Here is a 44,961-nt window from a genome sequence, read left to right as displayed (position 1 = left end):
CTAGGAGATGAGTGCTGGTTCCAGCCACCGTGGCAGCCCCGGGGCTGAACAGCGCGCCGTTGAAGTAGCTGACGGCCGTGACGTCGAGGCAGAGATCCGGGCTCCATCAGCCGGTGGAACCACGGCGTTGCATGTCATCGCCGATGGCCCTAGAAGGGCTGCCGCGCGGCTTCCGATCCTCGGGCCTGGCGGCCCTGCGGTCCGGGTCCACTTGGCACCGGATTACAAGGGCGGGCCGTCGGACCAGGTTGCTGCTACAAAGCAACGTGTACAGCAGCGGCACCTCAGACGGTCCCTCGGGGCAACCAGCAGAGGAGGAACGACGCCGGGGACAGGCACACGCGAGACCGGGAGTGCGTCTTCGTCGCCGGCCCGCTGCAGGTTCGCCACAGGACGACGGCAGACGAGGCGATCATGACAGGCGGAGGCGTGTCGCGAGTTGGCGGGCAACCCTTCGTACGCCATGTGGCAGCTCGCCAGTTCGGCTACTCACCGTCATCGTTCAGGCGAGCGGTTGAGATCATCACTGTGGCCCCCTATCGCGATCTTGTTCCGTGGCTGTTCCGTGAGACCTCGTAAGTCACCGAGAGTCCATGGCAGGTACCCAGAGGCGTATGACCTGTTCAGAGGCTAGATCGAGGAGTCAGCCCAGGTCGCCCAGGAGTACGGCGGAGAACACCCAGATCTACGAGGGCACCAACCAGATCCAGCGCGTCGTCATGGCCCGCCAACTGTTGAAGTAGGGGTTGACGTGCAGAAACCCCGCTTCCTCCACGTGGGCGGCGGGGTTCACTGTGTCCTGACGAGGCTCCTCAACGATCACTGTTCCGTGGCCGAAGAGCTCCTTTGCCGGAGCCCACAGGCCGCCGCGATCACCGGAACCAGACGGAAGAGGTCGGGGTGAGCGTGGATCACCGCCTGGACGCGCTCGTCCGACCAAGCGATCAGCCCTGATCGTTCGGTCACACCACCAGGTGGGTCGCCTTGAGGCCGAGAGGTCGAATTCGTGGGCTGCGTGCAAGTTTCAGGCTGCCCTCCTGAACCGCGGCCGTGGTCCTTACGGGGCGGTCAGGGCTTGACCTGGAGACGCACCAAGTCAGGGCGCCACGTTTCTTCGGTTCCGCCCGGCCGTCCGCCTCCGCGCGACTGCAGCGCCTTGACTCGCGTGAAGCGTCCGGTCAGGCTCCTCGGTTGTTCACCGACGGATCGATTGACGGGAGCGTCGACGATGGGTGCTCAACGGCGGCGGAAGCTGCGATCGGCCACGACGCTCGGCGTAGCGGTGTCCTTCGTGGCGGGGACACTGACCGTCCAGGCGGCCCTGGACCCGGCTGCGGCGGCGGCGGGTCCTACGTTGTCGGTGGACCTGTCCGCCGCCCGGCACCCGATCAGTCCGGACATCTACGGTATGAACGGCGCCGACCCGGCGTTCGCCACCGAGATCGGCCTGCCGGTGGCGCGCTGGGGCGGCAACTCGAGCACGCGTTACAACTTCAAGAACCACACCTACAACACGGGAAGCGACTGGTACTTCGAGAACATCGTCGCCGGGCCCGACAACACGGTCGAGGCGTTCGTCAAGACCAACCACGACCGCGGCAGCAAACAGGTCGTCACCGTGCCGATGAGCGGGTGGGTGGCCAAGGACTCGCCCGCCCAGCACCCGTTCGCCTGCGGATTCCCCGCCAGCCGGTTCCCCGCTCAGGACGGATTCGACCAGTGGGACGCCGCCTGCGGCAACGGCAGGCTCAACAACGCGAACCTCACCGGGGCGGTGCCTGAGGACACCTCGATCCCGGTGGACGCCTCGTTCGACGGCGAGATGGTGTCGCATCTCGTGAGCCAGTTCGGTACGGCGGCGCGCGGCGGCGTGTCGATCTACGAGCTCGACAATGAGCCGGTGTTGTGGAACTCCACGCATCGCGACGTGCACCCCGAGGCGGTCTCGTACGACGAACTGGGCGGCAAGAGCACCGCGACCGCCGCGGCCATCAAGGCCGCCGACCCGAGCGCCGCGGTGCTCGGCCCGTCCGGCTGGGGATACTGCGAGTGGGTCGCGTCCGGGGTGGACGGATGTGCGCCGGGCGCCGACGCGGCCGCGCACGGCGGGCTCAACCTGTCGCAGTGGTTCCTGAAGAACATGAAGGACTACAGCGACGCGCACGGCGGCAAGCGCATGCTCAACTACTTCGACCAGCACTACTACCCGCAGATCAACGGCGGGAAGGACCCCGAGTCCAACGCGTGGCGGCTGCGGTCCACGCGTTCGCTGTGGGACCCGACGTACGTCGAGGAGTCCTGGATCGGCCCGACGGGGGTGAACGCGCCGCCGCTGCAGTTCATCCGCAAGATGAAGGAGTGGGTCGCGCAGTACTACCCCGGCACGAAGACCGCGATCACCGAGTACAACTGGGGCGCGCTGGACGACATCAACGGCGCCCTGGCGCAGGCCGACGTTCTCGGCATCTTCGGGCGTGAGGGTCTCGACCTCGCGACCATCTGGGGCGAACCTCAGCCGACGCAGCCCGGCGCCTACGCGTTCCGGATGTATCGCAACTACGACGGCGCGGGGAGCCGGTTCGGCGACGTGAGCGTGTCGGCGGCCAGCAGCGATCAAGGGCAGTTGGCGGTGTACGGGGCGCAGCGCTCGCGCGACAAGGCGCTGACCCTGATGGTCATCAACAAGACCGGCGGTGATCTGACCTCGCCGTTGTCGATCGCCGGACTGCACGGCAACGCCAGGGCGCAGCGGTTCACCTACAGCCCGGCCGATCTCAACTCGATCGTGCGTGGTGACGATCTCCTGGTGCATCAGGGCCGGGTCACTGCGACGTACCCGGCGAATTCGATCACCCTGCTGGTCCTGCCAGGGCATCGGCGTTGATGGTTCCCGGGGAGCGGGCCCTGGTCGGCCGACCTCTCGGGCCTACGTCGAAGTGGACCAGGCGGCAGCTCATCGACGGGATCCGGTGGCGGGTACGGGTCGGGGCTCCCTGACGGGACGCTGCCAGGGCCGGCGGCTGCTGTCGCTGGTGCTGACCGCCGGGCAGCGGGGTGGGCGATGCCCCACAGTTCGAGGCGGTCATGGCCGGTATCCACGTCCCCCGGCTCGGACCTGGCCGGCCCCGCACCCGGCCCGAGATCGCCTGCGCTGCCAAGGCCTACTCCCCAGCTCCTCAACTAGGGGCAGCGAAAGCCGCTTTCTTCGTGTCGGGTCCGATCAGGAGGGCCGCCCGCCCCTTGCCGCCGGCGCGGGTCAATCCGCTCGGTCCCGGCGGAGGGCGGGCAGGTCCGCCCGGGAGTCGATGCCGAGCTTGGGCAGCAACTGCTCCAGGTGTGCGCCGACCGTCCGCCGGGACAGGTAGACCTGCTCGCCGATCTCCTCGTCGGACAGGCCCTCGGCGGCGAGGCGGGCGATGTGCAGTTCCACCGGGGTGAGCTTGTCGCGGGCCGTCAGGACGCGGTCGGCACTGGCCTCCCCGCAGGCGCGCAGCCCGCGCCGGGCCCGGTCGCCCCACGGCACGACGCCCAGTGCGTCGAACGTGTCGCGGGCGGTGCGCAGCAGCGGCCGGGCCGAGCCGGGATCGCCTTGGTCCAGCAGCCATTCGCCGTAGGCCACCTGCACGTACGCCCGGGCGAACGGCCAGCGGGCGTGGTCGGCGGCGAGGGCGTCGGCGAACCGGGCCTGTGCGTCCGCCGGGTCGGCGAGCAGCGCCCGGGCCAGCGGTAGGCCCACGTGCAGCGCGGGCGCGGGCGTCATCCGCGCCACCTCCTCCAGCTCGCGCAGCACCCCCCGCGCCGCGCCGGCATTCCCGCTTCCGGCGGCGGCGTCGGCCCACGCGGCCGCCACGTAGCAGCGCAGCGCGAGCTGGTACGACGGATCGGCGGGGTCATGCAGACGGCGCAGGTGCTCATATGCCTCCTCGTGCCGGCCTTCGCCCAGGGCTGCCAGCCCGCGGGCCATCTGCACGGTGGCCAGCACCGGCCGCACGCCGGTGGCGACGCTCATCGCCTCGGCGCGCGCCGCGAGCTCCCGAGCGCGGTCCGGTTCGCCGCGCACCGCCGCGAGCATCGCCTGGGTGGACACGGCGGTGCCGTACATCTGCGGCTGGTCCGTCTCGAGGGCGAGCCGGGCCGCCTCCTCGGCGGCCGGGATCGCCACGTTCAGGTTGGTCCGGTGCACCGCGCTCCACGCCTGCTGGGCGAGGGAGCGGGTGAGCAGGTAGAGCCGTCCCTGGGCACGCAGCCCGGGCAGCGCCGCCGCGGAGAAGCTCTCTACCTGCTCGAACGCCCCGACGAGCACCGCCGCGGAGCCCAGGAGCCGGGCCGCCTGTGGGTCGATGACGGGTTGCTCGGCCAGCTCCCGCAGTCCGTCGATGACCACGGCGCCGCGGTCGAGCGGCGCGGCGTACGCGAGGATCGCCAGCAGCAGCGGGTTCGCGGCCGGCACCGGCAGGCTTTCGGCGGCCGCGACGATCCGGCGGCGCGCCTCGGCGCCCGGCTCGATCCAGAAGCACTGGAGGGCGGCGCTCCACAGGATGCGCAACGCCTCCTCAGGCCGGCCGTCGGCGGCGACCGACTCGGCGAGGGCGGCGAGCACCTGCGGGCCGGTCGCCCGGCCGTCGGAACCGTCGTTGAGAGTGCCCCGGATCCACCGCAGCTGGGCCTGCTGCCGGGAGGTGAGCGGCAGCAGCTCGGTCTGGCGCAGCAGCCGTACGACGACGTCGCGGCCACCCAGCTCGACCGCCTGGTCCGCCGCCCGGAGCAGCCGGTCGGCCCGCAGGCGCGCGTCCTCGGTGAGCTTGGCCGCCTGCTCCAGCGCGGTCACCGCCTCGGTCGGGGCGCCGCGCTGCGCGACGCGGGCGGCCATGGTGTCCAGCTCGGCCGCGATTTCCTCGTCGGGCCGGGCCGCGGCGGACGCGCGGTGCCAGATCCGGCGGTCGGAGGCGCGTTCGCCACTCTGCCGGGCGAGCGCCTCGGCGAGCGCGGCATGGCCCGCGCGGCGCTGCGGCAGCGTCACGGCCTGGTAGATCGCTGAGCGCATGAGCGGGTGCCGGAACCGGATCTGGGCGGCGTCCGGCTCGATCAGCCCGGCGCGAATCCCCGGCGCCAGGTCGTCGTGCGCGACGGGCCCGGCGGTGAGGACGGCGGCGGCCGCGACCGCCTCCTCCAGCGTGGTGCCGTCGTCGAGGGCCGCGACGAGCAGCAGGGCTCGCGTGGCGGCGGGCAGGTCGCCCAGCCGGGCGCCGAAGGCGCGCTCCAGCCGCTCCGTCAGCGGCAGCCACGGCGAGGAGAGCAGGCCGGCCCCCTGGTCGCGCCATTCGCCGGTCAGTTCCACCAGCGCGAGCGGGTTGCCGGCACCCTCGTCAAGCAGCCGCCGCCGGGTCCGCGGATCCATCCCGGGGGCGCGCGCGTCGAGCAGGCGCGCCGCGGCCGCGTCCGAGAGCGGCGGCAGGACGAGCTCGGGCAGCCCGGCCTCGGCCAGCGCACAGGGCACGCCGTCGCGCAGCGTGGCGACCAGCGCCACCGGCTCGGCCTCGAGCCGCCGGGCGACGAAGGACAGTACCCCTGCGGTGGGCGGGTCGAGCCACTGGCCGTCGTCGGCGAGCACCAGCAGCGGAGTCCGGCTCGCCGCCTCCACCAGCAGGTTGAGCGTGGCGAGCGCGACCAGGTACAGATCGGGGACGGCGGCGTCGATGAGTCCGAGCGCGGCCGCCAGCGCGCGCCGCTGCGGATCGGGCAGCGCCTCGTCGTCCAGCCGGGCGGGATGCAGCAGGCGGTGCAGCCCCGCGTACGGGAGATGGAACTCGGCCTGCGTGCCGGCCGTGGACAGCACCCGCAGCCCGGCGTCCCGGCCCGCGTCCGCAGCAGCAGTGAGCAGTGCGGACTTGCCGATGCCGGGCTCGCCGCGGACGACCAGTGCGCTGCCTCCGTCGCGAAGTCCGCGGACGAGGCCGGAGAGCCGGGCGATCTCCGACTCTCGCCCGAAAAGCCCTGATTTAGCGGATTCGCTGGACATGGTGACATAGTCTCCTGGTGCCGCCTCCCGGTCGAACCGAGCCCGGCCCCGGCACATGCGCAGGCATAGTCGAGGGGGAATCCTGTCCGACGACGTCACCGCTCAGGAACCCCGGCCGGCGCCCGCGTCGCTGCACGGCCGGGACGCGGAACGGCACGCGATCGACGAGGTGATCCGGCGGCTCGGCGCGGGGCTCAGCGACACACTCGTCCTCGTCGGCGAGCCGGGCGTCGGTAAGACCCGGCTGCTGCAGGAGGCGGCTGCGGCGGCCTCGGCCGCGGAGTTGCGGGTGCTCACCATCTCCGGCGTCGAGTCCGAGCTTCCGCTCGGCTTCGCCGCACTGCACCACCTTCTCGCGCCGTTCCTCGATCGGCTCGAACGGATCCCCGGCCCCCAGGGCGACGCCCTGCGGCGGGCGTTCGGGCTGATGCACGGCCCCCCGCCGGACCTGTTCCTGATCGGTCTCGCCACCCTCAGCCTGCTCGCCGAGATCGCGTCCGATCGGCCCCTGCTCTGTCTCGTCGACGACGCGCACTGGCTGGACCGCGACTCCGCCCAGGCGCTCGCGTTCGTCGGCCGGCGACTGCACGCGGAGCGGGTCGGGGTGCTCGTCGCGCTACGCGAATCCCGGAACGCGCTCTTCGAGGGCCTGCCGGTGCGCCCCGTCCGCGGGCTGGGTGACGAGGCCGCCCGCCGGCTGCTCGCAGAGCGCGTCGCCGGGCCGCTCGACGACGCGGTGGCCGAGCGGGTGGTGGAGCAGACCGGCGGCAACCCGCTCGCGCTCATCACCCTCGCCACCGTCCTATCGCCGGATCAGCTCGCGGGCCACACCGAGCTGCCGGTACGGCTCCCGCTGGGCACGCACCTGGAGACGTACTTCCTGGGCCAGGTCCGGGTGTTGCCCCCGGCCACCAGGGAGCTGCTGCTCGTCGCCTCGATCGCGCCCGCGCACGACCAGGCGCTGCTCTGGCGGGCCGCGGCGCTGCTGGGCATGTCCCCGGTGGACGCCGACCCGGCGCTCGCCGAGGGCATCCTGCTGCTCGGCGACCTGGCCGGCGGCAGCGTCACCTTCCGGCACCCGCTCATCCGGGCCGCGGTCTACAACGCGTCCACGCCGGCCGATCGCCGCCGCGCGCACCGCGCCGTAGCGGACTCCAGCGACCCCGTGCTCGACCCCGACACCCGGGCCTGGCACCTCGCCGCCGCCACGTCGGGCACTGATGAGGGCGTCGCCCGGGACCTGGAAGCCTCCGCCGAGCGGGCCGGAGCGCGCGGCGGCTACACAGCCCAGGCCGCCTTCCTGGCCCGCGCCGCCGAGCTCAGCCCGGAGGCGCCGGCGCGCGGCGGCCGGCTCCTCGCCGCGGCCGGGGCGTTCCTGGTCGCCGGGGACATCGCCGCGGTCCGCCGGCTGCTCGACCAGGCGCGGCCGATGCTGAACACCCCGGTCGTCCGGGCGATGGGGGAGCGGCTGCGCGCCGCCGTCGCCAACTTCGACGACCGGGTGGCGCACGCGCCCGCGATCCTGATGGACGCCGCCGCCGCGCTCGGCGGCCGCGACGAGCGGCTGACCCGGGTGATGCTCCGGGAGGCGATGGAGACGGCCATGGTCGCGCTGGAGCACACGGTCGGCACCACGCCGCTCGAGGTGGCCCGTGCCGTGCTCGCCGTACCGGCCGATCCGGCGGGGACGGCGGCCGACCTGCTGGCCCGGGCGTTCGCCACCCGGGTCACGGCCGGGTACCGGGCCGCGGTGCCGCTGATGCGGGCCGCGGTCGCCGAGCTGTGCACGGCGGAGCGGCTCAGCGAGGAGGGCATGCCGCTCGCGCTGCTCGGTGGGCTCGCCGCCGACGAGCTCTGGGACGAGCAGGGACGGTCCGCGTTGCTGCGCCGGCTGGCGGCGTCCGGCCGTGAGAGCGGGGCGCTGCACGCGCTCCGGGTGACGCTCACCCTGCTCGCCGGCAGTGAGCTGCGCGCCGGCCGGATCGCCGTCGCCGACGGGCACTACGCCGAGAACTTCGAGCTGTACGCGATGAGCGGAGTGATGCCACGGGGCGCCCCGCAGTGGCAGATCGAGCAGCTGGTCTGGCAGGGCCGGGAGCAGGAGGCCCGCGCGGCCGCCGACAAGATCGTCCTCATCGCGGCCCAGAACGTTCCGGCCCTGGTCAACCAGGCGGCCCTGGCCATGACGGTGCTGGAGGTCAGCCTCGGCAACTACCGCGAGGCGCTCGACCGGGCCCGCCCGCTGTTCGACCGCGACCCGCCGGGCACCGGCAACCGGGTGCTGCCCGACCTGGTCGAGGCGGCGGTACGGGCAGGGGACCCCGACACGGCACGGCAGGCGCTGGCGCGGCTGGAGGAGCGGGCACCGCTCAGCGGCATGCCCTGGGGACTCGGCCTGCTCGCGCGCAGCCAAGCGCTGCTCGGCGAGCAGACCGGCGGAGCCGTGGAGCCGCTCTACCAGCAGGCGCTGGAGCAGCTCGGGCGTACCCGGATGCGCACCGACCTGGCCCGCACCCACCTGCTGTACGGAGAATGGCTCAGGCGGCACCGGCGCCGCGGCGAGGCGGGGGCGCAGCTGCGTACCGCGCACGAGATGTTCGCCGCGATGGGCGCCGGGATCTTCACCGAGCGCGTCCGGGTGGAGCTCGCCGCGACCGGCGAGCGGGTCGCGCTCCCCGCCGCGCCGGTCGGCCCCGTGCTCACCCCGCAGGAAACCAAGATCGCCACTCTTGCCGCCGAGGGCGCGACGAACGCGGAGATCGCCCGGCGGCTGTACGTCAGCACCTCGACGGTCGAGTACCACCTCACCAAGATCTTCCGGAAGCTGCGGCTCACCTCCCGGAGGCAGCTGCGCGAGCTCTTCAAGGACGGCCCCGCCGGCTGACCCCCGGCCTCTGGACATATTGGGGACTTTCCCTGATTCGGCGGCCCGCCCCGGCGCGGTTCCATGAGGGCGACCGGTCAAGGCGACGCAGGGGGAGGAAACGGTGCTCGCTCACGATCCGCACACCGCCGGGCCCGGCCGGCATCCGGCTTTGCACGCGCGTTTCCTTGAGGTACGCCGGAGGGCGAAGGGGCCCGTCGCCGTCGTCGACGCCCACACCATGTTCGTGAACAGCGCCGCCGCGGGCCTGCTGTCGTCCGCGGACCGAACGCTGCTGTGGGAGTGGGCCGGGCGGCGGCTGAGCACCGGGTCAGGGCGGCGGCACGGACGGCTGACCCTGCCGTCGGGGACGCTGACCGGGAGATGCGAGGGCGTCTACGACGACGAAGTCCTGGCCGGCGCGGTGATCTGGCTGGACGGCCGGCCGGACGAGACCGGACCGGTCTGGTCCCGGCTCACCGATTCGGAACGGACCGTCGCCGAGCACGTGGCCCGGGGGCTCACCAACCGGGAGACGGCCGCCCTGCTGTTCATCTCACCGCACACCGTCGACTACCACCTGCGGCAGGTGTTCCGGAAGTTCCAGGTGCGGTCCCGGGTGGAGTTGGCCCGGCTGATGGCGACCCGGGCCGGTTGAGCCCACGATCGCGGGTTGACGGCGTGCGGGGTCCCGAACGCCGAGGACTACGTGTTCACGTGGGGTGGCTCGCGGGCTGGTTCCCTAGCGTGATGGGTGCACCTGCACTCGGCACGGCGCCCTGATCCTCCGGGCGCACGCCGGTTCCGGCCGCGGAACCCCCGGTCGACCACTCCCGTACGCACACCTGGCGGCCGGCCAGGTCGCGCACGGTCCGCGCTCCACGTCGCGGGTCCCCCCGTCTGCTTGATCACCTGCTGAGAGGTCACCATGAGCACTCCCGTCATCTTCATTCACGGACTCTGGCTCCACGCCTCCTCCTGGACCCCCTGGATCGACCTGTTCCAGGAGGCCGGGTACGCGCCGAGCGCGCCCGGCTGGCCCGGCGACGGCGCGACCGTGGAGGAGTCCCGGGCGAACCCCGAGGCCATCGCCGGTCACGGCATCGACGACGTCGTCGAGCACTACGCGAAGATCATCAATGGTCTGCCGGAACGGCCGATCCTGATCGGCCACTCGTTCGGCGGCATGATCGCTCAGAAGCTGCTCGGGCTGGACCTCGCGGCCGCCGCCGTCGCGATCGACGCCGCGCAGATCAAGGGCGTGCTGCCGGTGCCGCTGACCGCGCTGCGCTCGGCGCTCCCGGTGTTCCGCAACCCCGCCAACCGCAACCGGGCCGTGTCGCTCACCGAGGAGCAGTTCCGGTACGCCTTCGGCAACGCCGTCTCCGAGCAGGAGTCCGGCGAGCTGTACCGGCGCTGGAGCATCCCGGCGCCCGGGAAGCCGCTGTTCGAGGCCGCGACGGCGAACTTCGACCCGCACTCGCCCGCGAAGGTGGCGACCGGGAACGAGGGCCGCGGCCCGCTGCTGCTGATCACCGGCGGCCGGGACCACACTGTGCCCGAGGCCGTCACCCTGGCCACCCTGAAGCAGTACCGGCACTCCGCCGCGGTCACGGACCTCCACGAGTTCCCTGACCGGGCGCACTCGCTCACCATCGACGGTGGCTGGCGCGAGGTCGCCGACGTCACGCTGGCCTGGCTCGCCCGCCAGTCGCTCTGAAGGCGATCAGCTGCCCGAGCAGCTCATCGACGGGCACGAGGAAATCTGGATGGACCGCCTCACCTACTCCCTCGACGTCCGCAAGGGCGCCATCGTCCCGGCACAGGTCCGGGAGTTCGCCCGTTGCCTGCGCGACGACGCCCACCTGCGGGCGGGCCTCGAAAGAACAACCGGCCGAACGCACCCGGCTCCTGCTCGCCTTCCTCGACTGAGATGTGGATCCCCATCATGATGAACCGACCCCTACGGCGGCGCGGTGCGATGATCACGCTGGCCGTCCTCGCTCTGCTCACGCTCGGCGTCCCGGCCTCGGCCGCCGGCCGTCCCGATCGTCCGAAGCCGACCATCGTGCTCGTGCACGGCGCCTGGGCCGACGCGTCGAGCTGGTCGGACGTGACCGGCCGGCTGCAACGGCTCGGGTACACCGTGCTCGCCGCGCCCAACCCGCTGCGCGGGCTCGGTAGCGACGCCGCGTACCTGTCGGCGTTCCTCGCCCAGCGGACCAGCGGCCCTGTCGTCCTGGTCGGGCACTCGTACGGCGGCGCGGTCGTGACCAACGCGGCCGGCACCGACCCCGACGTGAAGGCGCTCGTGTACGTCAACGCGTTCGCGCCCGACAAGGGTGAGACGGTTCTCGGGCTGCAGGGCGGTGGCGACCCGAGCGCGCTGTTCGACGTCGTGGCCTACCCGGGGGCGCCCGCCGGAGACGTGGACCTCTACATCAAGCCGGCGGTGTTCCCGCAAGCCTTCGCCGGTGACCTGCCGGCCGCCACGGCTGTCCGGCTGGCCGCCGCGCAGCGCCCGATCGCGCTGAGCGCGCTGCAGGAGCCGTCCGGGGCGCCCGCCTGGAAGACGCTGCCGAGTTGGTACCTGGTAGGCATGAAGGACGGCATCCTGCCGCCGTCGCTGCAGCTCACCATGGCGAACCGGGCCCACAGTCATGTCACCGAGGTCGCCGCGTCGCACCTGTCCATGCTGTCGCGGCCGCAGGCCGTGGTGGACGTCATCGTCGCCGCCGCCACGTCCGTCCGCTGAACCCGCGCGTGGCCCCGCCTCCGGGGCGGGGCCACGTCCCGCAGAAAGGCCCGTCATGGAGCTGCACCTGTCAGGCAGGACCGCCGTGGTCACCGGCGCGAGCAAGGGCATCGGGCTGGCGATCACCCGGGCGCTCGCGGCGGAGGGCGTCAGCGTGACCGCCGGAGCGCGACACATCAGCGCCGAACTGTCCGAGCTGGCGGCGGGGGGCAACGTCCGCCCGGTCGCGGTGGACCTCACCACCCTGGACGGTCCGGCCGAACTGGTCGAGGCCGCCGGCGCGGCCTTCGGCGGCCTGGACATCCTGGTCAACAACGTCGGCGGGGTACGCCCACGCACCGGCGGCTTCGCGTCCGTCACCGACGTGGACTGGCTCGCCACCCTGACCGTCAACTTCCTGTCCGCGGTGCGCGCCACCCGCGAGGCGCTGCCGCTCATGCTCGGCCGCGGCGCCGGCACGATCGTGTCCGTCAGCTCGGTCAACGCGTCGCTGCCGGACCCGCTGGTGATCGACTACAGCGCCGCGAAGGCGGCCCTGGCCAGTTTCAGCAAGTCCTTGTCGAAGGAGCTCGGCCCGCACGGGATACGGGTCAACACCGTCAGCCCCGGGCCGGTCGCCACCGACCTGTGGCTCGGTGCGGACGGCGTCGCCGCCACGCTCGCCCGCCACAACGGCGGCGAGTCGCACGCGGTGGCGGAGCAGGCCGCCGCCGACTCGGTCACCGGCAGGTTCACCCGCCCGGACGAGGTCGCCGATCTCGTCGTCCTGCTCGCCAGCGAGCGCGCCGGCAACGTCACCGGCGCGGACTTCGTCATCGACGGCGGACTGATCGGCACCCTGTGACCGGGTGGACGGCGGCGCTCGCCTCGTCGGTGAGGTCGTGGCTCCGCTCGGCCGCGGCGCCAGGCGCCGGCGGCGCCCAGGCCGTCGAGGTACTCGAGGCCGCCCTGATCCCCGGAAAGGTGAACTCATGACCACCGCTGACGGTGCGCGAGCCGGGCTGGCGTGCCACGCCGTCCTGGTTCGTCCATGGTGATCGCGATCTCAACATCCCGGCCGCGGCGCTGAGGTTCATGGCCGAACGCGCCGGCTCGCGCGGAACCCGTGAGATCGCGGGCGCCTCCCACGCCGTAGGCGTGTCCCAGCCCGACGCGGTGGCCGCAGCCGTCCTCGACGCCGTCCGCCACGTATAGGGGTGGACGAAGCGTGCTCCGGGATGATGAAGATCGTCAGGTCGAGCGCGCAGTCCTACGACGTGGCCGCCCGGCGTCGGCTGTGGACGATCTCCGAGGAGCTGACCGGGGTGACGTCCCCGGTGTGACACACGCACGTCTCGTCAGATGGCCAGCCCGGGACGTTGGCGCATGCGCCCGTCCGCGCCGAGTTCGAGGACCGTGTCGATCCCGATCCGCTCGAGGAACGCGAAGTCGTGGCTGACGACGAGGAGGGCTCCGCGATAGGCGTCGAGGGCTTCCGCGAGTTGCTCGACGCTGGCGATGTCGAGGTTGTTGGTGGGCTCGTCGAGGATCAGCAGCTGGGCGGGCGGCTCGGCGAGAAGGAGTCTCGCGAGCGAGACCCGGAAGCGTTCGCCGCCCGAGAGGGTGCCGACCGGACGGTCGGCGCTGTCCCCGCGCAGCAGCAGACGGGCGAGCTGGTTGCGGATCGTCCCTGCCGGTGTGCCGGGAGCGACCGACTGCACGTTCGCCATGGCGCTCGCGTCCTCGTCGAGTCCGTCGAGGCGCTGGGGCAGGTGGCCGACGAGATCGGTCAGGAGTCTCCCGTGCGCCCGGCCGGGCGTCGGCGTTCCCCCGTGGAGGAGCTGTTCGACCAGGGTCGACTTCCCGGCGCCGTTCGGCCCGACGAGGGCGACACGCTCAGGCCCCTGGACGACCACGGTGCGGTCTTCGTCGTGGAGCTCGGCGAGGCGGCGGCCACGAGGTACGTCGGGGTCGGGAAGCGTGAGGTTGATGTGCCCGTCCTCGCGGACGCGTGCGTCGGCGGCGTCGGCGGCGGCCTGGGCGGCCTGGACCTTGTCGTCGAGGGTGGAGCGCAGCGATCCTGCGGATGCCTGCGCCTTGCTGGCCCGGTTTCCGGCCAGGATCTTCGGGATGCCTCCGTCCTTCTGCGTCTTCCTGGCGGTGCGCTCCCTGCGGGCGAGCTTGGTCTCGGCCTCGACCCGCTGCCGTTTCTCGACCTTGAGCGCCTGCTGGGCCGAACGAGCGGCCTGGACGGCGGCGGCCTGCTCCTGTTCCAGGTGCTCCTTCCACGCGCTGTAGGGGCCGCCGAAGGTGTCGAGGTTCCCGGCGTAGAGCTCGGTGGTGTTCTCCATGTGCTCCAGGAGCTCGAGGTCGTGGCTGACGACGACGAGGGTCCCGGGCCATTCGTCCACGAACTCGGCGAGCCTGGCCCGGGTGGGCCGGTCGAGGTTGTTGGTGGGCTCGTCGAGCAGCGTGATCGGAGTGCGGCGGATGCGCAGGCCCGTGATGGCGATGAGCATCGCCTCCCCTCCGGAGACCTCGGCGATCCGGCGGTCGAGATCCTTGGCGGTGAAGCCGATCTGGTGCAGCGCCTCGTCGGCGCGCGCCTCGATGTCCCAGTCGTCGCCGATGGTGTCGAAGTGCCGCTGGTCGACGTCGCCGGCCTCGATCGCTCTCATCGCGGCGAGGACGCCGTCGATTCCGAGGAGCCCGGCGACGGTCGTGTCCTGGTGGAGGGTGAGCGTCTGCGGCAGGTAGCCGATCTCGCCGATCGTGTCGATCTGGCCGGACGTCGGGGTCAGGATTCCGGCGATCAGCCGCAGCAGGGTCGACTTCCCGGCGCCGTTGCGGCCGATCAGCCCGGTGCGGCCGGTCGTGAACGTGCCGTTGACGCCGGAGATCGCGACGGCGCCGTCAGGCCATTCGAACGTCAGGTCGCGGAGGGTGATGGCGGATTTGGTGGACATCGCTGGCGGTTCTCTTCTCTCTGCCCGTCACCGAGGGACGGAGGGCATGGGGATCGGTGCTCACAACGGAGGTGATGAGCTGCCGAGACCGGAACGCGAGCGTCAGCACGCCTGGCGTCCGTCACGCGCGACGACGACGGGTACGGGTGGCCGCTGCCGAAGCGGAGACAAGCCGGGGGACGACGAGATCGACGTCAGGTGCGTTCGCGGGCACGGACTCGTGACCGAGGTGCGAACGTGCCGGTGAGGTTCACGCGGGAAGGTCAACGCCATGAGCCGGCGGACAACGGCCCCGCAGGAAGTGAACAGTCGTCACCGATGAGGGAGCGATGCTCCCCACAGGTGAAAGCCACCGGCGGTTCGGTGGCTAGATTCTGTCGACCTCAATCTCCACGGGCCACACGGTACCAGGTGTGAGGGCCGACCCGGTCGTCCGGTCTTGAGGCCCACCCCCTGGACGTGAAGGGGCCGGGGTGCGGTACATCGCCGCGTGTAGCCGTCGTGTACCCGGCGTTCCGCGGTGGTTCCTAGCGTGGTGGGCGACCCGCCCGCCCGACCGGGGATGAGGACGCACCTGTGGTCTATCTCTTCGCCTTCTGCCGGCTGCTCACGGGGATCGTCTTCCTCATGTCCGCGGTGAGCAAGCTGCGCGGGCGGGCGGCGTACGAGGAGTTCACGGCGGTCACACGCGCCCTCACGCGGCTGCCCGCCCGGCCCGTCGCGGTGCTCGTCGTCTCCGCCGAGGTCGCCGTCGCGCCGCTGCTGGCCTGGCCGCCCACCGCGCTCGCCGGCTTCTGCGTCGCGCTCGGGCTCCTCGTGGCCTTCACCGTGGCCATCGCCGTCGCCGTTCGGCGCGGCAGGCGGGTCCCCTGCCGCTGCTTCGGCGCCTCCGCCGTTCCGGTGGGCCCCGGGCATCTCGCGCGCAACGCCGTGCTCCTCGTCACGACGGCGGCCGGAACCATCCAGGCTGGTGCAATCCAGGCCGGTGCCATCCAGGCCGGATTCGGCGTCGTCCCCGTGGACCTCGGGCCTGCCGGGGTCGCCGCGGTCGCCCTGGCGGCCGGAGCGGCGGCCGTTCTGCTGTCCGCGATCGGCGAGATCGCCGGTCTCTTCACGAGTACACCCTGACGGAGGTAGTCCCTCATGCCGTTCCTGACAGCGCTCGTCCTGGGCGTCGGCGTCCTGTGCCTGATCGACCTGGTGCTGACGGTCGGGGTCATCCGGCGGTTGCGGGCGCACGAGGAGATGCTGCGCGCCGGATCGGCGGCGTCCCCGCCGATCGTGCTCCCGCCCGGGGCGGTGATCGGCGGCTTCTCCGCCGTGAGCACGGACGGTGTCTACGTCTCCGGCGAGGCGCTGACCGAGCCGGTCCTGGTCGGCGTCTTCTCGCCCGGCTGCTCCGCCTGTGAGGACCGCCTGCCGCAGTTCGCCGAGCGCGCGCGGTCCTTCCCGGGAGGGCGCGGCAACGTGCTGGCCGTCCTCGTCGGCGCGGAGGAGGAGGTGGCGGCAGAGCGGCGGGCGCTGGAGCCGGTCGCGCTGGTGCTGATCGAGGAGTACGGCACCGGCCTGACGAAGGCGTTGCAGGTCAACGGCTTCCCGTCTCTCGCCCTGGTCGACGGGCGCGGGAGGGTCGTCGCCAGCGGGACCACTCTGGAGGACCTCGACAAGATTCCCGTACACGCGTGACGGCGCAGGTGCGGGGCCCGGCCGGAGCGCGGGCGGTGGTCACCGCTCTCGGCATGGCCTGGCGTGCCGGCAGGGGGCTGACCGTCGCCTTCGCCGTCCTCAGCACGCTCATGGCCGTCCTGCCGGTAACGATCGCCTGGTGCACCAAGCTGGTCCTCGACGAGATCGCCGGCGACCGGCCCGGGGCCGGGGTGACGGCGGCGCTGGGCGCCGCGCTTGCCGGGTGCGGGGTGCTGACGGCGCTCGGGCCGCAGGTCGTCCAGTACGTCAGGGACGAGAGCGGGCGCAGGATCGGGCTCGTCGCCCAGGACCGCCTCTTCAGGGCCACCGAGCGGTTCGTCGGCCTCGCGAGATTCGAGGATCCCGCGTTCCTCGACCGGATCCGCATGGCCCAGCGGCACGGCGGGGCGACCCCGGGCCTGGTGGTCTCCGCGGCCCTGGGCGCCGCCAGGACGGTGCTGACCGGTGCCGGTTTCCTCGTCTCCCTCGTGACGATAAGCCCGTGGACGGCCGCCCTCGTCGTCTGCGCCGCGGCGCCGTCCATGGCCGCGGAGCTGTGGCTCTCCCGGCGGCGTGCCGCGATGCTGTGGGGCATCGGCCCGGTCGAGCGCCGCGAGTTCTTCTTCGCTGAGCTTCTCGTCAACGTCCAGGCGGCCAAGGAGCTGAGGCTCTTCGGCATCGGAGCGCATCTACGCGGGCTGATGGCCGCCCAGCGGCGGGCCGCGAACGCCGAGCGGGGCCGCACCGACCGGCGGGAACTCGGCGTCCAGGCCCTCACAGGGACCACGGCGGCGCTGGCGACCGGGGCCGGCCTGCTGTGGGTTCTCGTCTCCGCGGCGAACGGCACGGGCGGGGTCGGCGACGTCGCGCTGTTCGTCGCCGCCGTCGCCGGAGTCCAGTCGGCGGTGAGCGGTCTCGTCGTCGAACTCGTCACCGCGCACCAGCAGGTGCTGCTGTTCGGCCACTACCTCGCCGTCCTGGACGCCGAGCCGGACCTGCCGGTCCCGGTCCGGCCCCGGCGGGCCGGTCCGCCGCACCGGGGGATCGAGCTGCGCGACGTGTGGTTCCGTTACTCGCCCGGCCATCCCTGGGTCCTGCGCGGCGTCAGCCTGACCATCCCGTACGGCAGCGCGGTGGCGCTCGTCGGGAGGAACGGGGCGGGCAAGAGCAGCGTGGTCAAGCTGCTGTGCCGGATGTACGACCCGGAACGCGGCTCGATCCTGTGGGACGGGGTCGATCTCAGGGAGATGGACCCGGCGGAGCTTCGGGCCAGGATCGGGGCGGTGTTCCAGGACTACATGGAGTACGACATGACCGCGGCCGAGAACATCGGCCTGGGCGATCTCTCTGCGATGGACGACCGGGGGAGGATCGAGGCGGCGGCGCGGCGGGCGGGCGCGCACGACGCCGTGGACGGCCTGCCCCGGGGGTACGACACCATGCTGTCGCGCATCTTCGCCGACCCCGCCGAGGACGATGGCGCCGAGGCGGGTGTCCGCCTGTCCGGCGGGCAGTGGCAGCGGCTCGCCCTCGCCCGTGCCTACCTGCGGGGCGAGCGGGACCTGCTGATCCTGGACGAGCCCAGCTCGGGCCTCGACGCCGAGGCGGAGCACGAGATCCACCGGGGGCTGCGGGAGCATCGCCGCGGCCGTACAAGCCTGCTGATCAGCCATCGGCTCGGCGCCGTGCGCGAGGCGGACCACATCGTCGTCCTCGACGGCGGCCAGGTCGCCGAGCGGGGCACGCACGCCGGGCTGCTGGCGCGCGACGGGATCTACGCCCACATGTTCGCCCTCCAGGCGGAGGGATACCGGCAGGCGGAGAACCGGGACGCGGACGCCCCGCGCGACCGGCTCTCGGGGGCACGATGACGCTCGCTTTGGTCGTCCTGCTCGCATCGGCGCTCGTGGCCGCCGCGGTGGTGGCGGGACAGATCCTGCGCGTCGTCGAGGTTCACGGGGAGAGCATGGAGCCCGGCCTGTGGCCCGGTGACCAGGTCCTCGTACGGAGGCTGCGGCCCGGCGGGTCTGGCCGGCGAGTCCGGCGCGGGGACATCGTCGTCATCGCCCGCGTGGGCCCGGGGGAGGGCTTCACGCTCGACGGCGGCACGAACCTGGTGATCAAGCGGGCGGCGGCCGTGGCCGGGGACCCGATCCCTCCCGGGTTCGAGGCGCTGGGAGAGGCACTGGGGGAGGTCCGCGTGCCGCCGGGACGCCTGCTCGTCCTCGGGGACAACCCGTCGCGCAGCACCGACTCCCGCCAGTGGGGGCTCCTGCCCGAGAGCAGGATCACGGGTGTCGTACTCCGGCGGCTGAACGCGTGAATCACGTGTGTCGAATACAGGCGTCCGTGTATCGCGCTGGTATGTCCGTGATCGAAGCCGCTCCTAATGTCGGGGAAAAGGAGTCCTTCGAAGGAGGAACCGAATGACGCGGACGATTCAGCGGCTGGCGGACCGGATGGTCGCCCGGCTGGTCCCGGCCACCCGCGCGGAGGCGGTCACCTGCTGGTACGAGGTCAACGGCTGCGTCCGTCGCTACTGCTGCAAGGGGTCGGGCGTCAACTACTGCACCATGTGGCAATACATCTGCTGATCGGGCACTGCGGAGCGCCCCGTCGAACACCGGGCGCTCCGCTTTCGAATACAGGTGTCCGTATATCGCAGTGGTATGTCGGTGATCGAAGCCGCTCCTACTGTCGGGGAAAAGGGAGTCCTTCGAAGGAGGAACCGAATGACGCGGACGATTCAGCGGCTGGCGGACCGGATGGTCGCCCGGCTCGTCCCGGCCAGCCAGGCGGCGGCCATCAGTTGTTCGTACGACTGGGCCGGATGCTGGCGCCGCACCTGCTGCTCTGGAGCGGGAGTCCCCGGCGGGGGCCTCTCCTGCAGCGGCTGGACCCAATGGTGCTGATCCTGCTGCCCGCGTGAACCACCAGGCGCGTCCCACAGGCCGGGGCGCGCCCTGTGTATGTCAGTCGCGGTGTGCTCTCCTGCCCGGGCGTGAGGCCATCTGCGCCGCGTACAGGCGGGTGAGGCCGTTCATCCGGTAGTGGCCGGGGGTCAGCGGCTCCATCAGACGGAGATCGGCCAGCACGCCGAGCGCCGCCGACGCCGTCCGCCGGTCGCACCCGAGGAGCTCGGCGGCCGCAGCCGGCCCGCAGCCGGCCATGCCGCGCTCGCCGAGGCGGTGGAACAGGGCGAGCGCGCTGCCGGCCGCGGTGCCCTCGCACCGCCGCAGGGCCTGGTAGTCGAGGTCGAGGGCGCCCCGCACGGAAAGGTCGCCGCAGGTCAGCAGGTCGAGCCGGTGCTCCTCGTCGGCCAGCATGTCGGCGAACGCCGCCATCGTCCACTCGCGCCTGACGGCCAGTCGCTTGCCTGCGATCCGCAGCGCGAGCGGCAGGTTGTCGCAGAGCCGGGTCACCCTCCTCGCCTGCTCGGGGTCGATCCGGTCCCGGCCGCAGAGCCGGGCCAGCAGTTCGCAGGCCGCGTCGTCCGTGAGGGGAGCGAGCGGCAGGTGGTCCACGTCGTCGAGCGCGGCGAGCACCGTCCTGCTGGTGACGACGAACCGGCAGCCCGGGCGGGCGCCGACCAGCGGGCGCAGGTGCCCCTCTCCGGTCACGTTGTCGAGGAGGACGAGTACGTGCCCCGCTGCCGTGGCCGTCCGGAACTGGAGCGCGGCGTCGTCGAGGTCCGCCGCGATCTCGTCGTCCGCCAGCCCCAGCAGGCTCAGCAGCCGCGCGAGCGTCTCGTACGCGCCGGGCCGGGGAAGGGCTCGCAGATCGACGTGGAGCACGCCGCCGGGGAAGTGCGGCGCCGCCGCCCGGACGGCGGCGAGCGCCAGGGCCGACTTCCCCACCCCCGCCGGTCCGTGTACGGCGACAGGCCGCGGGGCGGAGGCGGTGATCGCCGCCACCACCTCCTTGAGCTCCAGGTCCCGGCCGACGAGGCATCTCGGTGCGGTGACCGGCTCCGCCCTCGATGCGGGCGCCGTGAGGGCGGGGGGCGCGGGGACCGCCCGGAGCGCGGGGTCCCGGTTGAGTATGCTCCGGTGCAGCTCGGCCAGCTCGGGCCCGGGCTCGACGCCCAGCTCCTCCGCCAGGAACGCCCGCGCCTGCCCGTAGGCGGCCAGCGCGGCTGCCGGGTCGCCGGTGCGGTAGGACGCGAGCATGAGCGCCCCCCACAGCCGTTCCCTTGTGGGATGGGCGGCCACCGTCTCACGCAGCTCGGCCAGCGCGTCGGCGTGCTCGCCCAGCATGAGCCGGGCCTCCGCCAGCGCCTCCAGGGCCAGGCAGCGCTGCTCGGCGAGCGCGTCCAGGCGCGGGCCGAGCGCCGCCGACCTGGGCACGTCCTCGGCGGGTGCGCCCCGCCACCGCGCGAGGGCCGCCGACAGGTGCCGCAGCGCCTCCTCCGGCCGCCCGGCGGACAGCGACCGCCTCCCCTGCCGCAGGGCGTCGGCGAACTCGGCCACATCGAGCTCGCCGGCGCGTACGGCGAGCACGTAGCCGGGCGGCCGGGCCGTCAGCCGGTCGCCTTCGCCGAGCGTGCTTCGCAACCGGTTGACGTACGTGCGGACGTTGGCGACGGCGGAGCAGGGCGGCTCCTCGTCCCACAGGGCCGTGATCAGGCGGTCGATCGACACGACCCGGTTGGGTTCGAGCAGGAGCGCGGTGAGCAGGGCGCGTTGCTTGGGCGTGCCGAGCGGGACCGGTCTGTCGTTCCGCCGGACCTGAACCGGGCCCAGCAGCCCGAACCGGAGGTTCAATCCGCCCTCCGGAGGCCCGAGAGGGCCGACGTTCGCTTCCAGCCGGATGATCGGTGCACGAGGGGACCTCCATAGGCGTCTCGCGAGGAGCGTCTGGGGGGAGCAGCACGAAGATCCCCGTGCCCCGCGAGCCTCCACAAGGTCCGCGGGCGTCCGGAACAGTTCCGTACGCCGCCCGGCTCGGGCGCGATCCGCGAATCGATCATCACCGATATGATCGATTCGGCTGATATCCCCCATACCAGGAGTTCTTGTGCGTTTCCGATCTCTGCTGACAGCTGCCGTACTGGCCGGCGGCATGGCCGTCGCTCCGCCCGCCTACGCCGCGGGCCCGGCCGTACGGATCAGCAAGATCTATTACGATTCGCCCGGGTCGCCGGACTTCGGCGCGAACAGCAGCCTGAACGGCGAGTACGTGCAGCTCAAGAACGTGACCAAGAAGGCTGTCAGCCTCAAGGGCTGGACCGTTCGTGACGATACCCGCCGGTCCGACCACGTCTATACATTCGGCACCTTCACCCTTGGAGCGGGGAAGACGGTCACCCTGCGGACCGGCAAGGGCAAGAACAGCGCCACCACCCGCTACTGGGGCAGGAGCGGGGGAACCTTCGCCTACATCTGGAACCAGGTCAAGGACACCGCCTACCTGCGGAACACGTCAGGCACGCTGGTGGACTCCTGCTCGTACAACTCGGCGCGGTACGCCTACAAGGTCTGCTGACATCGGCCGCCCCATGGGTGTTCGCTCCTGAAGCAACCCGCGACATGCGAAGACCCCGCCTCCCTTACTGGGCAGGCGGGGTCTTCGCATATGTGCTGACCTTTCGCGATTCCCCTGAATAGACGCGCGAAAGGCGTTCGATAGCGGATACGGGCAGCCTGCGAGATGTCCGGGACCTGACCCGTTCACCTCCCGGACCACATGGCCGAAGCGATCACTCCCCATGGTGTCCGGCCCCGCGGATCCGGACCCGCACATGCCGTCTGCTCACAGGTCCCTCGGCGGGCGCGGTGGCCCGATGAACGCGCCACCGATCGTCGCCCCAGCCTTCCAATCCCCGACCACCCGGCCCGACGCCCGCGACGCCGTGCCACGCGGCCATCCCCACCGCGCGGCAGCCGGTCGCCCCACCCATGCCACGGACACGCCGAAAGAAACCCGAGGAAAACCGATGAAACACAGGGATGTGGAACTGCTCGCGATTGGCGCCGGACCTGCGAACCTGGCCCTCGCAGTGGCCGTCGAAGAGCTCGCCCCCGGCGGGCTGGCCGCCGGCTCGCTGGTGATCGAGCAGGCCGGAACGGTGGCGTGGCAGCCGGGGATGCTGCTGCCGGAGGCGCAGAGCCAGGTCTCCTTCCTCAAGGATCTCGTCACCCTGCGCAACCCGTGCAGCCGGTTCTCGTTCGTGAACTACCTGCACGCGGTGGGCAGGCTCAGCGAGTTCATCAACGTGGGCAGCCTCTGGCCGTACCGGATCGAGATCTCCGACTACCTCGCCTGGGTCGCCGACTCCCTCAGCCGGGTGCGGCTCGAGTACAACCGGCGCTGCACCGCCGTCGAGCCGCTGCGGGACGCCGAGGGCACGCTGACCGGCTGGCTGACCCGCCTCGCCGACGGCTCGACGATCCGCAGCCGCTACCTCGTCATGGGGATCGGCAGGGACGTCCACGTGCCGAAGGAGTTCGCCGCCCTGCCGGCGCGGCGCGTCGTCCACAGCACCAGGTACGTCCAGCGGATCGCGGAGCTGCCCAAGGGGGTGCCGTACCGGGTGGCGGTGATCGGCGGCGGGCAGAGCGCGGCCGAGATGTTCGACGCCGTGCAGCGCGACCTGCCGGGCTGCCAGCCGACCCTGGTGACGCGGTCGATCGGCCTGAAGACGTACGAGAACAGCAAGTTCACCAACGAGCTGTATTTCCCGTCCGCTGTGGACGCCTTCTTCGGCGCCCGGCCGGAGGCGCGGCGGCAGATCCTCGACGAGATGCACATCACCAACTACTCGGGCCTGAACCCGGCCACGCTCGACAAGCTGTACCACGCGCTGTACCTCGACCGGCTGACCGGCAAGGGACGGCTGCGCGTGCTCACGATGCACGACGTGACCTCGGCCCGGGAGGACAGCGACGAGGTCGTGCTGGAGCTGACCGACCGCAGGACGGGCGGGACCGAGGAGCTGCGGTGCGACCTGGTGCTGCTCGGCACCGGGTTCGTGCGGGCCATGCCGGGCCTGGTGCGCGGCCTCGCCGGCGCGCTCGGCCTGGAGGACGTCTCGGTGAACCGCACCTACCGGCTCGCCGTCCCCGGCCCCGCGACCGCGGCCTGCTACCTGCAGGGGGTCAACGAGGCGACGCACGGCATCGCCGACTCGCTGCTCAGCATGCAGGCCGTACGCGCCTGGGAGATCACCGCCGACATCCTGGCCGACCGGGCGGACGGCGGGGCCGGGAGCCTCGCCGCCGTGCCGTCGCCGGCCGTCGCCGTACCCGTCCCCGCCAACTGAGAGTGCGAAGGAGCGACCGTGGACGTCCGCAGGCTCGACCGGGACCGGCTGGGTCCCGCCAACAACCACTCGCAGCGGCTCATGCCGTGGGACACGCTGAACGCCCCCTTCGAGGGCGCCTGGTGCGTCGTCAGGCCGGGCACGGCGACCACCAGCCACGCCCACCACGAGTACGAGGTCTTCATCGCGGTCTCCGGGGAGGCCGTGCTCGTGTCCGGGGGTGAGCGCACCCCGTTCAGGCCCGGCGACCTCGTCCACTTCCCGCCATACGTGGACCACCAGGTCGTCAACGAGGGCGACGAGGACTTCGAGATGTACGCGGTGTGGTGGGACGTCCCCATGAGTGAGCGCTTCACCGCCCGCCACCACGACACGAGCCTCACCACACACGGAACGAGGGCTGAGCTGTGAACGAACGCCGGGCCATCATCATCGACACCCCGCCGACCTCGAACGGCGACCTGCACGTCGGGCACCTCGCGGGCCCGTTCATGGCGGCCGACGTCCATGCCCGCTACCTGCGGGCCGACGGGCGTCCCGTGGTGTTCTCCAGCGGCACCGACGACAGCCAGACGTACGTGCTGGCCAGCGCGCGGCGCAAGGGGCTCACGCCGGAGGAGCTCAGCGGCAGGTCCTGGCACGAGATCCGGAGCACGCTCGCCGGGATGGGCGTCTCGCTCGACGGGTTCGCGCCGTACGACGACCGCTACCGGGCGTCGGTGCTGTCGTTCCTCACGGCGCTGCACCGGGCGGGCAGATTCCGCGAGAAGACGGTCATGCTGCCGTACTCGGAGCGCAGGGGCGAGTACCTCGTCGAGGGCCTGGTCTGCGGCTACTGCCCGATCTGCCTGGTGGAGAGCCGCGGCGGGCTGTGCGAGACCTGCGGCCACCCGAACAACTTCGACGAGCTGATCCGGCCGCGCTCCACCGTCGACCCCGACGACGTGGTGACGCACCGCGAGGCCCGGATCCTGGTGCTGCCGATGGAGGAGTACCGCGACCGGCTCACCGCCTACTACCGGGAGCGTGAGCCGCGCCTGCGGCCGCACACGACGCAGCTGGTGCGCGAGGTGCTGGCCCGGCCGCTGCCCGACTTCCCGATCACCTACCCCGTCGGCTGGGGCATCCCCGCGCCGTTCCCCGAGACGCCGGGCCAGCGGATCAACGCCTGGGCCGAGGGCATGCCCGCCGTCATGTACACCACGGCGTACGCCGCCGAGCGGCTCGGCGAGCGGCACGCGGCGGACGACGAGCTGTGGCGCGCCGAGCACGACCCGCAGATCGTCTACTTCATCGGGTTCGACAACGTCTACTTCTGGGGTTTCACCCACATCGCGCTGCTGATGGCGCACGAGGGCAGGTACGCGCTGCCGGACACCTTCGTCTCCAACGAGTTCTACGAGCTGGAGAACGCGAAGTTCTCCACCAGCCTCGGCCACGTCCTCTACACGAAGGACCTGCTGAAGGAGGTGCCGAGGGACCTGGTGCGCTTCTACCTGGCGATCAGTGCCCCGGAGCACCAGCTCGCCAACTTCGGGCGGGAGGCGCTGGCCAGGGTCTGCGGCGACCGGCTGGTGCGGCCGTGGAACCGGCTGGCCGGGCTGCTGGGCAAGGCCGTCGCCGACGCCGGCGCCGAGGGCGCGGACCTGCCGGTGTCCGACGAGGGCCGGCGGCGCGCCGAGGCGGTGCTCGCCCGGTTCCGCGCCTGCTACGAGCTGTCCGGCTACAGCCTCACCCGGGCCGCCAACCTGATCGTCGGCCAGCTCGACCGGCTGGTCGCCGAGGCGCGGCTCGTCCACGAGGGCCACCAGGACGCGGCGGGCGATCCGGCCAGGCTCGGCGACCTCTTCCTCGACGTGCGGGTCCTGGTGGCCTGCGCCTCGCCGATCCTGATCGACCTCGCCCGGGCCGCGGGCGAGGCGGGCGGGTTCACCTGCCGGCTGGACGCCGAGGAGTTCCGTCCTGCACGGGTCACCCCCTTCGCCCTGCCCCTGCTGGCGACCCCCGGCGACACGCCGGCCGCGCGCCGGGCCACTCTCGATCCTCAGTGAATGGTGGACACAGTGCTATCGATGATCACTCAGACCCCGGCGTCCGGCGTCGTGATGGACGCCGCGGACGGCGCGCGCGTACGCAGGGCGGTGCTCGCCGTGCGGTCGTCCGCCGCCCGCACGGTGGACGACGCCGCGACGACGGCCGCGGCCAGGGACGCCTCGGACGCGCTGCCCCCGGCCCTGCGCCGGGCGCTGCGGGCGTTCCGCCGGCACTCGGGCCCGACGGGGACGCTGCTGGTGCGCGGCCTTCCCGTCGACGAGAACCTGCTGCCCGCGACCCCCACGGTGGACGGCTCCGTACAGCGGACGCTGACCGGCCCCGCCGCCATGCTCCTGCTCGTGGCGTCCGCGCTCGGCGACCCGATCGCCTTCCGCGCGGAGAAGTCCGGCGCGCTGGTGCAGGACGTCGTCCCCGTGCCGGGAAAGGAGGAGTTCCAGGGCAACGCCGGCTCGGTCACGCTGTCGTTCCACAACGAGAACGCCTTCCACGAGCACCGGCCCGACTACGTCCTCCTCCTGTGCCTGCGGCCCGACCACGACCGCGTCGCGGGGCTGCGCACGGCGTGCTCGCGGGAGATCCTCCCGCTGCTCACGGACGAGACGCGGCGGACGCTGTTCCTGCCCGAGTTCGTCACCGAGGCTCCGCCCTCGTTCGGCGCGAACCGCGACGCCACCTTCCCACACGGCGTGCTGTCCGGCGCCCCCGACGACCCGGACATGCGGGTCGACCTCGCCGCCACCACGCCGCTGACGCCGGCGGCCCGGGCCGCGCTGGCCGAGCTGGGCGAGGTGTTCGACCGGACGGCGCAGAGCGCCCGGCTGGTCACCGGGGACCTCGCCGTCGTCGACAACCGCGTCACCGTGCACGGGCGCACCGCCTTCCGGCCTCGGTACGACGGCCGCGACCGCTGGCTCCAGCGGACGTTCGTCGCCGTGAACCTGCGCAGCTCACGCGACCATCGGCCGGACGACGGCCACGTCCTGGACCGGTAGCCGCCCTTCGGCGGGCAGGGCGGGGCCGGTCTTCGCAGGGAGGCCGGTCCCGGCCCGGCGACCGCCGTCGTTCCGGGAGACGCGCGCCGGCGCGCCGAGGAGACGGAGCACCTCCCGGGCGAGCCGGTCGTTCTGCCGGAACGACAGCGCGTTGCTGCGCGGCCGGGCGAAGGTCGCGAACCGCCGGATGTTGGTGAAGGGTCCGAGCGCGAAGCGGCGCGGGTGCGGGACGCCGTCCCGGGACAGGACGCGGAAGTCGTCGGGGGAGACGTGCAGCAGCCCGGTGCGGTGCGCGTACCCGTCGTCGTCGGCCAGCACGTGCTCGGCGGCCTCGCCGCTGCGGTACAGCGACCGCAGCAGCGGCTCCGTGCACGTGCGCAGGTCGGCGTCGGGCAACCGCGCCTCGATCAGGCCGGTCGCCTCGACGGTGTCCGGCGTGCTCGTGCCGCCCGCCCGGTACACGCCCCTCTCCTCGTCCGGCTCGACCCACATGTCCGCGCCGACGAACCGCACGACGCCGGCCTCCGCGAGCGCGAGCAGTTGCCGGGTCCTCTCGCGGGGCGAACCGCTGCCGACGTACTCGAAGAAGCCCTGCCACCACCCGTCGACGTCCGTGACGCGCGAACGGGCGGGCAGCCTGGCGAGGCACGTCAGCAGCGGCAGCTGCCCGTACACCGAGAGCAGGGCGAGGAACGCCCCGAGGTCGGCGCTGTGCCGGCGGTCCGAGCGGCGGTCGACGTCCGCCCTGATGTGCTCGCGCACATGGTCCTGCAGATCCGCGGACCTGGGGAAGCGCAGCCCGCGCAGCGGCCTGTCGAGCGCGGCGAAGTCCAGGCGATCCGCCTTCGAAGGGACGGACGCCTCGACGAGGGCGCGCAACGGCTCGGCGTCCCAGTCCAGGCCGTCGTACGCCGCGGAGAACTCCTGCCACGGCAGCGCGACGCGGCCGGGATGGGCGGTGAACAGCTCGTGGTAGTAGCCGTACGCGATCTCCTTGGCCATCAGCGGCCACAGGTCGTCCCGGAAGCCGATCCGGTCACGGCCGGCCAGACGCGCGTCGACCTCGGGGGCGGAGAAGAAGCGCGGCAGCGGCGGAGGGTCGCCCACGAGGCGGTAGGAGATCTTCGAGCGGTACGGCACCCCGCGGCGCGACCCGACGTGCAACCGGGGCTCCCTGCCGGAGGGGACGTAGCGCAGCCGGCCGTCCGCCCTCTCGGCGAAGGCGCCGCCGCGGCCCTCGGTCAGCAGCACCATCAGGTCGATGAACGCGGCCCCCATGCCGCGCATCAGCACGTCCTCCCCGGGCCGGAACACCGACAGGTCCGCGTCGGCGGAGTAGGCGCACGGCAGGTGGCGCAGCGCGTGCCGGTCGGCGAAGTCGGCGAGGAGCCGCTGGTCCTTGCACGGAACGGCGTCCAGGTGCCCCAGGGCCAGGACCACCACGTCCGCGCGCAGCGGCTCGTCGCGGTCCTCCAGCCACACGCGCTGCCGGGTGCGCGCGCCGCCCTCGACCCGGGTGGCCCGGGTCGCGTGCACGCGCACCGACACGTTCTGCGGCCGCTCGGCGACGACCCTGTCGAAGACCCAGCGCAGGTAGCGGCTCTGCACCTGTCGCGTGGCGAACGTCGTGTGGGTGACCTCCGCGCAGGCGCCCTCGGCGGCGGCCCACTCGCTCAGGGACGGCCCCGGGCGTATCGGCCCGTCGCAGGTCACGGTCTCGTCGGGGAACATGGTGACGTTCTCGGCGGTGGCGTTCATCCACATCAGCGGTGACTGCTCCTCGCGCCACACCCGGCCGCCCCCCGGTGGGTAGGGGTCGACCAGCTCGACGCTCAGCGGGCGGGACGGCGGCGTCTCGGCGGCGTTGGCGAGCAGGCGCTCCAGCACTCCCGTGCCCCGTGGCCCCGCACCCACGATCACGACGACGAACGGATCCTTCTGCGTGCTTCTCATTTATGCACCCGGTCTGTACGCAGGAATTGGTTGACGGCGGCGCACGACCCCGGGAAAACGGGGGTCGCGCATTCGAATCCGCCCACAACACTGCGTGCCGGTAAGGGCGCGGACCAGGGATGGGAAAGTCAGCAAGCTGCCCCGCGCTGACAACTTCCTGCAGTCCGGCGCGGAGAAATGCGAGAAACAAAGAAAGGCCCCCGGCCGTCGGCCGGAAAAGTCCCGGTGGCGGCGGATCGACAGGAGCGGGAAAAGATGTGCTCATTCCCGCGGCCGCGGGGAGGCGCGGCCTCTCCAAGGGAGCGCGCGAGTGCTCGGCCGCGGAAAGCGCGAGTGCTCGGCCGCGGGGAGTGCGAGCGGTCGGCCGAGGGGAGGCGCGGGTCGCCGGCGCTTCCTGGGGGACCGCGGGTCGTCAGCGGGCGAGGAGAAGCCGGACGCGGGTCGCGGCGGCCAGCGCGCCGGGGTGCCCGGTGCGGGTGAAGACCTCGGCCGCGGTGTCGGTGAACTTGATCACGTGCTCGTCGCCGTGGGCGACGGCCGCCTCGATCACGTCGTGCAGGGCGTCGGGGTGCGCTGGCGCCTCCGGCAGGGCGTCGCGCGGCGCGGCCTCCACCGGCTCGAACGCGGCCTGCACCCCGGCGCAGGCGGCCCAGATCGCCGACAGGCTCGGCACCCACAGCTCGCGCGGCAGGGCCGGCAGCGTGTGCAGCACGGCGTTGGGCGCGGTCGCGGTGTGCACGAGGATCACCGGGCTCGCGTGCCCGTGGGTGAGATAGCGCAGCGTGGCGGCGTCCACCAGGGCCTCCAGCCGCGCCGGGACCTCGTCGGGGGTGAGCGCGGGCCGCAGCGCGGCGACGGCCTCCGGCCAGCCGGCCAGGCCGGGGAGCTGCCCGAGGCGGGCCCGGACCGGCCCCTCCTGCGAGGGGACCCGCGGCACGCGCGCCATGGCCTCGCCGGGGTCAAGGTCGCCCCGGGGCTCGGCCGCGACCGGCATGCCGAGCGAGCGGGCGCCCCAGAACGCCAGGCCCTGGGCCAGCTCGGCCGCCGCGACCGCGTTCCCGTCGTCTGTCAGCAGGGTGCGCACGGCGTGGCCGACCCTGATGACGGCGTGGGTGGTGCCCGCCAGGACGCCGGGCAGCAGCCGGGGCCACCACACCGCCAGCACCTCACGCCACGGCCGCTCGGCGACCTGCCGGGTGAAGTACCCGGCCCAGTCGCCCACCCGGTCGCCGTCGCCCAGCGCCTCCCGCCAGTTCGCGTCGCCGATCGGCTCGCGGGCGGACGGCAGGTCGTCGAGGCGGTGCGCGTACGCGTCCACCCAGCGGTGCACGGCGTCCTCGTGGCCGCGCCTGACCAGCACCTCGACGGCCATCGGCCCGTGGTTGGTGAGCCTGCTCTCGCCCCATTCGGGGCCGGTGCCCCGGAACCGCTCGTAGGCCTCGTTCAGGATCGCGCTGCTCATCGTCGCCTCCCCGGGATCGTCCGAGACCGTCACCCGGGAGAAGCTCACCGCGGGTGTGCGGAAAGCCTAACTTCCTGCGGGCATTCCCGCGGGGCGCATCGGCGGCCGCCACTCGGCACGATCGGAGAAGACACCCGTGACGGGACCGTATTGACTGGGCGCAGGGCGGAGGAGATGGACTGATGCGCGAATGCGGGGCCGGCGGCATCGAATTCCCGCGAGGCCCTTGGGTCTTTTCCACGAGACCCCGCGGCCGCCGTTCGCCGAGGCCGCGCCCATGCCGTTCGCGGCCGTCCGAGGCCGCCCCCGCCATTCGCGGCCGTTCGCGGCCATTCACGCGTTCGCCCAGGGCACCTTCCACCACCGGCCAAAACCCGTTCAGGGAATCGGACATCATGACCACTGACACGAACCCGTCCCGCCCGCGCGCCATCCTGTTCATGGGCGACATGGTGATCGTCGCCCGGCAGCTCCGGCTCATCACCGAGGCCCACCGGCGGGGGTACGCCCCGCTGCTGGTCGTCACCCCCGACACCGACCCCGGCGAGCTCGCGGCCTGCCGGGCCGACGACGCCCACCCCCTGTCGCTGCTGGCGGACGTCGTCAACGTCGCCGAGCCGAAGGTCGACCTGGTGGTGCCCGCCATCCAGCCGCTCCTGCGCCGCTACGACGTGCGCGGCGTGCTGTGCATCGGGGATCTGTTCGTGGAGCCCGTGGGCATGGTCGCCGCATGCCTCAACCTGCCGGGCGCCGGCGCGGGCGCCAGCCGCACCAGCCGCAACAAGCTCCTGCAGCGCACCACCGTGCCGCACCTGTCGCCGGACTTCCGCGTGGTCACCCCCGAGGAGCGCGCCGGATTCCCCGCCGACGGGCTCTCGTTCCCCGTCGTGGTCAAGCCGGTCGGGCGCTTCTCCAGCCTCGGGGTGCGCCAGGTGAGGAACCCCGAGGACCTCCCGGCGATCCTCGCGACCTACCCCGAGGACGAGACCGTGCTCGTCGAGAGCCGCGTGGTCGGGCCGGAGTTCTCCGTCGAGGCCCTGACGCAGAACGGCGAGATCATCTGGGCGGGCGTGACCGCCAAGGCCACCAACGAGTCCACCGGGATCTTCTTCACCGAGATGGGCCACACCTCGCCCGCCCGGCTGCCCGAGCAGCACGTCCGGGCCCTGCTCGACGCGAACGCCGAGGTGCTGCGCCGCATCGGCTTCGGCGACGGCATCACCCACGCGGAGTTCCGGCTCTCCGAGGGACGCGCCGTGCTGATGGAGGTGGCCACGCGCCTGCCGGGCGACGGCATCACCTTTCTCTGGCACCTCGCCACGGGTGAGCCGCTGGAGCCCGTCATGATCGACCTCGCCCTCGGCGAGCCCACCTCCTACCCCGCCCCCCGGCGCCGGGCGTACCAGGTCTACCTGGAGCACCCGTACGGCGGACTGCTCGACGTGACCAGCACCGGAGCCCCGGTGTCCTGGGTGTCGGTCGACAACACCTGGCCGGTCTTCGAGCCGGTCGCCGCCGACGCGCCCCCGGCCGGCCACGCCGTCCTGGTCACCCAGCGGCCGGGAACCGTGCTCGGCCCGCAGACCGACTCTGAGGCGCGTTCGGTCTCCGTCGTCTTCGACGCCCCCCTCGACACGCCGGCGGACGGCCTGGCGGAGAGGTTCACCGCCACGGTGACGATCAGCGTGGCGGACGGGACGGCCGGCGAGGGCGCGCGGGAGCTCGCGGACGCCGGGAGCCGTTCATGAGCGACATCCCGCTGCCCGCCTTCGCCGGCGTGACGGGCGGCATGGACGCCGCCACCTGGGACGCGCTCGCCCGGGACCACTTCTACTCGTCGGCCGACTGGCTGCGCTTCTGCGCGGGCGACCGGGGCATCACCACCGGCGGGCTCCATCTGGAGGTGCCGGGCGCCGGCACGGCGGGGGTGCCGGTGACGGCGGTGCGCTCGATCGGCAACCCGTTCTACCAGTGGCACCGCATTCTCGAGGAGGCCCGGCTGCCGTCGCCCGGCCCGAGCGGGCTGCTCGTCGGCGCGCACCGGGGGTACCAGACGAACCTCCTGGCCTCGCCCGGCCTCCCCCGGGAACAGGCCGCCAAGGAGGTCCTTGCCACTCTTGAGGACCTCGCCGCAGGGCTGGCCGCCCAGGGCCTGGCCGGCGCGGACGGCGTCCCCGTCGTCGCGATGTTCCTGTCCACGCCGGACGTCGTGGCGCTGCGCGCCGCCGGCGTGCAGGCGATGCCGGTGGCGCTGCAGCCGGACGCCTGGATCCCCCTGCCCGAGGACGGCGGCTGGGACGCGTGGCTGCGCTCGCTGCCCTCCAGCAGGCGGGCCGGCATCGTCCGCCGGGACCGCAGGGTCTTCCTGGACGCCGGCTACGAGGTCGTCCACACCACGCTGGGCGAGTGCGGTCCGCAGGCGGCCCGTCTGCTGGCGTGCACCGAGCGCCGGTACGGCCACGACGCCGACGTCGCCGACCTCACGGAGTCCATCCGCATCCAGTCCGAGGCGCTCGGCGCGGCCGCCCGCGTGCTGCTGCTGCGCCGCCCGGGGGAGGAGCCCGTCGGGTACTGCCTCTACTACATCTGGGGCGACACGCTGTACCTGCGCGCCGCGGGGTTCGACTACGACCGGCTCGCCGGGGCGGCGGAGTACTTCAACCTCGTGTACTACATCCCGCTGCTCATCGCCTGCGAGAACGGTGTCCGCCGGCTGCACGCCGGCATCGAGGCGGCGGAGGCCAAGGTGCTGCGCGGCGCGGAGCTGCGCCCGCTGTGGATGCTCGACCTGTCGCGCGACAGCGTGCTCGACGGCCGCGACGACGACGTGCGGGCGTACAACGCTGCCGTCGTGGCCCGCTGGGGCGAGTCGTCCCCGGCGGTCGCCAAGGCGCTGGTGCGCGACCTGTGGGAGCCGTTCTGCTGAGACGGTGCTGACCGCGTGATCTGAGACGTCCCACGGCCCATAGCGGCCGTGGGACGTCCGCGCGCGGCGTGGCGGCAGGGCTGGCAGGAAGCTGCCGGGACGCTGCAGGTTGCTGCATTCGATTGTGCTGTTCCGAGGATCGTGGAAAACGGAGAGTTGTTCCTGTCAGAACGAACTCCGGGGCCGATGAGAACCCGCAGGGTCGGCCGCCACGATTCTCAAGGAACTCGTCATGTCGGTTTCCACGCTCCCCACGCCGGCGGGTCACGCCGGTTCCGCCGTCCGGCCACGGGAAAGCCGGGCGTCCCGGCTCTTCATCAATCGGGATTTCGCGAAATTCCTGCTCGCGCAGATCGTCGCGCAATTCGCGTCGAAAAGCCTCGCGGTCATTCTGCCGCTCGTCGCGGTCGTCACGTTCGCCGCCACCCCCACCCAGGTCGGCCTGCTGAACGCCGCCCAGTTCTTCCCCGTCTTCGTCGTCACCCTCTTCGCCGGGGCGTGGCTGGACCGCCGCCCGCGCCGTCCCGCGTTGATCGCGGCCTACGCCGGCAACGCGATCCTGGCCGCCACCCTGCCGCTGGCCGGCTCGCTCGGCGTCGTGCACGTCTCCGTGCTGTTCTTCGTGGCGTTCGGGATGGGCTCCCTGATCGCCTTCTCCGACGTCGCCTACCAGGCGTACATCCCCAAGCTCGTGCGCGGCGACCAGCTGGTCCAGGCCAACAGCCGGCTGGAGGTGGCGTTCTCGCTCGCCATGGTGGGCGCGCCCGGCCTCGGCGGCCTGCTGATCGGCGCGTTCGGAGGGTCCGCGGCCATGATGTCGGCCGTCGTCGCGTACGTGCTCGCCGCGATCGGCGTGCTGGCCATCCGCGCCCGGGAGGAGCGCCTGCCGGCCCCGGCGCGCGGCGGCGAGGGCACGCTCCGGCGGATCGCCGAGGGCATGAGGTTCACCGCCGGGATGCCGCTGCTGCGCGTGCTGACCCTCCAGGGCGCCTGGTTCAACCTCTTCGAGCAGGCGGTGCTCACCCTCTACCTGCTGTACGGCATCCGGGTGCTGGGGTTCTCCCCCCAGCTCGTCGGCCTCACGATGTCGCTCGGCGCGATCGGGGTGCTCGCGGGCTCGGGCGTGGCCCGGCTCATCGGCGACACGCTGGGCACGACCCGGGTGCTCATCCTCGGCATGGGCGTGGCGTCCCTCGCCCCCGTCGTCATCCCCCTCGCCTCCGGGTCGCAGGCCGTCCTGGTCGCCCTCACCACGCTGTCCTTCGTCGTCTACGGCGTGGGCATGACGGTGTTCAACATCTACGGCATCTCGCTGCGCCAGCGGGCCACCCCCGACGGCATGCTGGCCCGCGTCTCGGCGACGTACCGGTTCCTCGCGTTCGGCTCGATCGGCGTCGGCGGCGTCGTGGGCGGCCTGGCGGGCGACCGCCTCGGCCTGCGCCCCGCCATGTTCCTCTGCATCCTCGCGCTGGCGGCCGGATGGCTGGTCTTCGCCCGGTTCCTGCCGAGCGCCGTCACCCGGTTCGAGGAGTCCGAGCGTGCCGGGGCGGCGAGGTGAGCGGCGCCGCTCAGCTCAGCGGTGCGCGCTCGCGCTTCAGCTCGCTGAACACCGGCACCGAGGACAGCAGCCGCATGGCGTCGATGAGCCGGTCGGCCTCCTCGGCCGCGGGGACGCTCGCGACCACCGGGCCGAAGAAGCCGGGCCCGTCGTCGATCGCGGTCACCGGGCTGCCGCTCTCGGTGCCGACCCGCGACTGCCCGAGGCGGTGGCTCTCGCCGATCAGCGTGTCGAACCCGGGGTCGTCCGCGGCGAGCAGCAGGTCGGACGGCAGCCCGGCGTCGGCCAGCGCGGCGCCGATCGTGTCGGGTGTCAGGTCGTCGTCGAGGTCGTGCACGCGGTGCCCGATCGCGGTGTACAGCGCGTCGACGGCCGGCTGGCCGAACCGCTCCTCGGCGGCGGCGAGCACGCGCAGCGCGGCCAGCGACCTGCGGTGCGCCCGGTGCAGCCTCTCAGGGAGGTCCTTGCCCTCGTTGAGGAGGGCCAGGCTCATGAACCGCCAGGTCACCGGCTCGCCGCGGCGTGCGGCGACGTCCCGGACCCAGCGCGAGGTGCGCCAGGTGAAGGGGCAGACGGGGTCGAACCAGAGGGTGATGCTCACAACGTCACATCCTGTCGTCGGCGTTTCCCGGACGCCGGCGACCAACCCCCGCAGCCCGGCTCAGGCTGGCCCGGCGAGGCGTACGGGCCTCATCGTCGCACCCGGGTCCGCGCGTGTCTTATTCCAGAATGCCGCCGGGAAACCGCCTCGCGGCATCGGTCACGCGGGGACGAGTTCCGTAACCGATCCGGCCTCGTCGAGCATGCTGCGCCGTTCCAGGTCGAGGTCGGACTCGTCGCGGGTGTCCTTGAGAAGCTCGCCGCACGGCTTGTCCCAGTGGTGGATCGAGAAGTTCAGCGACGGCGTGTCCTGCCACCAGATGGTCCTCGGCGTGGAGGGAACGGCGGAGGGCGGCCCGATCACTCGTCCGATCGTCACCTCGCGGTCGCTCTGGGTGAGGCGCTCGGTCAGGCTGCCGTAGACCACGGGCCAGCGCTTCTGGAGGACCTGGAGGCCGTCGCAGCCCTCCGCGTCCCTGCCGGTGGCGCTCGTGCTGTCCACCTCCACGGGCGGCCCGAGGGGGATGCGGTCGGTCCGGGCGAAGACCAGGTCGACCGTGAGCCGGAGGAGGGCGAACGGCCGTCGCCCCCTGAGCCTGTCGCGCGGCACGAACACCACGACGGTGGCCGTGGTCTCCTCGTCCGGGATGAGCACCGCGGCGTCCGTCACCACCTGACCGAACTGGATGAGTTCGGCCTGCCCGTACCGGGCGAAGGCGTTGTACCTCGCCGCCGGGCCGTAGTTCTCGCGCAGGGCGGCCTCCAGGCGTTCGGGGGCGGAGGCCGGGTCGGAGCCCGGCGTCACGGTGGCGGGCGTGCCCGTCACCTGGTACATCGAGCCGAGAATGCGAACGGACGTCGTCGCGGTGTTCCTGAGGGTGATCCTGGCGACGACGGGAACGGCCCCACCCTTGGCCGCGCGGCCGGTCTCCAGGCTGCTCGCGATGCTGACGGTCGGGACGGCCGTGTCGGGGACGTACTGGACGGAGTACCACGACAGGGGCAGCGCGACGAGCGCGGCGACCACTGTCGCCCCCGGCCCTGCCCACACGTCCCGCAGGCTCCCCGACCGTCCGCCGGCCCCGGAGCGGGCGAGGACGAAAAGGTTGACCGACGTCACCACGCCGGCGGTCAGGGCGGCGACGACGGTCAGGGCGGCGACGGCGAGGACGCGGGTCTGGCCGGAGAAGTCCGTGGACACCTCGTAGCCCAGATACACGCACAGGAGCAGGGCCAGCCCGGCTCCCACCGCCGCGCGGCGGCGATGGTCGGTCGACGCCAGCCGCCAGGCCCGTACGAGGGAGCCCGCGGCGTACGCCCCGATCAGCGTGAGCAGCCCGCCCTGGACGCGCCCGGGCAGGGTGCTCGCCGAGACCGAGTCGACGAGGCCCGCCGAGGCGACGAGCGCGGCCCAGACGACGATCACCGACAGGCCGAGCCGGTGGACGAGCACGGACAGCCGTCCCGGTCTCCCGGGAACGGCGGGACGGCGCTCCACCGTCGGGGCGCCCGCGGACGAACCGACGGAGGCGCGCGGGACTCCCCGACGCGTACGCCTGCCGAGGGCGAACAGGAGCGCGCCGCCGACCGCGCCTCCCAGAGCCCAGACGAGGGGCCTCGAACCGCCGCTCATGACGCAAGCATGCGGTCGCCGCAGGTGGTCGCGTACCCCGGTGACGGAATCGTGATCCCCGGGCGGTGACGGGCCCGGCGGGGCCCGTCACACGCGTCAGTACCGGGGCGGGGGATAGGTGATGTGGCCGCCGTCGTCTCCGCCGGTGCCGGGTTTCCGCGGGGTCGGGCGGATGAGGCCGAGGAGGCCGTGCTTCTCGTCGTCGGTGCCGGCGGCGAACCACAGGGCGTTCGCGCCGCCGTTGGCCGCGGTGCCGGGGGCGAGCCCCCAGAGCCCGTCGATCCGGATCGGCTTCCCCTCGGGAGTCCGCAGTGGGCCGAGGAAGCGGCCGTTCCGGGTGAACGCGTTGATCGTGCCGTCGCCGAAGTTGCCGACGAGCAGGGCCCCGGCGAACGTGCCGAAGCTTGCGGGGGCGGCCGTCACGGCCCAGGGTGCGTTCAGCGGGCCACGGGCGGCGAGCCGTCCCCGGAAGGCGCCCGACGCGGTGAAGCGGCTGACGAAGCCCTTGCCGGGCCCGGCGACCTCCTCGTCGTGGTGGGCGTTCTGCCGCGCGTACGTGACGTAGACCGTGCCGCCCACGACGGCGACGTTGAACGGCGCGTAGCCGCGCGGCAGGGACGGGTCGCGGAACGCGTGGGGGAGGGAGACCCGGTGGAACCGCCCGTCGAAGACGACGATCCTGCCGTGGAAGAAGTCGGCCGCCAGCAGGAACGGTCCCCCGCGGGCCTGGAGCAGGGCGAGGCCCTTGAAGCTCGCCCTGCGCACCTTGGCGGCCACGACCGCGTGCGCCGGATCGGCCTTGAGGTTCCAGCCCTGGATCGTGCCGGACTCGGTGGCGAAGACGAAGGCGGCCGGCCCCGACCCCTTGGGGCCGTGGACGACGAAGTGCGGGCCGGAGTTGAACACCTGGCCCGTGGGGCCGCCGGGCACCGCGACGGTGAGCGGCTCCTTGACGACGGGCCCGGCCGTGCCGCCGCCGGAGTACACCGTGGCGACGCCGGCGTCGGCGTCGGAGACCCAGACACGCGGGCCCACGGCGATGCCCCAGGGGTTGACGAGCTTCTGGTCGGTGCGGGCCGCCCGGCCGGCGACGTCCGCGACCAGGTCGATCTCCTGGAAGCGGGTGGTCGTCGCGGTGGCGGCGGGGACGGAGGCGGCGTGCGCCGGCAGGGTCGTCGTGGCGCCCACGACGAGTGCGGCGGCGCACAGGGTGATCTGCCTGATCCTCATCAGGCCTCCCGGGTCGCTCGGGGGAGCTTACGAAACAGAAACGGACGCCGGGCCGGAACGGTTCAGCCGAGCCGCCGGAGCAGGTGCCCGCGGGCGGCGGCGTCGCCGGGGGCGCCCCGCTCGGCGAGCCGGTCCGCGACGTGCCTGCGGTGGGCCTCGTCCACGTTCCCGCCGTACTTGAACTTGCCGTCCACGCGCTGGACCGCCAGCCGCAGGCCGCGGATGCCGGGCAGCCGCCGATGGTGCCCGGCCGGGTCGGCGAGCCCACGGTCGAGGCGGCCGAGCTGGGCGCGCAGGATCTCCAGCTTCCCGGCGGGGTCGTCGACGATCTCGGCGCGGCAGACCGCCTGCACCGCGGCGTAGTACGTCGTGGGGATCCCGAGCCGGGGGTCCTCGCCCGTGCCCGGAAGGGCCTTCCACGCGCCGCCGCCGCCTCGTCCTCGCCGGCGGCGTCCCAGGGGTGGATCAGCATGCGTCCACCGTACGGCGCGGGGCGTCAGAGGCCGCCCTCGTACAGGATGGCCTGGGTGGCCATCTCCAGGACGAACTCCTGGATGAGCAACTGGTGCGTCTCCTTCTCGCGCACGATCGGGAAGACGGCCTCGGCCAGGTGGTTGAGGCCGAGCGCCAGCCCGAGCTGCTCAACTGTGGCGAAGGCGCCGATCGCGTCGAGGTTGACGGGCAGGAGCTGACGCAACGTGTTCCAGCCGTCCTTCGCCCCGCCCGCCCGGCCGAGCACCTCGCCCAGGGCCTGCTGGACCTTCGACAGCGCCGCCGCCCCGAGCTCCCTCGACCGTCCTGGCTCGCGCCCGATGACGCGGTAGAGGTCCTCGACCCTGCGTTCGTGCCTGCGCGCCGTCTCGGCGACGTCCGACAGGTACGCCCGGATGTGCGGCTCCTCGACGGCGTCCACGGCCGACTCGGCCAGCCGCCGGAACGTGGACTGGGTCAGGGCCACGGTGCCGAGCCAGGCGGCGACCTTGTCCAGCCGGCCCGCCCAGTACTCCTCGTCCAGCTCGACCAGGACGACGCTCTCCATGGCAGAGGTCCTCTCAGGAACGCGTCACACGCCACAGCACACCGGTGTGGCCGTACGACAGCATGTATCCGTCGGTCACCCGCACGGCCCCGAAGTCGAGGATGTACAGGTCGCGGCCGTCCGGGGCGAACTTGCAGTCCACCGGCCGCTCGATCCCGCCGCGTCCGGGGTGGAAGGAGGCCGCCCCGGGCTCCGGGTTGCGCAGGAACACCTCGGCCTCGCCGGTGGACACGTCCACGCAGGTGACGTTGAAGCCGTTGGCGAGATCCTCCGTGCGGGGGGAGTTGAGCGGGGCGAGCGTCCCCCACATGCACTGGAACAGCTGCCCCCGGTACCCGAACGCGTCCGACCTGCAGACGTCCGTCTTCGTCAGGCAGGAGTGCGGCCGGGCCAGGTACACGGGCGGGCCCGCCATCGGCGGCGGGTCCTCGATGAGCCGCTCCGCCGGGGTTCCCTTGAGCGGCCGGTGCGTCTCGTGCCACACGGGCAGCCCGTCCGCCGCGTAGTCGGGGAACCCGTACCACTCGGGCGTGGCGACCGAGCCGAACGGCTGGCGGGCCGTGCCGATCCGCCAGATCCGGTCGGGGTCGCCCGCCACCGCCCGCTCGCCCTTCTCCTCGTAGTCGTTGTCCGAGACGTACAGTTCGCCGTCCTCGCCGAAGACCATGCCGTACGGGTTGCGCAGGCCCCAGGCCAGCAGCTCCATCCCGCCGCCGTCCGGCCGCGAGCGCCACAGGCCGGAGCTGCACTTGAGCCGCCCCTTCACCACCTCGCCGCGCTCCGACGGCACGCTGAAGGGCTTGAACGCGCCCGTCCGGGTCAGGAACGGGAACGGCGCGAGGGGGTCGCGGCTCCACACGTCGTTGCCGGTCAGCGTGACGTCCTGCCCCGGGACGTCGCACGCCTTAGGATGCTTGGCCAGGTCGACCGTGAACCCCTGTGGCAGGCACACGCCGTTCTGCGAGACCGAGCCCTGGGCGAAGTACATGAGGCCGTCCGGGCCGAACAGCGGGCCGCCGGGCTCGTGCCAGCCGCCGTTCGGCAGCCCGTCGACGACGACCGTCCGCTCGCCCGTCGCCAGGTCGTACCGGTCGATGTGCGTGTGGTAGCCGCCCTTGACGCTGACGTAGATCGCGCCGTCGCGGTACGCCACGCCGCGCGGGCCGCCGAGCACCTCGACCGCGACCTCCTCAAGTCGCCCGTCGTCCGGATGGAGGCGGAGCACGCGCGCCGGGAGGTACGGCCGGGTGGGCCAGGTGCTCCCGCCTTCGAGGAGGAACAGGCTGCCGTCGTCGGCGAACCCCATGCCGGTCGGGAACGACAGGCCCACGACGACCGCCTCGACCCGGAAGCCCTCGGGGACCACCACGTCCGCGGGGTCCACCCTGGGCCTGACCTGCGTCGGCAGCCCTGCGAGGGCCTCCGCGGGCGAGCGCGTGACATGGACGGTCATGACGCCTCCCCTTTGGTGAGACGTCCCTTTTCATACCCGCTGTCGCTTTTTCCGCACCCTTACCAGGCCGGGGCGGTCCTCGGGAAGTTCGGTCAGGCGGCCGCGGCGCTGTCCACGATCTGCGCCTTGAGCGGGGCCAGGGCCGACGCGATCGCCGTGATCGTGTCGTCCGCGACGCCGCACGCGTCCAGGGCCGCCGCCAGATGGCCGACCACCAGGTCGAAGTGCGCCGCCGTGACGCCCAGGCCGGCGTGGGCCTCGCCCATCGCCTTCCCGCGGTACTCCTGCGGCCCCCCGAGCGCGGCGGCGACGAAGCTGCGCTGGTGCGCCTTGAGTCTCCGCATGTCGACGTCCGCGAAGTACTCCCGCAGCGAGGGGTCGCTCACCACGCGCGTGTAGAACTCCTCCACCGTCGCGTTCACCGCCTCGGCGCCGCCGATCCGGTCGAAGATGGACGTCATCCCGTTCCTCCCGCCTGCCGTACGACACGGTGTGCTGAACAGGAGGATCACCAGGCGCCGTTCCACCTCGATGAAGAGGCGCGAATGAGTTCGTGATCGGCGCATCACGCTGTTGACGTGCCGGAAACATCCGGCGCCGGTCACTGCGCGCGGCAGATGTTCTGCGTGGCCGTCCGCGCCGTGGGCAGCGGGGTCGGCGCGCCGGCGGCGGCGCCCGGGGTCGCGGTGGCCACCGTCACCTTCGACACGTCATGGGCGCTCTGCCCGACGACCACCTCGATGCCGGTCACGTCCGGCTGCTCCCGGAGCTTGGCGCCCGGGATGGCCGCGGCCACCGTCCGGGCCGAGTCCTCCCGGCCGGGCGGGTAGCGGATCACGGTTGTGGCGAAGTCGCGCTGCACGGTGTCGCCGGGCGCGGCCGGCACCATGAACCCGTCCGCGACGAGCGCCGCCTTGGTCCTGGCTCCCAGCCCCTTGATCAGCGTGCCGTTCAGCACCCGCAGGGAGATCCGCTGCGGCGGGATCGTCAGCGCGGTGGAGGCCGGGGACGGCGACGCGGAGGGGGCCGCCGAGGCGCCGGCGGAGGGGGACGCCGGGGCCGAGGCCTTCGGCGAGGGGGCGACGAGCGGCTGGTCGGCGCCGATCCGCTGGAACAGCGTGCGGGCCCCCGCCTTGTCCCAGAGCACGGCCGACTCGCCGGTCGGCGCCTTGTAGTTCACGTCGGCCAGCGGGACGGTCGCGAACGACACGTCGTCGGTCGAGACGTCCCTGAGCTGGCCGGCCAGGCCGAGCAGGTCCTGGGCGAGCGCGTTGTCGACCGTGAGCGTCTTCAGCGTCGAGCTGACGAACGCGCCCAGCTTGGCCGGGTTGGCCAGCGTGCCGCCGCTCAGCGCCTTGTTCAGCAGCGCGGAGATGACCTGCTGCTGGCGGTCGATGCGGTCGAGGTCGGACCGGGCGGTGGCCCGCGTGCGGGCGTAGGCGAGCGCGCGGACGCCGTCCAGGTTGTACGTCCCGGGCTGGAGGTTCAGCTTCGTCTTCGGGTCGTCGATGGCGACCGGCGTGCAGACGGTGACGCCGCCGAGCGCCTCCACCACGTCGATGAAGCCGAGCACGTTCACCTCGACGTAGTGGTTGATCGGCAGCCCGGTGAGCTGCTCGACAGTCCGTACGGCGAGCTTCGGCCCGCCGAACTGGTACGCCGAGTTGATCTTGTGTTCGCCCTTGCCGGGGATCGTCGTCCAGGTGTCCCGGGGGATGCTGACGACGGTGACCTTGCGGTGGTCGCGCGACAGGTGGATCACCATCATGGTGTCGCTGCGCTCGCCGACCTCGCGGCCGAGGTGGAGCTGGTTCTGCTGGCGCCGGGACAGGTCGTCGCGCTTGTCGACGCCGACGAGCAGGATGTTCATCGAGCCCTGCGACGTGCTCTGGCTGGTGCCGGCGTCGACCGCCTTGATCTGGCTGGCGGCGTAGTTGGGCACCATCCACAGGACGCCGGATCCGATCAGCACGACACCCGAGAGGGAGCCGGAGATGATCAGAGATCTGACGTTCGTCCGCTTTCGCCGGGCGCGCCTGGCCGCGATCCTCACTCCGCCGTAGCCGTCGCCCCCAACGCGGACGGCGGAGTCCTCGTCATGGTCCCCAGGCATTCCGTCCTCCGGTTGCCGTCTCCACCCCTCCGTACAGTAGCGTGAGCGCGCCATGAAGCCCTTTCCCGACTCGCGCCACACGCGGCCGGCGCCAACGCGCGAATGGCCGCCGGTCTCGGTGATCATGCCGGTGCTCAACGAGGAGCGGCACCTGCGCGACGCCGTGCGTCAGGTCCTCGACCAGGACTACGAGGGCCCCCTCGAACTCGTCGTCAGCGTCGGCCCGTCGCACGACCGCACGCAGGAGGTGGCCGACGCGATCGCGGCCGAGGACCCCCGCGTCACGGTCGTGGCCAACCCGACCGGCCGCACCCCCAACGGGCTGAACGCGGCCATCGCCGCCTCCCGCAACCCCATCGTGGCCCGCGTCGACGGGCACGCGATGCTGCCGGTCGACTACCTCCGCACGGCCGTCGAGACGCTGGAGGAGACCGGCGCCGACAACGTCGGCGGCATCATGGCCGCCGAGGGCGTCACCCCGTTCGAGCAGGCCGTGGCCGCGGCGATGACGTCGAAGATCGGCGTGGGCAACGCCCGGTTCCACACGGGCGGGCAGCCCGGCCCGGCCGACACCGTCTACCTCGGCGTGTTCCGCAGGTCGGCACTCGACCGGGTGGGCGGCTACGACGAGCACTTCCAGCGCGCGCAGGACTGGGAGATGAATCACCGCATCCGGGAGACCGGCGGCCTGGTGTGGTTCCAGCCGCGCATGCGGGTCTCCTACCGGCCCCGGCCCAACGTCCGGGCGCTGGCCAAGCAGTACTTCCACTACGGCCGGTGGCGGCGGGTCGTCTCCCGCACCCACCAGGGCACCATCAACCTGCGCTACCTCGCCCCGCCGACGGCCGTGGCGGCAATGGCGGCCGGCCTGGTCGTGTCGCCGTTCTTCTGGCCCGGCCTGCTGATCCCCGGCGCCTACGTCGCGGCGATCCTGGCCGGCTCGGTGCTCACCGGCCGCGGCCTGCCGCCCGCCGCGCTGGCCCGGCTGCCGCTGGTGTACGCCACGATGCACCTGTCGTGGGGCACCGGGTTCCTGACCAGCCCGCCGAAGCTGAGCAAGCAGCAGCCGGAGCCGGAACGGGCCCGGCTCCAGGACTTCTTCGAGGACTGACACCGCCACCCCGCCGACCGGCGCGGCCGGCTCAGTCGCGGCCCGGCAGGGCCAGCGACTCGGGCCGGCGGGCGGCCTCCAGGCGCTCCAGCCGGGCGGCCGACCGGATGCAGGCGCGCCTGACCTCCTCCTCGAACCGCGCCACCGGGTCGGGGTGGTCGGCGCCCAGGAGGTAGGCGCGCAGCGCCCGGCGGGCGGCGGCCATCGAATCCTCGCCGCCGGCGAGCCGCCGCAGCACGTCCGGCAGCTCGCCGAGGTCCGGGCCGAGGAGGTACGCCGCCCCGGCGGCCGGGTAGCGCTCCCGGAACTCCTCGGCCGGCAGCCCCGCCACGTTCGTCACCGCGTACGGCTTGCCGCTCGCCACGAAGTCGGAGACCACGCTGCTGATGTCGGCGACGAGCAGGTCGGCCTCGTTGAAGCAGTCGTACAGGCCGGGCTCGCCCCCCGTCACGGCCAGGTGCGGGAGGGACGAGCCCTCCGCGGCGTCCAGCAGCGCCACGATCTCCCGGTGGGCGGCGCGGGCGCGGGGCGACCGGTGCCCGGTCAGCGGATGGGGCTTGTAGACGACCCGCACCCCCCGGTCCAGCAGCGCGCGCACGAGCGCGGGGCCCATCTCCTGGATCGAGCTGTGGAACAGGTCGTCCGTCCAGCCCTCCCACGTCGGCGCGTACAGCACGGTCCGGTACGGCACGGCCCCCTCGGCGTGCGGGCTGGTCCGCAGGACGGCGGCGAGCTGGGGACGGCCCACCTCCACGACGGCGTCGTCCCGCACGCCGACGTCGGCCCGCAGGTAGCGGTCCCGGCCCGCCGGCCCGGCCACCCACACCTCGTCGTACACCTTCGTGTACGGGTTGAACGACGCCTCCTTGTCGCTGTCGCCGTGCCCGATGAACACGCTCCGCACGCCCGGCATCCGCAGCATGTGGATGTTGTTGCCGACGTTGGCGGGGAACAGCGCGACCCGGGCGGAGTCGAGGCCGCGGAAGTTCATCAGGTCGACCGACGCGGGGACGCACACCACCGGCAGCGTGGTCGGCCCCAGCGCGTTCAGCAGCGACCGCTCGCGCAGCACAACCAGCGACCGCAGCGAGAGCCGCTCCATCGTCGGCAGCCACATCGTGGCCTGGTAGACGGCGCTCGCCGGGCCGGAGAAGTAGAGCAGCACCTCCGGCCGGTACGCGCGGACCTCGTCGTCGACGGCCGCGAGCACCCTGCTCCGGTCGCGCAGGTGGGCGGCGCGCCGGGCGTGGACCAGCAGCGCGAGCACGGCCGCGCCCTCGGCCGCCAGGGCGGCCCCGGCCCCGGCG

At 72.8% G+C, this 44,961-nt stretch carries 36 protein-coding genes; 22 read left to right on the top strand and 14 right to left on the bottom strand.

Annotated elements, in window-relative coordinates:
* Nucleotides 1-1,291 precede the first annotated feature (1,291 nt).
* Nucleotides 1,292-2,884, top strand: coding sequence for a glycoside hydrolase family 44 protein (locus MPTA5024_RS23670; protein WP_198167340.1), 1,593 nt, complete (start codon nt 1,292-1,294; stop codon nt 2,882-2,884).
* 372 nt (nt 2,885-3,256) lie between these two features.
* On the opposite strand, the gene MPTA5024_RS23665 is transcribed toward MPTA5024_RS23670, so the two are convergent.
* Nucleotides 3,257-6,019, bottom strand: coding sequence for an ATP-binding protein (locus tag MPTA5024_RS23665; RefSeq protein WP_036328079.1), 2,763 nt, complete (start codon nt 6,017-6,019; stop codon nt 3,257-3,259).
* 55 nt (nt 6,020-6,074) lie between these two features.
* Here MPTA5024_RS23665 and MPTA5024_RS23660 point away from each other — a divergent pair, with 55 nt between their 5' ends.
* From MPTA5024_RS23660 to MPTA5024_RS23630, 6 genes are all read left to right on the top strand, one after another.
* Nucleotides 6,075-8,903 carry a helix-turn-helix transcriptional regulator gene (locus tag MPTA5024_RS23660; RefSeq protein WP_084369937.1) on the top strand — a complete coding sequence of 943 codons (2,829 nt, stop codon included), beginning with the start codon at nt 6,075-6,077 and terminating at the stop codon, nt 8,901-8,903.
* 103 nt (nt 8,904-9,006) lie between these two features.
* Complete coding sequence (locus MPTA5024_RS23655; RefSeq protein WP_036328076.1) at nt 9,007-9,540, top strand: helix-turn-helix transcriptional regulator; 534 nt, start codon at nt 9,007-9,009, stop codon at nt 9,538-9,540.
* A gap of 270 nt (nt 9,541-9,810) precedes the next feature.
* Nucleotides 9,811-10,602 carry an alpha/beta hydrolase gene (locus MPTA5024_RS23650; RefSeq protein ID WP_036328073.1) on the top strand — a complete coding sequence of 264 codons (792 nt, stop codon included), beginning with the start codon at nt 9,811-9,813 and terminating at the stop codon, nt 10,600-10,602.
* 228 nt (nt 10,603-10,830) lie between these two features.
* A complete protein-coding gene (locus MPTA5024_RS23640; RefSeq protein WP_084370010.1) occupies nt 10,831-11,637 on the top strand; it encodes an alpha/beta fold hydrolase in 807 nt (268 codons plus the stop codon).
* Nucleotides 11,638-11,692: 55 nt separating this feature from the next.
* The gene (locus MPTA5024_RS23635; RefSeq protein WP_036328071.1) at nt 11,693-12,481 is read left to right on the top strand and encodes an oxidoreductase; all 789 of its coding nucleotides are present in this window, start codon (nt 11,693-11,695) and stop codon (nt 12,479-12,481) included.
* A gap of 143 nt (nt 12,482-12,624) precedes the next feature.
* Nucleotides 12,625-12,831: an alpha/beta fold hydrolase gene (locus MPTA5024_RS23630; RefSeq protein WP_036328070.1), complete on the top strand. Its 207-nt coding sequence runs from the start codon at nt 12,625-12,627 to the stop codon at nt 12,829-12,831.
* A gap of 143 nt (nt 12,832-12,974) precedes the next feature.
* Here the strand turns inward: MPTA5024_RS23630 and MPTA5024_RS23625 are convergent, their stop codons facing one another.
* Entirely contained in the window at nt 12,975-14,582 is a 1,608-nt protein-coding gene (locus tag MPTA5024_RS23625; protein WP_036328069.1) for an ABC-F family ATP-binding cassette domain-containing protein, read from the bottom strand.
* A gap of 576 nt (nt 14,583-15,158) precedes the next feature.
* Between MPTA5024_RS23625 and MPTA5024_RS23620 the strand changes: the two genes are divergently transcribed.
* The 6 genes from MPTA5024_RS23620 (at nt 15,159) to MPTA5024_RS41205 (ending at nt 19,180) form a co-directional block, all read left to right on the top strand.
* Nucleotides 15,159-15,710, top strand: coding sequence for a MauE/DoxX family redox-associated membrane protein (locus MPTA5024_RS23620; RefSeq protein WP_051458572.1), 552 nt, complete (start codon nt 15,159-15,161; stop codon nt 15,708-15,710).
* Nucleotides 15,711-15,725: 15 nt separating this feature from the next.
* The gene (locus tag MPTA5024_RS23615) at nt 15,726-16,268 is read left to right on the top strand and encodes a hypothetical protein (protein WP_036328067.1); all 543 of its coding nucleotides are present in this window, start codon (nt 15,726-15,728) and stop codon (nt 16,266-16,268) included.
* Nucleotides 16,265-18,139: an ABC transporter ATP-binding protein gene (locus MPTA5024_RS23610; protein WP_232326612.1), complete on the top strand. Its 1,875-nt coding sequence runs from the start codon at nt 16,265-16,267 to the stop codon at nt 18,137-18,139. Before MPTA5024_RS23615 ends, MPTA5024_RS23610 begins: the two co-directional genes overlap by 4 nt.
* Complete coding sequence (locus MPTA5024_RS23605) at nt 18,136-18,591, top strand: S26 family signal peptidase (protein ID WP_036328065.1); 456 nt, start codon at nt 18,136-18,138, stop codon at nt 18,589-18,591. Before MPTA5024_RS23610 ends, MPTA5024_RS23605 begins: the two co-directional genes overlap by 4 nt.
* Before the next feature lie 103 nt (nt 18,592-18,694).
* Nucleotides 18,695-18,862 (top strand): hypothetical protein, encoded by a 168-nt coding sequence (locus MPTA5024_RS41210; RefSeq protein ID WP_157099673.1) that lies wholly within the window; start codon nt 18,695-18,697, stop codon nt 18,860-18,862.
* Between the two features lie 138 nt (nt 18,863-19,000).
* Complete coding sequence (locus tag MPTA5024_RS41205; RefSeq protein ID WP_157099672.1) at nt 19,001-19,180, top strand: hypothetical protein; 180 nt, start codon at nt 19,001-19,003, stop codon at nt 19,178-19,180.
* Nucleotides 19,181-19,240: 60 nt separating this feature from the next.
* Here MPTA5024_RS41205 and MPTA5024_RS23600 read toward each other — a convergent pair whose 3' ends face one another.
* Entirely contained in the window at nt 19,241-21,031 is a 1,791-nt protein-coding gene (locus tag MPTA5024_RS23600) for an AfsR/SARP family transcriptional regulator (RefSeq protein WP_051458570.1), read from the bottom strand.
* A gap of 253 nt (nt 21,032-21,284) precedes the next feature.
* Between MPTA5024_RS23600 and MPTA5024_RS23595 the strand changes: the two genes are divergently transcribed.
* The 5 genes from MPTA5024_RS23595 (at nt 21,285) to MPTA5024_RS23575 (ending at nt 26,576) form a co-directional block, all read left to right on the top strand.
* Nucleotides 21,285-21,752: a lamin tail domain-containing protein gene (locus MPTA5024_RS23595; RefSeq protein ID WP_036328064.1), complete on the top strand. Its 468-nt coding sequence runs from the start codon at nt 21,285-21,287 to the stop codon at nt 21,750-21,752.
* Nucleotides 21,753-22,203: 451 nt separating this feature from the next.
* Nucleotides 22,204-23,529 carry a lysine N(6)-hydroxylase/L-ornithine N(5)-oxygenase family protein gene (locus MPTA5024_RS23590; protein ID WP_036328062.1) on the top strand — a complete coding sequence of 442 codons (1,326 nt, stop codon included), beginning with the start codon at nt 22,204-22,206 and terminating at the stop codon, nt 23,527-23,529.
* A gap of 18 nt (nt 23,530-23,547) precedes the next feature.
* Nucleotides 23,548-23,940, top strand: coding sequence for a cupin domain-containing protein (locus MPTA5024_RS23585; RefSeq protein WP_036328059.1), 393 nt, complete (start codon nt 23,548-23,550; stop codon nt 23,938-23,940).
* Complete coding sequence (locus MPTA5024_RS23580) at nt 23,937-25,580, top strand: class I tRNA ligase family protein (RefSeq protein WP_036328057.1); 1,644 nt, start codon at nt 23,937-23,939, stop codon at nt 25,578-25,580. Before MPTA5024_RS23585 ends, MPTA5024_RS23580 begins: the two co-directional genes overlap by 4 nt.
* A 21-nt stretch (nt 25,581-25,601) precedes the next feature.
* A complete protein-coding gene (locus MPTA5024_RS23575; protein WP_157099670.1) occupies nt 25,602-26,576 on the top strand; it encodes a TauD/TfdA family dioxygenase in 975 nt (324 codons plus the stop codon).
* On the opposite strand, the gene MPTA5024_RS23570 is transcribed toward MPTA5024_RS23575, so the two are convergent.
* Both MPTA5024_RS23570 and MPTA5024_RS23565 read right to left on the bottom strand, forming a co-directional pair.
* Nucleotides 26,532-28,529 (bottom strand): FAD/NAD(P)-binding protein, encoded by a 1,998-nt coding sequence (locus tag MPTA5024_RS23570; RefSeq protein WP_084369935.1) that lies wholly within the window; start codon nt 28,527-28,529, stop codon nt 26,532-26,534. The two genes, MPTA5024_RS23575 and MPTA5024_RS23570, sit on opposite strands and share 45 nt — an antisense overlap.
* A gap of 412 nt (nt 28,530-28,941) precedes the next feature.
* The gene (locus tag MPTA5024_RS23565) at nt 28,942-29,991 is read right to left on the bottom strand and encodes a questin oxidase family protein (protein WP_036329248.1); all 1,050 of its coding nucleotides are present in this window, start codon (nt 29,989-29,991) and stop codon (nt 28,942-28,944) included.
* Nucleotides 29,992-30,386: 395 nt separating this feature from the next.
* Here MPTA5024_RS23565 and MPTA5024_RS23560 point away from each other — a divergent pair, with 395 nt between their 5' ends.
* The 3 genes from MPTA5024_RS23560 to MPTA5024_RS23550 all read left to right on the top strand — a co-directional run bounded on the left by MPTA5024_RS23560 (nt 30,387) and on the right by MPTA5024_RS23550 (nt 34,475).
* Nucleotides 30,387-31,739 carry an ATP-grasp domain-containing protein gene (locus tag MPTA5024_RS23560; RefSeq protein WP_051458568.1) on the top strand — a complete coding sequence of 451 codons (1,353 nt, stop codon included), beginning with the start codon at nt 30,387-30,389 and terminating at the stop codon, nt 31,737-31,739.
* Complete coding sequence (locus MPTA5024_RS23555) at nt 31,736-32,917, top strand: peptidogalycan biosysnthesis protein (RefSeq protein ID WP_036328052.1); 1,182 nt, start codon at nt 31,736-31,738, stop codon at nt 32,915-32,917. The genes MPTA5024_RS23560 and MPTA5024_RS23555 overlap by 4 nt, the downstream gene beginning before the upstream one ends.
* A gap of 232 nt (nt 32,918-33,149) precedes the next feature.
* Entirely contained in the window at nt 33,150-34,475 is a 1,326-nt protein-coding gene (locus MPTA5024_RS23550; protein WP_036328050.1) for an MFS transporter, read from the top strand.
* A gap of 10 nt (nt 34,476-34,485) precedes the next feature.
* On the opposite strand, the gene MPTA5024_RS23545 is transcribed toward MPTA5024_RS23550, so the two are convergent.
* The 8 genes from MPTA5024_RS23545 to MPTA5024_RS23510 form a co-directional block, all read right to left on the bottom strand.
* Nucleotides 34,486-35,076, bottom strand: a complete 591-nt coding sequence (locus MPTA5024_RS23545) for a DsbA family protein (RefSeq protein WP_036328048.1) — start codon at nt 35,074-35,076, stop codon at nt 34,486-34,488.
* A 159-nt stretch (nt 35,077-35,235) separates the two neighbouring features.
* Nucleotides 35,236-36,708 carry a hypothetical protein gene (locus MPTA5024_RS23540; RefSeq protein ID WP_157099668.1) on the bottom strand — a complete coding sequence of 491 codons (1,473 nt, stop codon included), beginning with the start codon at nt 36,706-36,708 and terminating at the stop codon, nt 35,236-35,238.
* Between the two features lie 96 nt (nt 36,709-36,804).
* The gene (locus MPTA5024_RS23535; protein ID WP_051458567.1) at nt 36,805-37,938 is read right to left on the bottom strand and encodes a TIGR03118 family protein; all 1,134 of its coding nucleotides are present in this window, start codon (nt 37,936-37,938) and stop codon (nt 36,805-36,807) included.
* A 62-nt stretch (nt 37,939-38,000) separates the two neighbouring features.
* A complete protein-coding gene (locus MPTA5024_RS23530) occupies nt 38,001-38,291 on the bottom strand; it encodes a hypothetical protein (protein WP_198167339.1) in 291 nt (96 codons plus the stop codon).
* Between the two features lie 143 nt (nt 38,292-38,434).
* Nucleotides 38,435-38,977 (bottom strand): hypothetical protein, encoded by a 543-nt coding sequence (locus MPTA5024_RS23525; protein WP_036328043.1) that lies wholly within the window; start codon nt 38,975-38,977, stop codon nt 38,435-38,437.
* Between the two features lie 13 nt (nt 38,978-38,990).
* A complete protein-coding gene (locus MPTA5024_RS23520) occupies nt 38,991-40,430 on the bottom strand; it encodes a PQQ-dependent sugar dehydrogenase (RefSeq protein ID WP_036328041.1) in 1,440 nt (479 codons plus the stop codon).
* Between the two features lie 92 nt (nt 40,431-40,522).
* Nucleotides 40,523-40,891 (bottom strand): group I truncated hemoglobin, encoded by a 369-nt coding sequence (locus MPTA5024_RS23515; protein ID WP_036328039.1) that lies wholly within the window; start codon nt 40,889-40,891, stop codon nt 40,523-40,525.
* Between the two features lie 140 nt (nt 40,892-41,031).
* A complete protein-coding gene (locus MPTA5024_RS23510) occupies nt 41,032-42,402 on the bottom strand; it encodes an LCP family protein (protein WP_232326611.1) in 1,371 nt (456 codons plus the stop codon).
* Between the two features lie 193 nt (nt 42,403-42,595).
* Between MPTA5024_RS23510 and MPTA5024_RS23505 the strand changes: the two genes are divergently transcribed.
* Nucleotides 42,596-43,654 (top strand): glycosyltransferase family 2 protein, encoded by a 1,059-nt coding sequence (locus tag MPTA5024_RS23505; RefSeq protein ID WP_051458566.1) that lies wholly within the window; start codon nt 42,596-42,598, stop codon nt 43,652-43,654.
* A gap of 31 nt (nt 43,655-43,685) precedes the next feature.
* Here the strand turns inward: MPTA5024_RS23505 and MPTA5024_RS23500 are convergent.
* Nucleotides 43,686-44,961, bottom strand: a 1,276-nt coding sequence (locus MPTA5024_RS23500; protein ID WP_055725781.1) for a CDP-glycerol glycerophosphotransferase family protein, incomplete at its 5' end; no start/stop codon positions are given.

Source organism: Microbispora sp. ATCC PTA-5024, from assembly GCF_000511135.2.
In the GTDB taxonomy this organism is placed as follows: domain Bacteria; phylum Actinomycetota; class Actinomycetes; order Streptosporangiales; family Streptosporangiaceae; genus Microbispora; species Microbispora corallina.
This window is presented reverse-complemented; position numbering and strand designations above follow the sequence as displayed.

Bases quoted from the DNA above. Each gene is read 5' to 3' on its own strand.
- MPTA5024_RS23665 (WP_036328079.1), bottom strand. From the start codon at position 6,019: ATGTCCAGCGAATCCGCTAAATCAGGGCTTTTCGGGCGAGAGTCGGAG.
- MPTA5024_RS23660 (WP_084369937.1), top strand. From the start codon at position 6,075: ATGCGCAGGCATAGTCGAGGGGGAATCCTGTCCGACGACGTCACCGCT.
- MPTA5024_RS23650 (WP_036328073.1), top strand. From the start codon at position 9,811: ATGAGCACTCCCGTCATCTTCATTCACGGACTCTGGCTCCACGCCTCC.
- MPTA5024_RS23640 (WP_084370010.1), top strand. From the start codon at position 10,831: ATGATGAACCGACCCCTACGGCGGCGCGGTGCGATGATCACGCTGGCC.
- MPTA5024_RS23635 (WP_036328071.1), top strand. From the start codon at position 11,693: ATGGAGCTGCACCTGTCAGGCAGGACCGCCGTGGTCACCGGCGCGAGC.
- MPTA5024_RS23625 (WP_036328069.1), bottom strand. From the start codon at position 14,582: ATGTCCACCAAATCCGCCATCACCCTCCGCGACCTGACGTTCGAATGG.
- MPTA5024_RS23615 (WP_036328067.1), top strand. From the start codon at position 15,726: ATGCCGTTCCTGACAGCGCTCGTCCTGGGCGTCGGCGTCCTGTGCCTG.
- MPTA5024_RS23605 (WP_036328065.1), top strand. From the start codon at position 18,136: ATGACGCTCGCTTTGGTCGTCCTGCTCGCATCGGCGCTCGTGGCCGCC.
- MPTA5024_RS41210 (WP_157099673.1), top strand. From the start codon at position 18,695: ATGACGCGGACGATTCAGCGGCTGGCGGACCGGATGGTCGCCCGGCTG.
- MPTA5024_RS41205 (WP_157099672.1), top strand. From the start codon at position 19,001: ATGACGCGGACGATTCAGCGGCTGGCGGACCGGATGGTCGCCCGGCTC.
- MPTA5024_RS23590 (WP_036328062.1), top strand. From the start codon at position 22,204: ATGAAACACAGGGATGTGGAACTGCTCGCGATTGGCGCCGGACCTGCG.
- MPTA5024_RS23575 (WP_157099670.1), top strand. From the start codon at position 25,602: ATGATCACTCAGACCCCGGCGTCCGGCGTCGTGATGGACGCCGCGGAC.
- MPTA5024_RS23570 (WP_084369935.1), bottom strand. From the start codon at position 28,529: ATGAGAAGCACGCAGAAGGATCCGTTCGTCGTCGTGATCGTGGGTGCG.
- MPTA5024_RS23565 (WP_036329248.1), bottom strand. From the start codon at position 29,991: ATGAGCAGCGCGATCCTGAACGAGGCCTACGAGCGGTTCCGGGGCACC.
- MPTA5024_RS23560 (WP_051458568.1), top strand. From the start codon at position 30,387: ATGACCACTGACACGAACCCGTCCCGCCCGCGCGCCATCCTGTTCATG.
- MPTA5024_RS23555 (WP_036328052.1), top strand. From the start codon at position 31,736: ATGAGCGACATCCCGCTGCCCGCCTTCGCCGGCGTGACGGGCGGCATG.
- MPTA5024_RS23550 (WP_036328050.1), top strand. From the start codon at position 33,150: ATGTCGGTTTCCACGCTCCCCACGCCGGCGGGTCACGCCGGTTCCGCC.
- MPTA5024_RS23540 (WP_157099668.1), bottom strand. From the start codon at position 36,708: ATGAGCGGCGGTTCGAGGCCCCTCGTCTGGGCTCTGGGAGGCGCGGTC.
- MPTA5024_RS23535 (WP_051458567.1), bottom strand. From the start codon at position 37,938: ATGAGGATCAGGCAGATCACCCTGTGCGCCGCCGCACTCGTCGTGGGC.
- MPTA5024_RS23525 (WP_036328043.1), bottom strand. From the start codon at position 38,977: ATGGAGAGCGTCGTCCTGGTCGAGCTGGACGAGGAGTACTGGGCGGGC.
- MPTA5024_RS23520 (WP_036328041.1), bottom strand. From the start codon at position 40,430: ATGACCGTCCATGTCACGCGCTCGCCCGCGGAGGCCCTCGCAGGGCTG.
- MPTA5024_RS23515 (WP_036328039.1), bottom strand. From the start codon at position 40,891: ATGACGTCCATCTTCGACCGGATCGGCGGCGCCGAGGCGGTGAACGCG.
- MPTA5024_RS23505 (WP_051458566.1), top strand. From the start codon at position 42,596: ATGAAGCCCTTTCCCGACTCGCGCCACACGCGGCCGGCGCCAACGCGC.